At 63.3% G+C, this 42,162-nt stretch carries 36 protein-coding genes, 1 tRNA gene and 1 riboswitch; of the genes, 21 read left to right on the forward strand and 16 right to left on the reverse strand.

The window, feature by feature from the left end; all coding sequences use genetic code 11:
- Positions 1 to 279 precede the first annotated feature (279 nt).
- Positions 280 to 1,572, reverse strand: a complete 1,293-nt coding sequence (rhaI, locus tag NKJ23_RS30935; protein ID WP_352684489.1) for an L-rhamnose catabolism isomerase — start codon at positions 1,570 to 1,572, stop codon at positions 280 to 282.
- 178 nt (positions 1,573 to 1,750) lie between these two features.
- Positions 1,751 to 3,853, reverse strand: coding sequence for a bifunctional rhamnulose-1-phosphate aldolase/short-chain dehydrogenase (locus NKJ23_RS30940; RefSeq protein WP_352684491.1), 2,103 nt, complete (start codon positions 3,851 to 3,853; stop codon positions 1,751 to 1,753).
- Positions 3,854 to 4,041: 188 nt separating this feature from the next.
- Between NKJ23_RS30940 and NKJ23_RS30945 the strand changes: the two genes are divergently transcribed.
- The 7 genes from NKJ23_RS30945 (at position 4,042) to NKJ23_RS30975 (ending at position 11,183) form a co-directional block, all read left to right on the forward strand.
- A complete protein-coding gene (locus NKJ23_RS30945; protein WP_023677380.1) occupies positions 4,042 to 4,851 on the forward strand; it encodes a DeoR/GlpR family DNA-binding transcription regulator in 810 nt (269 codons plus the stop codon).
- Between the two features lie 55 nt (positions 4,852 to 4,906).
- Positions 4,907 to 5,902, forward strand: a complete 996-nt coding sequence (gene rhaS / locus NKJ23_RS30950; protein WP_352684493.1) for a rhamnose ABC transporter substrate-binding protein — start codon at positions 4,907 to 4,909, stop codon at positions 5,900 to 5,902.
- 83 nt (positions 5,903 to 5,985) lie between these two features.
- A complete protein-coding gene (locus tag NKJ23_RS30955; RefSeq protein ID WP_352614691.1) occupies positions 5,986 to 7,527 on the forward strand; it encodes a sugar ABC transporter ATP-binding protein in 1,542 nt (513 codons plus the stop codon).
- A complete protein-coding gene (locus NKJ23_RS30960) occupies positions 7,524 to 8,501 on the forward strand; it encodes an ABC transporter permease (RefSeq protein ID WP_352684495.1) in 978 nt (325 codons plus the stop codon). The genes NKJ23_RS30955 and NKJ23_RS30960 overlap by 4 nt, the downstream gene beginning before the upstream one ends.
- A complete protein-coding gene (locus NKJ23_RS30965; RefSeq protein WP_352589179.1) occupies positions 8,498 to 9,499 on the forward strand; it encodes an ABC transporter permease in 1,002 nt (333 codons plus the stop codon). Before NKJ23_RS30960 ends, NKJ23_RS30965 begins: the two co-directional genes overlap by 4 nt.
- Entirely contained in the window at positions 9,499 to 9,816 is a 318-nt protein-coding gene (gene rhaM, locus NKJ23_RS30970; protein WP_352448660.1) for an L-rhamnose mutarotase, read from the forward strand. The genes NKJ23_RS30965 and rhaM overlap by 1 nt, the downstream gene beginning before the upstream one ends.
- On the forward strand, positions 9,813 to 11,183 hold the full coding sequence (locus NKJ23_RS30975; RefSeq protein ID WP_352684497.1) for an FGGY-family carbohydrate kinase: 1,371 nt from the start codon (positions 9,813 to 9,815) through the stop codon (positions 11,181 to 11,183). The genes rhaM and NKJ23_RS30975 overlap by 4 nt, the downstream gene beginning before the upstream one ends.
- A gap of 36 nt (positions 11,184 to 11,219) precedes the next feature.
- Here the strand turns inward: NKJ23_RS30975 and NKJ23_RS30980 are convergent, their stop codons facing one another.
- On the reverse strand, positions 11,220 to 12,470 hold the full coding sequence (locus NKJ23_RS30980) for a D-amino acid dehydrogenase (RefSeq protein ID WP_352684499.1): 1,251 nt from the start codon (positions 12,468 to 12,470) through the stop codon (positions 11,220 to 11,222).
- Between the two features lie 43 nt (positions 12,471 to 12,513).
- Entirely contained in the window at positions 12,514 to 13,509 is a 996-nt protein-coding gene (gene galE, locus NKJ23_RS30985; protein WP_352506203.1) for a UDP-glucose 4-epimerase GalE, read from the reverse strand.
- A gap of 265 nt (positions 13,510 to 13,774) precedes the next feature.
- Between galE and hemA the strand changes: the two genes are divergently transcribed.
- On the forward strand, positions 13,775 to 15,052 hold the full coding sequence (gene hemA / locus NKJ23_RS30990; protein WP_352684517.1) for a 5-aminolevulinate synthase: 1,278 nt from the start codon (positions 13,775 to 13,777) through the stop codon (positions 15,050 to 15,052).
- Positions 15,053 to 15,105: 53 nt separating this feature from the next.
- Here hemA and NKJ23_RS30995 read toward each other — a convergent pair whose 3' ends face one another.
- Positions 15,106 to 16,272 carry a pyridoxal phosphate-dependent aminotransferase gene (locus NKJ23_RS30995; RefSeq protein WP_352614680.1) on the reverse strand — a complete coding sequence of 389 codons (1,167 nt, stop codon included), beginning with the start codon at positions 16,270 to 16,272 and terminating at the stop codon, positions 15,106 to 15,108.
- A 111-nt stretch (positions 16,273 to 16,383) separates the two neighbouring features.
- Positions 16,384 to 16,806: a large conductance mechanosensitive channel protein MscL gene (gene mscL / locus NKJ23_RS31000; RefSeq protein WP_352488570.1), complete on the reverse strand. Its 423-nt coding sequence runs from the start codon at positions 16,804 to 16,806 to the stop codon at positions 16,384 to 16,386.
- 232 nt (positions 16,807 to 17,038) lie between these two features.
- On the opposite strand from mscL, the gene NKJ23_RS31005 reads away from it, so the two are divergent.
- Positions 17,039 to 20,527 carry a PAS domain-containing hybrid sensor histidine kinase/response regulator gene (locus NKJ23_RS31005; protein WP_352684501.1) on the forward strand — a complete coding sequence of 1,163 codons (3,489 nt, stop codon included), beginning with the start codon at positions 17,039 to 17,041 and terminating at the stop codon, positions 20,525 to 20,527.
- A 3-nt stretch (positions 20,528 to 20,530) separates the two neighbouring features.
- Here the strand turns inward: NKJ23_RS31005 and NKJ23_RS31010 are convergent, their stop codons facing one another.
- Together NKJ23_RS31010 and NKJ23_RS31015 are read right to left on the reverse strand one after the other, a co-directional pair.
- Positions 20,531 to 21,193 (reverse strand): response regulator transcription factor, encoded by a 663-nt coding sequence (locus tag NKJ23_RS31010; RefSeq protein WP_031211969.1) that lies wholly within the window; start codon positions 21,191 to 21,193, stop codon positions 20,531 to 20,533.
- 118 nt (positions 21,194 to 21,311) lie between these two features.
- A complete protein-coding gene (locus NKJ23_RS31015; RefSeq protein ID WP_023677367.1) occupies positions 21,312 to 21,743 on the reverse strand; it encodes a hypothetical protein in 432 nt (143 codons plus the stop codon).
- 126 nt (positions 21,744 to 21,869) lie between these two features.
- Between NKJ23_RS31015 and NKJ23_RS31020 the strand changes: the two genes are divergently transcribed.
- Positions 21,870 to 22,220 carry a DUF952 domain-containing protein gene (locus NKJ23_RS31020; protein ID WP_023677366.1) on the forward strand — a complete coding sequence of 117 codons (351 nt, stop codon included), beginning with the start codon at positions 21,870 to 21,872 and terminating at the stop codon, positions 22,218 to 22,220.
- On the forward strand, positions 22,217 to 23,293 hold the full coding sequence (locus NKJ23_RS31025; RefSeq protein ID WP_023677365.1) for a quinone-dependent dihydroorotate dehydrogenase: 1,077 nt from the start codon (positions 22,217 to 22,219) through the stop codon (positions 23,291 to 23,293). The genes NKJ23_RS31020 and NKJ23_RS31025 overlap by 4 nt, the downstream gene beginning before the upstream one ends.
- 3 nt (positions 23,294 to 23,296) lie before the next feature.
- On the opposite strand, the gene NKJ23_RS31030 is transcribed toward NKJ23_RS31025, so the two are convergent.
- Positions 23,297 to 24,721 (reverse strand): MATE family efflux transporter, encoded by a 1,425-nt coding sequence (locus NKJ23_RS31030; RefSeq protein ID WP_031211968.1) that lies wholly within the window; start codon positions 24,719 to 24,721, stop codon positions 23,297 to 23,299.
- Positions 24,722 to 24,771: 50 nt separating this feature from the next.
- Between NKJ23_RS31030 and NKJ23_RS31035 the strand changes: the two genes are divergently transcribed.
- Positions 24,772 to 25,674, forward strand: coding sequence for a histone deacetylase family protein (locus NKJ23_RS31035; RefSeq protein WP_023677363.1), 903 nt, complete (start codon positions 24,772 to 24,774; stop codon positions 25,672 to 25,674).
- Positions 25,675 to 25,678: 4 nt separating this feature from the next.
- Here the strand turns inward: NKJ23_RS31035 and NKJ23_RS31040 are convergent, their stop codons facing one another.
- Positions 25,679 to 25,942 carry a DUF6460 domain-containing protein gene (locus NKJ23_RS31040; RefSeq protein ID WP_023677362.1) on the reverse strand — a complete coding sequence of 88 codons (264 nt, stop codon included), beginning with the start codon at positions 25,940 to 25,942 and terminating at the stop codon, positions 25,679 to 25,681.
- A gap of 131 nt (positions 25,943 to 26,073) precedes the next feature.
- Here NKJ23_RS31040 and NKJ23_RS31045 point away from each other — a divergent pair.
- Positions 26,074 to 26,147 (forward strand) — tRNA-Gly (locus NKJ23_RS31045).
- A gap of 313 nt (positions 26,148 to 26,460) precedes the next feature.
- On the opposite strand, the gene NKJ23_RS31050 is transcribed toward NKJ23_RS31045, so the two are convergent.
- Positions 26,461 to 27,450 (reverse strand): LysR family transcriptional regulator, encoded by a 990-nt coding sequence (locus NKJ23_RS31050; RefSeq protein WP_023677361.1) that lies wholly within the window; start codon positions 27,448 to 27,450, stop codon positions 26,461 to 26,463.
- A 317-nt stretch (positions 27,451 to 27,767) separates the two neighbouring features.
- Here NKJ23_RS31050 and chvE point away from each other — a divergent pair, with 317 nt between their 5' ends.
- The 5 genes from chvE to NKJ23_RS31075 all read left to right on the forward strand — a co-directional run bounded on the left by chvE (position 27,768) and on the right by NKJ23_RS31075 (position 33,416).
- Positions 27,768 to 28,832, forward strand: coding sequence for a multiple monosaccharide ABC transporter substrate-binding protein (gene chvE / locus NKJ23_RS31055; RefSeq protein WP_023677360.1), 1,065 nt, complete (start codon positions 27,768 to 27,770; stop codon positions 28,830 to 28,832).
- Positions 28,833 to 28,931: 99 nt separating this feature from the next.
- Positions 28,932 to 30,464, forward strand: a complete 1,533-nt coding sequence (gene mmsA / locus NKJ23_RS31060) for a multiple monosaccharide ABC transporter ATP-binding protein (protein WP_023677359.1) — start codon at positions 28,932 to 28,934, stop codon at positions 30,462 to 30,464.
- A complete protein-coding gene (gene mmsB / locus NKJ23_RS31065) occupies positions 30,461 to 31,753 on the forward strand; it encodes a multiple monosaccharide ABC transporter permease (RefSeq protein WP_352684505.1) in 1,293 nt (430 codons plus the stop codon). Before mmsA ends, mmsB begins: the two co-directional genes overlap by 4 nt.
- Before the next feature lie 190 nt (positions 31,754 to 31,943).
- On the forward strand, positions 31,944 to 32,936 hold the full coding sequence (araD1, locus tag NKJ23_RS31070; RefSeq protein WP_023677357.1) for an AraD1 family protein: 993 nt from the start codon (positions 31,944 to 31,946) through the stop codon (positions 32,934 to 32,936).
- Between the two features lie 27 nt (positions 32,937 to 32,963).
- Complete coding sequence (locus NKJ23_RS31075; RefSeq protein ID WP_352684507.1) at positions 32,964 to 33,416, forward strand: hypothetical protein; 453 nt, start codon at positions 32,964 to 32,966, stop codon at positions 33,414 to 33,416.
- A gap of 17 nt (positions 33,417 to 33,433) precedes the next feature.
- Here NKJ23_RS31075 and NKJ23_RS31080 read toward each other — a convergent pair whose 3' ends face one another.
- Entirely contained in the window at positions 33,434 to 34,528 is a 1,095-nt protein-coding gene (locus NKJ23_RS31080; RefSeq protein ID WP_352684509.1) for a 2'-deoxycytidine 5'-triphosphate deaminase, read from the reverse strand.
- 135 nt (positions 34,529 to 34,663) lie between these two features.
- A riboswitch (SAM riboswitch) is annotated at positions 34,664 to 34,741 on the forward strand.
- A 70-nt stretch (positions 34,742 to 34,811) separates the two neighbouring features.
- Between NKJ23_RS31080 and NKJ23_RS31085 the strand changes: the two genes are divergently transcribed.
- On the forward strand, positions 34,812 to 36,002 hold the full coding sequence (locus NKJ23_RS31085) for an O-succinylhomoserine sulfhydrylase (protein ID WP_352684511.1): 1,191 nt from the start codon (positions 34,812 to 34,814) through the stop codon (positions 36,000 to 36,002).
- A gap of 37 nt (positions 36,003 to 36,039) precedes the next feature.
- On the opposite strand, the gene NKJ23_RS31090 is transcribed toward NKJ23_RS31085, so the two are convergent.
- Positions 36,040 to 37,194 (reverse strand): glycosyltransferase, encoded by a 1,155-nt coding sequence (locus tag NKJ23_RS31090; RefSeq protein ID WP_352621865.1) that lies wholly within the window; start codon positions 37,192 to 37,194, stop codon positions 36,040 to 36,042.
- 226 nt (positions 37,195 to 37,420) lie between these two features.
- On the opposite strand from NKJ23_RS31090, the gene apaG reads away from it, so the two are divergent.
- Positions 37,421 to 37,813 carry a Co2+/Mg2+ efflux facilitator ApaG/CorD gene (apaG, locus tag NKJ23_RS31095; RefSeq protein WP_023677352.1) on the forward strand — a complete coding sequence of 131 codons (393 nt, stop codon included), beginning with the start codon at positions 37,421 to 37,423 and terminating at the stop codon, positions 37,811 to 37,813.
- A 6-nt stretch (positions 37,814 to 37,819) separates the two neighbouring features.
- On the opposite strand, the gene NKJ23_RS31100 is transcribed toward apaG, so the two are convergent.
- The 3 genes from NKJ23_RS31100 to NKJ23_RS31110 all read right to left on the reverse strand — a co-directional run bounded on the left by NKJ23_RS31100 (position 37,820) and on the right by NKJ23_RS31110 (position 41,118).
- Positions 37,820 to 38,830 (reverse strand): Hsp33 family molecular chaperone, encoded by a 1,011-nt coding sequence (locus NKJ23_RS31100; protein WP_352684513.1) that lies wholly within the window; start codon positions 38,828 to 38,830, stop codon positions 37,820 to 37,822.
- A gap of 162 nt (positions 38,831 to 38,992) precedes the next feature.
- Complete coding sequence (argF, locus tag NKJ23_RS31105) at positions 38,993 to 39,904, reverse strand: ornithine carbamoyltransferase (protein ID WP_254816329.1); 912 nt, start codon at positions 39,902 to 39,904, stop codon at positions 38,993 to 38,995.
- Positions 39,905 to 39,918: 14 nt separating this feature from the next.
- Positions 39,919 to 41,118, reverse strand: a complete 1,200-nt coding sequence (locus tag NKJ23_RS31110) for an aspartate aminotransferase family protein (protein ID WP_352684515.1) — start codon at positions 41,116 to 41,118, stop codon at positions 39,919 to 39,921.
- 355 nt (positions 41,119 to 41,473) lie between these two features.
- Here NKJ23_RS31110 and NKJ23_RS31115 point away from each other — a divergent pair, with 355 nt between their 5' ends.
- Complete coding sequence (locus NKJ23_RS31115; RefSeq protein WP_023677348.1) at positions 41,474 to 41,998, forward strand: GcrA family cell cycle regulator; 525 nt, start codon at positions 41,474 to 41,476, stop codon at positions 41,996 to 41,998.
- Positions 41,999 to 42,162 lie beyond the last annotated feature (164 nt).

Consider the following 42,162-nt stretch of genomic DNA (forward strand, 5'->3'; position numbering starts at 1 on the left):
CGGGGCCCCCCCCCCACTAGTTGGGTGGGGGGGGGCCCGCCCGGCGCCCGGAGAGGGGGCCTTCGTAGCGCGGCCCCCCCGCTCCGTCTCGGCTTCGCCGAGCCACCTCTCCCCCACTTTCGTGGGGGCGAGGAACCCAAGCTGAAAAGAAGCCAACATTCAACGCTGACAGGCAATTTTGTTCTTGCTTTGTGCCGGCAGCTATGCTACTAATCTAGCTGTGGTGCTAATTGGCTCCAACGACCCGCCCTTCGTGGCGGGTTTTCATTTTCACCAATATCAAACAATCCCGCCACCGACGCTCGCCACCGCCGGTCGTTCGGCTGCGACCTTCGCTCGGTAGCCGGCGGCGCGGTAGGCGGCGACCGGATCGATGGCGCCGCCGGTCTTCAGCCGCGCCATGGCAAGGATCGGCTCGACGTCGGTGCGATAGGCTGTCTTCAGCGTCTGCGTCGCCATCAGCGCGTCATTGGCATGCTGGAAACCTTCGAGCGCCTTGCGGTCGACCAGCAGCGCCTGAGCATAGGCGCGCTGCACCTCAATTGCCGACAGCATCAGGCTTTCGATCGGGTCGGTGACGTTGTGGCTCTGGTCGAGCATGTGAGCCGGATCGAACCCTTCTGCACCTGAAAGCTCGGCATCGACGAGTTCGTTGAAGACAAGGAACAGCCGGTAGGGATCGATCGAGCCGGCGTCGAGGTCGTCGTCGCCATATTTCGAATCGTTGAAATGGAAGCCGCCGAGTTTCTTGAACTGGATCAGCCGCGACACGATCATCTCGATGTTGACGTTGGGGGCGTGATGGCCGAGGTCGACCAGACAGAACGCCTTGTCGCCAAGCTCTTTGGCGATGATGTAATTGGTGCCCCAATCCTGCACGACGGTCGAATAGAAGGCCGGCTCGTACATCTTGTGCTCGGTGAACAGTTTCCAGCCGTCCGGCAGTCCGGCATAGATCTCCTTCATCGCGTCGAGATAGCGCTCGAATGCCTTGGCGAAATTGACCTGGCCGGGAAAGTTCGAGCCGTCACCGATCCATACCGTCAGCGCTTTGGAGCCCAGCGTCCTGCCGATCTCGATGCATTCGAGATTGTGCTCGACCGCCTGCCGGCGTGTTGCTGCATCGGCATGCGACAGCGAGCCGAATTTATAGGAAAGTTTTTGGTCGCTGGCGTCGGAGAAGGTGTTGGAGTTGATGGCGTCGAAGCCGAGGCCGAAGCGGGATGCCGCCTGCTTCAGCCGGCTCGGATCGGCCTTGTCCCAGGGAATATGCAGCGAGACGGTCGGCGTCGCCTGCGTCAATTGCCGGATGACGGCGCAGTCCTCGATCTTGTCGAAAATGTCACGCGGCTCGCCGGCGCCGGGAAAGCGGGCAAAGCGGGTGCCGCCGGTGCCGACGCCCCAGGACGGGATGGCGACGGCGAATTTCTCGACCTTGTCGCGGATGGCGTCGATGGCGATGCCGCGGCGGTCGAGGCGCTCGCCGAGAGACTCGTAGTCGCGTCTGAGGTCGGCATCGCGCGCGGCATTGTGCCTGTCGACGAGGTCGGCGGAGATGATGGTTTCGGACATGGTGGTTTCCTCCCAATTTGCGTTGGTCGGCGCTGCCCCTCACCCTTACCCTCTCCCCGTAAAAACACGGGGAGAGGAGGATCACCGGCGTTGTAGCGCTTCCCTTCTCCCCGTCACTATACGGGAAGAAGGTGCCGGCAGGCGGATGAGGGGCAGCGCAACCCTCAAAGACGGTCGCTTATCGCGTAAAACTCTGTGCGTTGCCGGCGTCGACGTTGATGATGTTGCCGGTCGATTTGGCCGACATATCGGAGGCGAAGAAATAGATCGCCTCGGCGATGTCTTCGGGGAACACCGACCGCTTCAGCATCGAACGCGAGCGGTAGTGCTCCTCGAGATCGTCGGTCGACATCTTGTAGGCGGCGGCGCGCTGTTCCTTCCATTCGCCGGTCCAGATCTTCGAGCCGCGCAGCACAGCGTCGGGGTTGACGACATTGACCCTGATCTGCGCTTCCGCGCCTTCCAGCGCCAGGCAGCGTGCCAGATGGATTTCGGCGGCCTTGGCAGTGCAATAGGCGGCGGCGTTTGGCGATGCGGCAAGCCCATTCTTGGAGGCGACGAAGACGACGTTGCCGCCGATCTTCTGCGCCCGAAACAGCCGGAACGCCTCCCGCGAAACCAGGAAATAGCCGGTCGACAGGATGTCCATGTTCTTGTTCCACAGCGTCAGCGTGGTGTCCTCGATCGGCGCCGAGGAGGCCAGGCCGGCATTGGAGACCAGAATATCGATGCCGCCGAATTCGACCGCCGTTTCGGCAAAGCCGGAGATCACCTGATCCTCGGACGTGACGTTGATGACTACGGGCCGCACGAAATCCTTGCCATAGGCCTTGGCAAGCTCGTCATTGGCGCTGGCAAGGGCTGCTTCGTCGATATCGGCCAGCACGACGCACGCGCCCTCGCGCAGCAGCCGGTTGGCGGTGGCCCGGCCGATACCGCCGGCGCCGCCGGTGACCAGCGCAATCTGGCCGGCAAGAGCCTTTGGTTTCGGCAGGCGCTGCAGCTTTGCCTCTTCGAGCAGCCAGTATTCGATGTCGAAGGCTTCCTGGTCGGGCAGGCCGACATAGGTCGAGACCGTCGAGGCACCGCGCATGACGTTGATGGCGTTGACGTAGAATTCGCCCGATATGCGCGCCGTCGCCTTGTCGCCGGCGAAGGTGAACATGCCAACGCCGGGCATCAGATAGACGACGGCGTTCGGATCGCGCACCGGTGGCGAATCCGCGTGCTTGCAGCGGTCATAATAGGCCTGATAGCCGACGCGATACTCCGCCACATCATCGGCAAGACGGGCAATGACGGCATCGACGTCGGGATTTTGGGGGTCGAACTCGATGACCAGCGGCCGGATCTTGGTGCGCAGGAAGTGGTCCGGGCAGGACGTGCCGAGTGCCGCCAGCGGCCGCAAATCCCTGGAATTGACGAATTCGAGCACGGCAGGGGAATCGTCGAAATGGCCGAGCTTGTGGCTGTTCTCCGAGATCAGGCCACGGATCCTCGGCATCAGTTTTGCGGCCACGGCGCGACGCGCAGGCGCATCGAGGGATTTGACGACTTCGCCGCCGAAAATCGGCTTGCCCTGGCTCTTGCGCTCGAACCAGTCGATCGCCTGGTTGATCACCGAGATCGTAGTCTCGTAGCATTCCTTCGGCGTGTCGCCCCAGCTGAACAGGCCATGACTGGCCAGTACGACACCCTTGGCTTCGGGGTTTTCGCGGCAGAATTTCTCCAGCCACAGGCCGAGCTCGAAGCCCGGACGTTTCCATGGCAGCCAGCCGATCGTGTCGCCGAAGATCTCCTTGGTCAGCGCCTGCGAATCCTTGGCGGCGGCAATGGCGATGATGGCATCGGGATGCATATGGTCGACATAAGGCTTCGGCACGAAGGCATGCAGCGGCGTGTCGATGGAAGCCGCGCGCGGGTTGAGGTTGAAGGTGCAATGGGGCAGATAGCCGACCATCTCGTCTTCATGTTCGAGGCCGCGATAGAGACCTTTCAGCGCGCGCAATTTGTCCATGTAGAGCGTGGCGAAGCCGTCGAGCTTGATCGAGGCGCTGTCGCCGCCCGAGCCCTTGACCCACAGCACTTCCACGCTCTCGCCGGTGAGCGGATCGTTTTGCCAAATCTTGGAGGAGGTGTTGCCGCCGCCATAATTGGTGACGCGCTTGTCGGAGCCAAGAACATTCGAGCGATAGACCAGACGTTCGGGCTCGCTCATTGCTTGCGCTTTTGCGTCATCCCAAAGATTGGCGAGGCGCGTGCCGGAGCGCTTGTCGAGCATAGGTATCCTCCCTTTGGGACACGCAAACGGCGCGGGTCCCTTTTGTACGAATTTCTACGCAAGCGGCGGCCTTGTCAATCACAAACGATCAATATCAGTCATATTGCATTTGCACAATGAAATTATCTGATCGGAAATGATTGACACTGCGCGCTTTGGGTGACTAGATGCTCCGGCAGGGAGGAACCATGCACGAGAAAGAGCGCCACAGGATCATTCTGTCCGCCGTCCAGGAAAAGCCTGTGGTGACGGTGCAGGAGATGGTCGACCTGACGGAGTCGTCGGAGGCGACGATCCGGCGCGACATCGCGGCATTGCATGTGCAAAAACGGCTGCGCCGGGTGCGCGGCGGCGCCGAGGCGCTTTCGCCGCCGCAGTTCATCGGCCTAGCCGGCCGGCCCTTTTCCGTCAACGAGACCATCAACGCTTCGCAGAAGCGGGCAATCGCGCGGGAAGCCGTGGATCTGTGCAAGGACGGCGAGCCGATCATCATCAATGGCGGCACCACCACCTTCCAGATGGTGCATTTCCTGACCGGCCGCCGCATGCCGATCTTCACCAATTCCTTCCCGATCGCGGAGCACTTGCTCAGGCACTCCAAGAACACGGTGATGCTGTCGGGCGGAACCATCTACCGCGAGCAGAACATCATCCTGTCGCCGTTCGACAATGACGTGACGCGCAATTTCTACGCGCGCCGCATGTTCATGGGCGCGCAAGGGCTGGGGCCGCTCGGCCTTATGGAAGGCGACCCGCTGCTGATCCAGGCCGAGCAGAAACTGATCGACCAGGCAGACGAATTGGTGGTGCTGGTCGATTCCTCGAAGTTCCGCAAACGCTCGAGCCTGATCCTGTGCGGCCTGTCGCGCATCGCCACGGTGATCACCGACGACGCCATCGAGGATCGCGAAGCCAAGATGCTGGAGACCGCCGGCGTGACGCTGATCATCGCCCGCACAACGGCAACCAACAAGGAAGAATCTTCGCTGCAGGCCTGAGAACCACTCACGCCCGCAGCGGCGATGGAATGCAACGCTCAAGGGAGGATATTCGATGAGCTTTCTGAAGAAATTGATGGTTACGGCGGCGTTCTCCGCCGCCCTGTTCGTGAATGCCGCCTACGCCGAAAACGTCAAGATCGCGCTGGTGGTGAAGTCGCTCGGCAACGGCTTCTTCGACGCCGCCAACAAGGGCGCCGAAGAGGCGGCCAAGGAGCTCGGCGATGTCGACATCATCTACACCGGCCCGACCAAGGCGACCGCCGAAGCGCAGATCGAAGTGGTCAATTCGCTGATCGCCCAGAAGGTCAATGCCATCGCCATTTCGGCGAACGACGCCGACGCGCTGGTGCCAGTGCTGAAGAAGGCGATGCAGCGCGGCATTACCGTCATCTCGTGGGATTCAGGCGTCGCGCCGGAAGGACGCCAGCTTCACCTCAACCCCTCCGATACCAACCTGATCGGTGAGACCATCATCAAGCTGGCCGCCGACTACCTGCCGGAAGGCGGCGATGTCGCCATCCTGTCGGCTTCTTCGACCGCGACCAACCAGAATGCCTGGATCGACGCGGCCAAGAAGGTGCTGCCGGAGAAGTTCCCTAAGATCAAGCTCGTCGCCACCGTCTATGGCGACGACGACTCGGCCAAGAGCACGGACGAAGCCAAGGGCCTGCTGAAGTCCTATCCGAACCTCAAGGCGATCATCGCACCGACCACGGTCGGCGTCGTTGCCGCCGCGCAGGTGGTGACTGACGAGGGCCTGATCGGCAAGGTCAACGTCACCGGCCTGGCGCTGCCGTCGGAGTTCAAAAAGTTCATCGACAATGGCGCCAGCCAGGCGGTTGCGCTGTGGAACCCGATCGATCTCGGCTACTCCGCCGTCTACCTCGCCCACGACCTGGCGGTGAAGAAGGAAGAGGCCAAGCCCGGTGCTACGCTGTCGATCGGCCGCGTCGGCAAGGTCACGCTCGACGACACCAACTCGGCTGCGATGGCTCCGCCCTTCCAGTTCGACAAGTCGAACATCGAAAAGTTCTCCAAGATCTATTGATCCTGGGACCTTCGAAACGGTGCGGCGGGGCTCAGGTTCCGCCGCGCTTTCAAACGAACCTTGCTACAGGGCTTGATACGATTATGGACACGACAGCCCAGCACGAAGTGGCACATGAAGCGCCTTTGTCATCCGGACCGCGCCTGACGCTGTCCGGCATCTCGAAAAGCTTTCCCGGCGTGCGGGCGCTGCACAATGTCGGCCTGTCGCTCTATCCCGGCCAGGTAACCGCGCTGATCGGCGAAAACGGTGCCGGCAAGTCGACTCTGGTCAAGATCATGACCGGCATCTACCAGCCGGATGCTGGCACGATCAGCATTGACGGCCAGCCGGTCACACTGCCCAGCGCCCACGCTGCGTTCGGGCACGGCATCACCGCCATCCACCAGGAAACCGTGCTGTTCGACGACCTGACGGTGGCCGAAAACATCTTCCTCGGCCATGCGCCGCGCACGCGTTTCAAAACCATCGACTGGCGCACCATGCGCAAGAATGCCCGCGAGGTGCTCGACACGATGGGCGCCGGCCATATCGACGCCGACGCCAGGCTGAAGGATCTCGGCATTGCCAACAAGCACCTGGTTGCGGTTGCCCGCGCCATGTCCATCGACGCGCGGATCGTCATCATGGACGAGCCGACGGCAGCGCTTTCGATGAAGGAGATCGAAGAGCTTTTCCTGCTGATCGAATTCCTCAAGAGCGACGGCAAGGCGATCCTGTTCATCAGCCACAAATTCGATGAGATCTACCGCATCGCCGACCGCTATACCGTGTTCCGCGACGGCGAGATGGTCGGCGAAGGCCTGATCAAGGACGCCGGCCAGAGCCAGATCGTGCGCATGATGGTCGGCCGCTCGGTCGATCACATCTTTCCGCAGCGCAAGGCCGAGATCGGCGCGCCGGTGCTGGCCGTCTCCGGCCTGTCGCACCCGACCGAGTTCGACGACATAGGCTTCGAGCTGCACAGGGGCGAAATCCTCGGCTTCTACGGCCTTGTCGGCGCCGGGCGCAGCGAGGTGATGCAGGCGATATCAGGCATCACCCGCACCAGCGGCGGCACGATCACGCTGGAGGGTAAGGCAATCGCGCCGAAATCGGCGGCGGATTCGATCGACGCCGGCATCGTCTATGTGCCGGAGGAGCGCGGCAAGCAAGGCGTGGTGATCGGCCTGCCGATCTTCCAGAATGTCTCGCTGCCCTCGCTCAAACGGACATCCAAATCCGGCATATTGCGGCTGGCCGAAGAGTTCGCGCTGGCCCGCTCCTACACCGAGCGGCTCGATCTGCGCGCCTCCTCGCTCAGCCAGGACGTCGGCACGCTGTCGGGCGGCAACCAGCAGAAGATCGTCATCGCCAAATGGCTGGCGACCGCGCCCAAGGTGATCATCCTGGACGAGCCGACCAAGGGCATCGACATCGGCTCGAAGGCCGCCGTGCACGGCTTCATGGCCGAGCTCGTCGCGCAAGGCCTGTCGGTGATCATGGTGTCGTCCGAATTGCCGGAAATCCTCGGCATGTCGGACCGCGTCGTCGTTATGCGCGAGGGCCGCATTGCCGAGGTCTACGACAATAAAGGGCTCGACGCCGAAACCTTGGTCAGGACGGCAGCGGGGATCGCGGCATGAAGGCTCTTCTCAAACATCGCGAGGTCTGGCTGCTGGCGGCAATCGTCGTGCTGATCGGGCTGATCTCCACGCGGTTTCCAGGTTTTGCCGATCCGGCCAACCTGCGCCAGGTGTTCAACGACACGTCGATCCTGATGATCCTGGCGCTCGGCCAGATGGTCGTCATCCTGACCCGCTCGATCGACCTGTCGATGGCTTCAAATCTCTGCTTCACCGGCATGGTGGTGGCAATGCTGAACGCCGCGCATCCGGCGATCCCGATCCCGCTGCTGATCGTCATCGCACTTCTGGTCGGCCTGGTGCTCGGCGCCATCAACGGCCTGCTGGTATGGCGGCTGAACATTCCCTCGATCGTGGTAACGCTCGGCACCCTCACCATCTACCGCGGTGCCACGTTCGTCATTTCAGGCGGCGCCTGGGTCAACGCCGACCAGATGAGCGCTGATTTCATCGGGTTGCAGCGCGCGGCTTTCCTCGGCATTCCGGTACTGTCGTGGATCGCCCTGCTGGTTATTGCGCTGTTCTTCCTCGTGATGACGCGCACCGCGCTCGGCCGCTCGATCTATGCCATCGGCGTCAACCCGACCGCATCGGTCTATGCCGGCATCGATGTCGGCCGGACGAAATTCACCGTCTTCTGCATTTCGGGGATGATCGGCGGCCTCTGCGGCTATCTGTGGATCTCGCGCTACGTCATCGCCTCGGTCGAGGTCGCCAACGGCTATGAGCTCAATATCATCGCTGCCTGCGTCATCGGCGGCATCTCGATCGCCGGCGGCATCGGCTCGGTCGGCGGCGCGGTGCTCGGCGCGCTGTTCCTCGGCATCATCTCCAACGCGCTGCCGGTCATCAATATCTCGCCCTTCTGGCAGATGGCGATTTCAGGCAGCGCCATCATCCTGGCCGTGGTGCTCAACGCGCGCGGCGAACGCCGGCAAGGCCGCATCATCCTCAAGAAGGCGGAAGCGGCATGACCGACACCCCTGCCCCACGCCATATTCCCGACCGGCTCGACAAGCCGCTGACGTCGGCGATCTTCTCATGGGAGGCGCTGCTGGTCGTCGTGGCGGTTGCCATCTTTGCCGTCAACAGCTTTGCCTCGCCCTATTTCCTCGACGCGTGGTCTCTGTCGGACCTGACCTTCAACTTCACGGAAAAGGCGCTGATCGCGCTGGCCATGGCGCTGCTGATCATCTCCGGCGAAATCGACCTGTCGGTGGCCGCCATCATCGCGCTGGCGTCAACAATGATGGGCATGGCGGTGCAGGCCGGCGCCGGCATGCCTGAACTGGTGGCAATCGGCCTCGTCGTCGGGCTCGGCTGCGGCGCCTTCAACGGACTGCTCGTCACCAGGCTCGGCTTGCCGTCGATCGTCGTCACCATCGGCACGATGAGCCTGTTTCGCGGCATTGCCTTCATCATCCTGGGCGACCAGGCCTACAAGGGCTATCCCGCGAGCTTCGCCTTCTTCGGCCAGGGCTATGTCTGGTGGGTGGTGTCGTTCGAACTGACGCTTTTCCTGGTCGCGGCAGTCGTCTACTGGTTCCTTCTGCACCGGACGAGCTTCGGCCGCCGGGTCTTTGCCATCGGCAACAACCCGGTCGCGGCGCAGTTTTCCGGCGTACGCGTCGGCCGTATCAAATTCATCCTGTTTTGCCTGACCGGCCTGATGGCGGGCATCGCCTCGGTGCTGATAACATCGCGGCTCGGCTCGACCCGGCCGTCCATCGCACAGGGCTACGAGCTGGAAGTCATCACCATGGTGGTGCTCGGCGGCGTCAGCATCCTGGGCGGCGCCGGCAGCATTCTGGGTGTGGTGCTGGCCGCCTTCATCATGGGACTGGTGACCTTCGGCCTCGGCCTGCTCAACGTGCCGGGGATCGTTATGTCGATCTTCATCGGCCTGCTGCTGATCATCGTTATCGCGCTGCCGATCCTGTGGCGGCGAGTGCGGCGGGAGCGCTTTGCCTGATGCCGGAGAAATACGCGTTCAAGATGAAGCTCAATCCGGGCATGAAGGCCGAATACAAGAGGCGCCACGACGACATCTGGCCGTCGCTGGTCGCGCTGCTCAAACAGGCCGGTATCTCCGATTACTCGATCCATCTCGACGAAGAGACCAACACCTTGTTCGGCGTGCTGTGGCGCCGTGACGACCACGGCATGGACGAATTGCCGAAGCATCCGGTGATGCAGCGTTGGTGGGCCGAGATGGCGGACATCATGGAGACCAAGCCGAACAACGAGCCGGTGGCGGTGCCGCTGGAAACAATGTTCCATATGGAATGACCCGCCACGTCGCCGTCATCGATATCGGCAAGACCAACGCCAAGGTGGCGCTGGTCGATCTTGCCGCAGCAAGCGAAGTCGCGCTGCGCAGGATGGTGAACGAGCCGGTTCGGCAAGGCCCGTACCCGCACCATGACGTCGAGCGGTTATGGGCGTTTATCCTTGGCAGCCTGGCCGAGATCGATCGCGAGCAGCGCATCGATGCGATATCGATCACCACCCATGGCGCTACGGGCGTGCTGGTCGACGCATCAGGCGAACTGGCGCTGCCGGTGCTCGACTACGAATTCGACGGGCCGGATGCCCTTGCCGGGGACTATGACACGATCCGTCCGGCGTTCTCCGAGACCGGCACGCCGCACCTGCCGGCCGGCCTCAATCTCGGCGCGCAGCTGTTCTGGCAGCAGAAGCGCTTTCCGGCGGATTTCGCCAGAACCGCAGCGATCCTGATGTATCCGCAATACTGGGCCTTGCGCCTGACCGGCATCGCCGCCAGCGAGGTGACTTCGCTCGGCTGCCACACCGATCTGTGGAACCCGTGGAAAGCGGATTTTTCGTCGCTGGTCGACCGGCTGGAATGGCGCCGGCTAATGGCGCCGGTGCGGCCGGCCAAGGACCGCCTGGGCCCGATCCTGCCCGCTCTCGCGCGGCAAACCGGCCTCGACCCGCAAACGCCGGTGTTTTGCGGCCTGCACGATTCCAACGCCTCGCTGATGCCGCATCTCCTGTCCGACAAGCCGCCTTTCTCCGTGGTCTCGACCGGCACCTGGGTGGTGTCGATGGCGGTTGGCGGCAACAAGATCGCGCTCGACCCGGCACGCGACACGCTGGTCAATGTCAACGCGCTCGGCGATCCCGTGCCCTCGGCGCGCTTCATGGGTGGCCGCGAGTTTTCCGTGCTGACCGAGGGCCAATCGGAGAACTGGACGGAAGACGATGTTGCCACGGTGCTGGCGCGCAAGACGTCCCTATTGCCCTCGACCCAACAGGGTTCGGGGCCGTTTCCGCATCATACCGCATCATGGCTTAACGCGGACGGTATGAGCGTCGGCCATCGCTTTGTCGCCATCTCGTTCTACCTGGCGCTGATGACCGCGACCTGCCTCGACCTGATCGGCGCGGACGGTCCCACCATCGTCGAAGGACCCTTCGCCCGCAACCGGCTGTTCACCCGCATGCTGGCTGCGGCGGCGGCGCGCGCCGTCATTGCCTCCGAGGCTGCGACAGGCACCAGCATCGGCGCCGCCTTGCTGGCGTCGGACCAGGGGACACCGCAAGGCAGAGGCGAAAGGACCGAACCGTCGGCCGATCCACTCTGGACAAGTTACGTGCGCTCCTGGCGTTCGGCGGTCGACGAACGAGCCTGACCGCCGAGCTCGTGGCGCCCTGATGTCTGGAGATGCCTAGTTCCTGTAGAGCAATCCTTGCGGATCGATCTCCGGCTTGCGGCCGGCGACCACGTCAGCAAGGAATTTTCCCGAACCGCAGGCCATGGTCCAGCCGAGATGGCCGTGGCCGGTGTCGAGGTAGACATTGTCGTACCGCGCCCGGCCGATGACCGGCACGGAGTTCGGCATCATCGGGCGAAGTCCAGCCCAGAGCTCGGCCTTGCTCTCGTCGAAAGCGCCGGGGAACAGGTCCTTGCCGGTGTTCAGGATCGAGTTGAAATCGCGTGGCTTCAACGTGCGGTCGAACCCGGTGAACTCCGCCGTCGAGGACATCCGCAGCCGATTTCCCAGCCTGGAATAGCCGATCAGCCGGTCCTCGTCGGCGCCGCCCATGATCGGCCCCTTGCTTTCATCTTCCAGCGGAACAGTCACGGTATAGCCCTTCACGGGATAGACGGGCAGATCGATGCCGTAGCGGCGGCCGAGCAGACCGCTCTCCGGCCCCATGGAAATGACCACCGCGTCACCGGCCACCGGGCCGGCCGAGGTCATCACGGCGCGCACCCGGTCGCCGTCGATGTCGAGGCCTTCGACCGTGGTGCCGTAGAGGAATTGGACGCCGAGTTTCTCGGCGGCATAGGCAGCGAGGCGCTGCGTGAATTGGCTGGAGTCGCCGGTCTGGTCGATCGGCGAATAGACGCCGCCGGCTATCTTGTCCTTGGCGCCGGCAAGGCCGGGCTCGAGTTCGACCAGCCGGTCGCGGCCGACGATCTCGATCGGCAGGCCGTGTTCGCCGAGATAGCGATAATTGCCGGTGCCGGTATCGAAGCTCTGCTGCGAGCGGAAGAAATAGAGAATGCCTTTCTTGCGCTCGTCATAGTGGATGCCGGTTTCGGCCGAGACGGCGTTGATGCAGTCGCGCGAATAGAGCGCCAGACGAAGCTTGACGTCGGTGTTGGCGCGCATGCGCTTATGCGTGCACTGGCGCAGGAAGCGCAGGCTCCAGGCGAAAAAATACGGATCGAAGCGCAGCCGCACCTTGATGCCGAGATCGTGGTTGTAGAGGCCGCGCAGGAACGTCTTCAGCGCGGCTGGCGAGGCCCAGGCGGTGGCGTCTCCGGGCGACACCAGGCCGGCATTCGACCGGCTGGTGCCGCGTGCCGCCGCCGGATGGCGCTCGATCACTATCACCTCATGGCCGGCGCTGGCCAGATAATAGGCCGCCGCCGTACCGACGACGCCGGCCCCAAGCACCAGGATTTTCATTCCGCCCCCAGCGCGCTGAACCAACCTTTGCGGAGAGCCCACTTCACCCCAGAGCCGAATTCTTGCTGGTCAGGATGCGCTCCCAGGCAAGCGCATCGGCAACGATCTGGTCGAGGTTGTCGCGCTGCGGGGTCCAGCCGAGCTCGCCGCGCGCCAGCTCCGAATTGGCGACGACCGCGGCGGCGTCGCCGGCGCGGCGATCGCCCATCCGCACCTCGAAATCATGGCCGAAGACCCGGCGGACGCTGTCGATGACCTCGAGCACCGAATAGCCGTGGCTGTAACCACAATTGGCGACCAGGCTCGATCCGCCGGCACGCAGCCGCTGAAGCGCCAGCCGATGCGCCGCCGCCAGGTCGCTGACGTGGATATAGTCGCGCATGCAGGTACCGTCCGGCGTCGGATAGTCGGTGCCGAACACCTGCATGAAGGGGCGCTTGCCGAGCGCCGTCTCGCAAGCGACCTTGATCAGATGCGTGGCACCGGGCGTCGACTGGCCGGTGCGGCCCTTCGGATCGGCGCCGGCGACGTTGAAATAGCGCAGCGCCGTATAGCGCAACCCATGGGCAATTGCCGCGTCGCGCAGCATCCATTCGCTCATCAGCTTGGACAGGCCATAGGGCGATTCCGGCGCAAGCCGGGCATCCTCGCGCACCGGCTCCAGGCCGGCGCCGCCATAGACGGCGGCCGTCGAGGAAAAGATGAAATTGGGCACGCCTTCGCGCACCGCGGTCTCGATCAAGGTGCGCGTCTTGCAGGTGTTGTTCTCGTAATAGGCAAGCGGGTCGGCGACCGATTCGGGGACCACGATCGAGCCGGCGAAATGGATGATCGCGTCGACCTTATTGTCGCGAATGATCGAGGCGACCAGTTCCCTGTCGGCGACGTCGCCGACGACGAGCTTTGCTTCCGGGGCCACCGCCCATTCAAAGCCGGTGGAAAGCCGGTCGAGGACGACGACGCTGTCGCCCGTGTCCAGCAATTCCCAGACCATATGGCTACCGATATAGCCGGCACCGCCTGTCACCAAAACCGTCATCCGCATCCTCGCTATTGATGATTTGTCGGAACTGTCTCAATCGTCGCCGTACTGGAAAATCTGCCGCCAGGCCATTAAAACCTGCGGTAACCAGTCTCATCGGCGCGTGGCATTGTCCTGAAACAAGATTGATCCACATCAAGGGAATAGGCCACGTTCCGTGGTCGTTAGGAACAGGCACGGGGCGTGGCATTTTGACCAAAAAGGCCAGGTGGACGCCGAAAAGGCCAATGACTATGATCCCGCGCAAAACTGGGAAGGCGACATGAACTATCAGCGGTTTTTCGAGGAAGCGATCGACCAGCTCCATGCGGAGCGTCGCTACCGCGTCTTCGCCGACCTTGAGCGTATCGTCGGGAAATTCCCGCGCGCCATCTGGCGCGCCAATGGCCGCGCCGAGGAAATCACCGTCTGGTGCTCCAACGACTATCTCGGCATGGGCCAGCATCCCGACGTCATTGCCGCGTTCCAGAAGGCGGCAGGCAAGATGGGGTCGGGGGCCGGCGGCACCCGCAACATCTCCGGCACCAGCAACCCGCTGGTCGAGCTCGAACTGGAGCTGGCCGACCTGCACGACAAGGAAGCGGCACTGGTTTTCACCTCCGGCTTCGTTTCCAACGAGGCGTCGATCTCGACTATTGCAAAGCTGCTTCCCAATTGCCTGATCATCTCGGACGAGCTCAACCACGCTTCGATGATCGAGGGCGTGCGGCGCTCAGGCGCCGAGAAGAAGATCTTCCGCCATAACGACGTCGCGCATCTCGAAAGCCTGCTGCAGACGGCCGGCCGCGAGCGCGCCAAGCTGATTGTCTTCGAGAGCGTCTATTCGATGGACGGCGACATCGCGCCGATCAAGCAGATCGTCGACCTCGCCGAGCGCTACAACGCCATGACCTACATCGACGAGGTCCACGCCGTCGGCATGTACGGGCCGCGCGGCGGCGGCATCACCGAGCGCGAAGGGCTGGCCGACCGCATCGACATCATCGAGGGCACACTGGCCAAGGCGTTCGGCACGCTTGGCGGCTACATCGCCGGCACCACTGCGGTGATCGACGCGGTGCGCTCCTATGCGCCGGGCTTCATCTTCACCACGGCGTTGCCGCCGGCGATCGCTGCCGCGGCAACCACCTCGATCCGCCATCTCAAGCGCTCGCAGGCCGAGCGCGATGCGCAGCTGCGTCAGGCGACACGGACCAAGCAAGTGCTGGCCGCGGCCGGCCTGCCGGTGATGGAGTCGCCTACCCACATCGTGCCCCTTCTGGTCGGCGATCCCGAGCTCTGCAAGATGGCCAGCGACCGCCTGCTCGGTGTGCACGGCATCTACATCCAGCCGATCAACTACCCGACGGTGCCGCGCGGCACCGAGCGGCTGCGCATCACGCCTACACCGTTCCATTCGGACGCGCTGATCGCCTCGCTGCAGGACGCACTGGTCGAGACATGGGACGCGTTGGGGATTCCCTACGGGTCCGCCGGCCGGCCTTCAGTCGCCAAAAGCGACCGCGTCATTCCGCTGCTGGTGCCGAAGTCGGGCGGCTGAAGGTCGTTTAAAACTCTACGCCGAGAACCATTTGGTCGTCAGAGCGAAGTCGCTCAGACAGTCTTCATCCATTTCGCCAGCCGGTGTGCGGCTTCCTCGAGCTGGTCGAGGCGGCGGTGGAAGCACAGCCTGAGGAAGGCTTCGCCGCCGGGGCCGAAGGCGGTGCCGGGAGCCAGGCCGACATTGGCGCGGTCGACCATGTCGAAGGCGGCAGCGCGGGAATCGGAGATGCCGTCGACCGCGAAGAACAGATAGAATGCGCCCTGCGGCACGGTGAACCGCGCCCTGCCGGTTTCGGCGAGAATGCCGCACACCAGGTCGCGCGCCGCCCTCGCCCGCTCCACCTGCTCGACGATGAAGGCGTCGCCCTCATCGAGGGCAACGACGGCGCCCCGCTGCATGAACTGCGCAACGCCGGAAGTCGAATACTGGACCAGGTTCTCGAACACCTGCTGCAAGGCGGGATGGATCTTGATCCAGCCGATGCGCCAGCCGGTCATCGCCCAGTTCTTGGAAAAGGAATTGACGAACAGGATGCGATCCTCATCGGCCATGATGTCGATGAAGGACGGCGCGCGGCCATGGCCGTAATGAAACAGCGAGTAGATCTCGTCGGCGATGATCCACAGGCCCCTCTCACGGGCAAGGTCGAGGATCGCCTGCAGCGTCTCCTTGTCGGCGGTCCAGCCGGTCGGGTTGGACGGCGTGTTGACGAACAGCGCCTTGGTCCGTGGCGTGATCGCCGCTGCGATCTTGTCGACATCGCAGGACCAGCCATTGCCCGACTGGTCGAGCGTGACCGCGACTGGAACAGCGCCGGCGACGCCGGCGGCGGCGGCGAAGTTCGGCCATGCCGGCGACAGGTAGACGAGTTCGTCGCCCTTGCCGGCCACCGCATCGATGGCCATCTGGATGGCGTGCATGCCGGAGCCGGTGACGATGAATTCCTCGTTGGCGAAAGTCTTGCCGAAATGCCTGGTGTAGTAGCGGGCGAGCGCCTGCCTGAGTTCGGGAATGCCTCGCTGCCAGGTGTAGAAGGTCTCGCCGCCGGCGAGTGCCTTGGCGGCTGCATCGGTGATGAAGGCAGGCGTCGGCAGGTCGCCCTCGCCGGCCCAGAGCGGGATCATGCCGTCGCGGCCGCGGCCGCGGTTCATGACGGCGACAATGCCGCTTTCAGGCGCCGCCCGCGCTTCGGCGCGCAGAGTATCGATCAGGGTCATGGATGGGTCCGTTTTCGTTTGCTCGACTGCTAGCGTGTTTCAGGGCGGACGAAAACAGAAAACCCCGGCCGCAAGCGACCGGGGTTTTGGTCCAGAAAGTTACCGCAGGCGCTACTTTCTGGCGAGGAGATCGCGAATTTCGGTGAGCAGCGCGACATCGGCCGGCGGCGGGGCAACCGGGGCGGCCGGTTTCTCGCGCTCCAGCCGCTGGCGCAGATTGTTCACCGCCTTGACCATCAGGAAGATGATGAAGGCGAGGATAAGGAAGTTCAGTGCCACGGTGATGAAGCTGCCATAGGCGAAGACCGCGCCCTGTTTCTTTGCCTCAGCCAGCGATGTGGCGTTAACGGCCGAGGACAAGGGCAGAAAGTAGTTGTTGAAGTCCAATCCGCCCAAAATCGCCCCGATGACCGGCATGATGATGTCGTCGACCAGCGAGGTGACGATCTTGCCGAAGGCAGCGCCAATGATGACGGCGACGGCCAGGTCCATCACATTGCCCCTGGAAATGAATTCCTGAAATTCTTTCAGCATTCGACCCTCCTTGTCCTGACCGGCCGTGCTGCCGTCCACGCCTCGGCATCGACCGGCGGGCAGAATAGCAAAAACCTGCGGTTGCGACAGGCGCAAAGACGTGTTTCCCCGGCCTGGATTGCGCGAAGCCGCGGCCATAATGCGCCGAAAGCCGCGATGGACTCGGTGGCCAAGCTGTGATTGCGTCTGCAAGGCCGGATGAAAAAATCGGCGCAGGGAGGAAGTTCGAGCCGTGCAGGGCTGGTTCATCGTCATCATCGCGATCGCCTATGTGACGTTGCTGTTTGCCATCGCCAGCCTGGGCGACCGGCGCTCGACTTCATCCGGGCCTGGCCGCGCCCGGCCCTTTATCTATGCGCTCAGCCTCGCCATCTACTGCACCTCCTGGACCTTCTTCGGCTCGGTCGGGCTGTCCTCCGAGCGCGGCCTGGAGTTCCTCGGCATCTATATCGGACCGGTGCTGGTGTTCGTGTTCGGCTTTCCGCTGCTGCAGCGCATCGTCAGGCTGGCCAAGACCGAGAAGATCACCTCGGTCGCCGACTTTCTCGGTGCCCGCTACGGCAAGAGCTTCGCTGTTGCGGCGATCGCTACGCTGATCGCGACCATCGGCGCCGTGCCCTACATCGCGCTGCAATTGAAGGCGATCTCCGGCTCGGTCAGCCTGATGGTCGAGCACTATACCGGCTCGCCGCCGTCGTTCGATCCGTTCGTCAGTGACATCTCGCTGGTCGTGGCCATGCTGCTGGCGCTGTTTGCGGTGCTGTTCGGCACGCGCCATGCCGATGCCACCGAGCACCAGGACGGGCTGGTGCTGGCTGTGGCGGTCGAGACCGTGGTCAAGCTCGCCGCCTTCCTGGCGATCGGCCTGATGGTCACGTTCCTGATCTTCGGCGGGCCAGGCGATATGTTCGACCAGCTCGCCGAAAACACGCAGGTGCGCCAGGCGATGGGCTACAACACCTCGCTCGCTACCTGGCTGGTGCTGACATGCCTGAGCGGCTTTGCCATCCTAATGCTGCCGCGCCAGTTCTACGTCACCATCGTCGAAAACCGCAGCGAGGCCGAGCTGCGCACCGCGACATGGGTGTTTCCGCTCTATCTGGTGGCAATCAACCTGTTCGTGCTGCCGATCGCATTGGCCGGCCTGGAACTGGTCGGCCCCAGGACCAGCAGCGACCTTTACGTGCTGTCGCTGCCGCTGTTCAGCGGCCACGACGTGCTGGCCATGGCCGCCTTCATCGGCGGGCTGTCGGCGGCGACCGCAATGGTGATCGTCGAAAGCGTCGCGCTGTCGATCATGATCTCCAACGACCTGGTCATTCCGCTGTTCGTGCGCCGGCTGCTGCGGACCACGACATCGGAGAACGAGGACTGGTCGACGCTCATCCTCAATGTACGGCGGGCGGCGATCTTCATCATGCTGTTCATCGCCTTTCTCTACTACCGCGAGAGCACCAACAGCGCGCGGCTGTCCTCGATCGGCCTGATGTCGTTCGCCGCGATCGCGCAGTTCGCGCCGGCAATGATTGGCGGCCTGGTCTGGCGCGGCGCCAACGGAAGGGGTGCCGCACTTGGCATGGTCGCCGGCATCGTCGTCTGGAGCTATACGCTGCTGCTTCCCTCGCTAGTCGCGCCCGATACCGGCATCCTCGTCCACGGCCTGTTCGGCTTCGATGCATTGCGGCCGCAGGCTCTTTTCGGCACCGTCGCCGAGCCGCTGAACCATGGCGTGCTGTGGAGCCTGTCGATCAACACGCTGTTTTTTGTGTTCGGCTCGCTATCGCGCGCCTCTGTGCCGCTGGAACGCATCCAGGCGTCGATCTTCGTGCCGCGCGAAGCGGGTCCGCTGCCCAGCCTGCGCCGCTTCCGCACCACCATTACCGTCAACGACCTCAAGGACACGATCGCGCGCTATCTCGGTGTCGAACGGACCGAGCGGTCCTTTCAGTCGTTCGAAAAGAGCAGCGGCACTTCACTGCTCGGCAACGAACAGGCCAGCATGGATGTCATCCGCTTCTCCGAGCAGCTTCTGGCCAGTGCCGTCGGCTCCTCTTCGGCGCGGCTGATCCTGTCGCTGCTGCTGCGCCGCAACGACCGCGAATCCAAGGACGCCTTCCGCCTGCTCGATGACGCCACCGAGGCGCTGCAGCACAATCGCGACCTGCTGCAGATCGCACTCGACCAGATGGAACAGGGCATCACTGTCTTCGACCGCGATTTCCGGTTGATTTGCTGGAACCGCCAGTACCGGGCGCTGTTCGACCTGCCCGACGAGATGGGCCAGGTCGGCGTCTCACTCGATCGTATCCTGCGCCACCTTGCCGAGCGCGGTGACATACCGGCAGACCAGCGCGTCACCATGCTCAACCGCCTGACCAGCTTCGTCAGCCCATGGCAGATGGAGCTGAAGACAAGCGGGCGCATCCTGGAATTGCGCTCCAATCCGATGCCGGACGGCGGCATCGTCGCCACCTACGCCGACATTTCCGGACGTGTCGAGCAGGATCTGGCGCTGAAGCGCGCAAACGAATCCCTGGAACAGCGAGTGAAGAGCCGCACCGCCGAGCTCACCCGCGTCAATGAGGAGCTGGCGCAGGCGCAGATGCTGGCCGAGGAGGCCAATCTCGGCAAGACCCGCTTCCTCGCTGCCGCCGGCCACGACATCCTGCAGCCGCTGAACGCCGCCCGCCTCTATTGCTCGTCGCTGATCGAGAAGACCGGCAAGGGACCTGCCGGCAAGGCGGCGATGAACATCGAATCGTCGCTGGAATCGGTCGAGACCATCCTCGGCGCGGTGCTCGACATTTCGCGCCTCGATGCCGGCGCGATGAAGCCGGACGATACGAGCTTCGGCCTCGACGGGCTGCTGCGCCAGATCGGCAACGACTTCCGGCCGCTTGCCGCCGAAAAGAAGCTCGAACTCTCGATCATGCCGTCGTCGCTCAGCGTCATGACGGACCGCAATCTGCTGCGCCGGCTGATCCAGAACCTGGTTTCCAACGCCATCAAGTATACGCGCCGTGGCCGCATCCTGGTCGGCGCGCGGCGGCGCGGCGAACTGGCCGAGATCCAGGTTATCGACACCGGCATCGGCATTGCCGGCGACGAGCTCAACACCGTGTTCCGCGAATTCACCCGGCTCGACGAGGGCGCACGCGAGGCGGAAGGCCTCGGCCTTGGGCTCTCCATTGTCGACCGCATCGCCCGCGTCCTGCGCCTCGAAATCCGGATCTTCTCCAACCCAGGCAAGGGCACACGCTTTTCCGTGTTGCTGCCGGTGGTGGCCGTGCAGGCACCGCGGCGCGAGGCCGAGGCGAAGCCGCCTGCCCGTGCCGCGGCCTCGCTTGCCGGGCTCCATGTGCTCTGCATCGACAACGACGCCCGCATCCTCGACGGCATGCGGCTGCTGCTCGAGGGTTGGGGCTGCAGCGTCGACACGCTTTCCGGCGCGGAGGATCTCGACAGGTCCGGCATGCATCGGCCGGACCTCGTGCTTGCCGACTATCATCTCGACAACAGGACCGGCCTCGAATTGATCGCCCAGTTGCGTGCGATCCATGGCGAGGACCTGCCGGCCGTGCTGGTCACCGCCGACCGCTCCAGCGAGGTTCGCGCCGCCGCCGGCAGGCTCGACGTGCCGGTGATCAGCAAACCACTGAAACCGGCGATGCTGCGCTCGATGATGGCCAGGGTCAGGCCGCTGGCGCCGGCGGCCGAATAGGAATCAGCCGGCCGTCTGCAGCGGGTCGCTGCCGATTTTGGACAAAAGGATGACCGCCTGCGTGCGGCTGTCGACGCCGAGCTTCTGCAGGATGGCCGAGACATGCGCTTTGATCGTCGCTTCGGAGACCCCGAGCTCATAGGCGATCTGCTTGTTGAGCAGTCCCTCAGCCAGCATGCCGAGCACGCGCGTCTGCTGCGGGGTCAGCGCCTGCAGCCGCTTGATCAGGTCGGAAATCTCGGGATCGCGCTCGACGCCGAGATCGATGCCGACGGGAGCCGCGATATCGCCTGCGAGCACCGACTGCACCGCATTGCGGATCTCCTCCATGCTGGCCGATTTGGAGATGAAGCCGGAGGCGCCGAGATCGAGCGCGCGCCGGATCGTCACCGGATCGTCATGCGCCGAGACCACCATCATCGGCACCGCCGGATGGATGCCGCGCAGCGAAATCAGGCCGGAAAGACCGCTTGCCCCCGGCATCGAGAGATCGAGCAGCACCAGATCGACATCCTCATTGGCCAGGACAAGCGCCTTGGCGCTTTCGAAATCGCCAGCCTCGTGAATGGCGGCAACATCTCCGATACCCGCGAGTGCCTCCCTCAATGCACCGCGAAAAAGCGGGTGATCATCGGCAATGACGAATGTGTAGCCCAACGGTGATATCCCTCCCCGAATCCCGTTGGCGATGTTCCGCCTTGCAGGATCTGAACGATTGTAACGCTACGCCTGCCGTCCGGCGTGGGCGGCTTGCTATTCCCGCCCCAGGTCTTTTGCGAATTGCCTAGGTCTTTTGCGAATTGAGCTTGGCGCCGTCGTCGTCCTTGTCCATGTCCTTGACGATATCCATGAAGCTGCGCAGGAAGCGCTCCATGTAGCCCATCGTCTTGTTGAAATCCTCCTCGCTGGGCAAAGTCGATTCGAAACGGGCGGCAAGCGAATTTTCGAGCTTGGCGACGCGTTCGTCGAGCGCCTTCACCGAACTTTGCAGCCGGTCGACCTCATCTTGTAGGGCGGCACGTTCGTCGGCCGCCGTCTTGCAGACGAGCTGGCCGGAGCGTTCCTCGCAGAGCGACATGGCGCCGGTTTGCGTATCCATGCGGACATAGCCATTGGCCGATTTCTCCAACCGGTAGCGATCGGCTTCCTCGGAAAAGGCCGACGCCGCGACAAGCGACACCAGTGCTGCGGGGATCAAGACGTGTTTCAGACGCATGTTTTCCTCCATGAGCCAGTCAGCGCAATCTATCACAGTTTGCGCCTGAAATGGGGATGAACCTGAAATGGGGAAGAACACGGGCCTGCCCTTCCCCGCGTGGTCGGTTCGGACTATAGCGCAACGATGTCCGAGATCATCTACAAGATAGTTCCCGAGGCGCTGTGGCGCGAGGCTGAAAGAGAAGGCGGCTTCACCGGCGCGCCGATCGACGTCGCCGACGGCTTCATCCATTTTTCCACCGCCGGGCAGGTTCGGGAAACGGCGGCCAAACATTTCGCCGGCCAAAGCCGGTTGCTGCTGGTCGCCGTCGATAGCGCGCGCCTCGGCGATGCGCTGAAATATGAGGTCTCGCGCGGCGGCGCCCTGTTCCCGCATCTCTATGGCGGGCTCGGCCTCGATGCGGTCGTTTCGGTGCAGGCATTGCCGCTCGGCGCTGACGGCCGGCATGAATTCCCGGCGCTGGAGGCCGAATGAGCGCGTTCGACCGGATCGGCCAGAAACTGCTGTTCACGCTCGATCCGGAAACCGCGCATGGGCTGTCGATTGCCGCGCTGAGATGCGGGCTGCCGGTCGCCGGTCGTCCGCCGCAGGACAACAGGTTAAAGGTCAGCCGTTGCGGGCTCGGTTTCCCGAACCCGCTCGGCATGGCCGCGGGTTACGACAAGAATGCCGAAGTGCCGGACGCGCTGCTCGGCCTCGGCTTCGGCTTCGCCGAGGTCGGCACGATCACGCCGCTGCCGCAGACCGGCAATCCGAAGCCGCGCATCTTCCGGCTGCCTTCGGACGGGGCAGTGATCAACCGGCTGGGCTTCAACAATGAAGGCCACGCCGCCGCGGAAAAGCGCCTTGCCGCCCGCATGGGCCGTGCCGGCATCGTCGGCGTCAACATCGGCGCCAACAAGGACAGCACCGACCGCGTCAGTGACTATGAACGCGGCGTGGTCCGGTTCGCGCGATATGCCAGTTATCTGGCAATCAACATCTCCTCGCCGAACACGCCGGGCCTGCGCAACATGCAGGCACGCGAACAGCTTGGCGAACTTCTGTCGCGGGTCATGGCCGCGCGTGCGGCAGCACCGGCAAAACCGCCCGTGTTCCTCAAGATCGCGCCGGATCTGGTCGAGGCCGAGCTTGAGGACATCGCCGCCGAGATCAGCGACAAGCAAATGGACGGCGTCATCGTCTCCAACACAACGATCGCGCGAGCCGGCCTGAGCAGCGCCGGCCTTGCCGGCGAGACCGGCGGGCTTTCGGGGAAACCCTTGTTCGAGCGCTCGACTATCGTGCTGGCAAGGATGCGAAAACTGCTTGGCCCGGATCCCACCATCATCGGCGTCGGCGGCGTCGATTCCGCCGAGACGGCGCTGGAAAAGATCCGTGCCGGCGCCGATCTCGTCCAGCTCTATACCGGCATGATCTATGCCGGGCCCGCGCTGCCGGGGCGCATTCTTTCCGGCATGGCCCGTTTCATGGACAGTCAACGGCTGAAGTCGCTGCGCGAGCTTCGCGACAGCCGCCTCGATCACTGGGCGGCGAAACCGTTTTAGCGATCAGCCAAAGACCGCGCGCACCCGCAGCCGCAATATGGCGAGCAGGCTGAAGCCGCGTACCAGCAGGAAGACATGCAACGCCGCCCACAAGCCGTGATTACCGAAGGCCGGCGCCAGGATCAGCAGCGCGGCGCTGAACGCCAGGAATGACAACAGCATCATGTTGCGCATGTCGCGCGACCATGTTGCGCCGATGAAGACACCGTCCATCTGGAAAGCCAGCACGCCGCTGAGCGCGGTGAACGCCGCCCAGGGCAGGTAGATGTCGGCAATGGCGCGGACGTCCGTCGCGGTCGTGATCAGGGCGATCAGATCCGTGCCCTCCAGCAGGAAGAAGAGTGTCGCCGCGCCGGCCAGACCGAGTCCCCAAAGCAGCGTCAGCCGCACCGCCTGGTTAAAGGCGGTGGCGGCGCGCGCTCCGATGGCGCGGCCGGCGAGCTGCTCGGCGGCAGTGGCGAAACCGTCGATGAAATAGCCGGCAACCAGGAACAGGTTCATCAGCACGGCGTTGGCGGCCAGCGTCAGCGTGCCGAACTGCGCGCCCTGGCGCGTGAACAGCGCGAAGGCGGCGAGCAGCGAAAAGGAGCGGATCATGATATCGCGGTTGAGCGACATCATGCGCAGGAATGCCGGCAGATCGAGGACGCGGTGGCGCGGCAGCCTGGGTGCCGCCCAGAAGCGCCGGCCGACGATGGCGAGACCCAGCAGCATGGCGACGAATTCGCCGGTGAGCGTCGCCCAGGCTACGCCGGCGACGCCCCAGCCGAACTCCAGGCCAAGCAGGAAGCAGAGGGCGATGTTGATGCCGTTCAGTATCAATTGCAGCATCAGCCCGAGCCCGCCCTCGCCGCGCCCAAGCACGTAACCGAGGATGGCGTAATTGATCAGGGAGAACGGTGCGGCGAGCATCCTGATGCGGATATAGACGTCCATCGCCGCGCTGACGCGCGGTTCGGCGCCTATGAACCATTGCCCGGCGGTGGAGACCAGCGGCGCAAGCGCGGCAAGCACGACGCCGGCGACGACCGCGATCAGCACGGCGCGCCAGAACACCGCCTGCTCCTCCAGCGCATCGCCGCGCCCGAAGGCCTGGGCGACGAGGCCGGTGGTGCCGGAGCGCAGGAAGTTGAAGGTGGTGAAAACGACGTCGAAGATCAGGGCGCCGGCCGCCAGGCCGCCGAGAAGGGCGGCGTCGCCGAACTGCCCAATCACCGCCGTGTCGACAATTCCGAGCAACGGCGTCGTCAGATAGGCAAGCGTCATCGGCACGGCGATGGCGAGCACCGAGCGGTTGGTGACGACGAAGGCCCTGGCTTCGGTGGCGTGGACTTCGGTGGGTAAAGCCTGCTCCAAACGCGTGTTGCTTCCTGTTGCGGCTTGATCGGCTAGCCGATGTGCCCCAGTTTGCGGACCTCGCGCAACCATCCACCCCGCTATGGTCAACCGAAACCCGCCTCTGGCGCACCGCCCGTCCCATGCCCTTGCAGATCGTTCATCATCCCGACTACGACGCCGGCTTCGCCGTCAACCACCGCTTCCCGATGAGCAAATATCCGCTGCTGATGGATGCCTTGCGGGCACGCGGCCTGGCGCAGCCCGAAGCGCTCAACATGCCGGAGGCGGCGCGGCCATCATGGCTGAAGCTTGCCCACGCGGTCGACTATGTCGACCAGGTGCTTGCCTGCGAAGTGCCGGTGGCGATCGAGCGCGAGATCGGCTTTCCCGTGGGACCGCGGGTTTCGCTGAGGGCGCAGCTCGCAACGGCCGGCACGGTGCTGGCAGCGCGGCTGGCGTTGCTGAACGGCATCGCCTGCAACACCGCCGGCGGCAGCCATCACGCGCGGCGCGCGCAAGGCGCCGGCTTCTGCACCTTCAACGACGTAGCCGTTGCCGCGCTGGTGCTGCTCGCCGAAGCTGCTGTCCAAAACATCCTGGTCGTCGACCTCGACGTGCATCAGGGCGACGGCACGGCGGATATCCTCAACGACGAGCCGCGCGTGTTTACCTTCTCCATGCATGGCGACCGCAACTACCCCGCGCTCAAGATCGCCTCCGATCTCGATGTCGCCCTGCCCGACGGCGCCGGCGATTCAGCCTATCTGGAGCGGCTGGACGCCATCCTGCCGGAGTTGTCGGCGCGAAGGCGCTGGGACCTCGTCTTCTACAATGCCGGCGTCGATGTCCATGTCGAGGACCGGCTCGGCAGGTTGTCGCTCACGGATGACGGGCTGCGTGCCCGCGACGATATGGTGATCCGCCATTTCCGCACGCTTGGCATACCGGTATGCGGCGTTATCGGCGGAGGCTATTCGACGGATGTCGCAGCACTTGCTGCACGGCACGCCATCCTGTTCGAGGTGGCGGCGGGCTACGCCTGAAAATTCATTTCCGGTAGTTAGCGATCCTGAGCAGGATGAAGGCCGGCACGACGATCGCGGCACCGAGCAGGATGTAGCCGAGGAAACGGTCGATGGCGTGGAAGCCCAAATTCCACAGGTCGATGAAGAATTTGCGAATGCCGTAAAGCACATCCATCGGCGACCAGCCGAAGGCATTCATGACCAGCCCGACGAGGAACGACACCACAAGCAGCTTCAGGATCACCCGGAGCGGCGTATCGCCGAGAAAGCGGTTCAGTGCGGACAAGCCTGTCTCCACAGTCGGGTGCCGCGATTCGGGCACATGCCTAGAAATACGCAGTTGATAGCCCTGCATCAAGCCGAGCCCTCAAACCGGATTGCGCATCGGCGCCGGGCCATGATATCGGAGGAACCAGCGCGGGTATGATGTAATGGTAGCTTGTCAGCTTCCCAAGCTGAACGCGCGGGTTCGATTCCCGCTACCCGCTCCAGCTTTTGCCCCCGGTGCATTGCACTTGTTCTGGCCAAGCTGAAAACCAGCGGATTTATAGGCAGTTTTACAGCCCGGCTGGCCGTCTTTCATCTGTTTGGCCGATGTGCCAGTTCGTGGAATATCTCACATTGAGGGTCGGCGGGGCCTCGAATGACCCCAACCGGAAAGTCTACCCTTGGCCCGCTGGCTTCTGCTGGCGGGCTTTTTTTGAGCATCAGGCAGTAGTGGCCGACGTGCATCGGCGCCGCTGCTGGCGGGCCTGTCTGGTCGTCTGGCCGGCCACGGGATGCGCCCGCTACCCGCTCCAACCCTCAGCCCACCTCTCGCAAAATAAAATCGTGCAGCATCTTGGCTGCCGGTGACAGCGCGCGGTTCTTCACCGTGATCAGGCTGTACGGCCTGACCTCGATGTCGAATTCAGTGTGGACGACATCGATAGCGCCGGCCAGGCCCTCGGGGTTCTGGATGAACTTCGCGACCTGGATCGACACCGGCGCGATGGCGTCGGATTGCGCGACCATGACCAGAGTCAATAGCAGCGAGCTGGTGTTGAGGATGCGGTCCGGCAGCGCGATGTTGCGGTTCAAAAAGTTGCTTTCCATCGCCTGGCGCAGCGGCGAGCCGCCCGACTGGAAAACCCAGTCATAGGCGGCGGTGTCTTCCAGCCGCACCGCCTTGCCCTTGGTCAGCGGGTGGCCGCGGCGCACGATCAGGCAGGCTTTCTCGACGCCGATGACGCGCGCTTCGAACAGCCGCGGATTGAGGTCGTCGGGGATGCGGGCGATGATGAAATCGTGGCGCGAGGCGATCAGCTCGCGCGCCAGGACGTTCGATGTCTCGACCTGCATGGTGATTTCGATGCGCGGATAAAGGCGCCGGATCTCGCGGATCGCCGGCACCGCCAGCTCGATCGCCGGTGCTGTCACCGCGCCCAGGAACACCGAGCCGCCTTTGCCCGCCTTGAGCTCGAAAATCTCGCGATCGACCTCGCGCATCTCGAGCAGGATCGATCGCGCGCGCCGTGCCAACGCCTTGCCATAGGGTGTCAGCGTGACGCCGCGCGGCAGCCTTTCGCAGAGCTTGACGTCGAGCACGGCCTCCATCTCGGCGATCATGCGCGAGGCCGCCGGCTGCGAGATGTTCATGACCTGGGCCGCGGCGCTCACCCGGCCGTGCTCGTCGAGGGCTGCGATCATGCGCATGTGACGCAGGCTCAAGCCGCTGCGCAGCAAGGTTCCGCCATCACCCGGAATTTCATCGTAACTGGCTGATATTCCGTCAGGATTTCGCAGCGCCGCCATGATTCTTCCCTACTCTTACGCCCGGCGCCCTGGCTGGATCCGGCAGCGTCGTCACTAGCCTAAGCCATATCAGTCTCGATATAGCAACCATCAAAGATCGCATTTGACAGTTATGGCAAAGCGACACACCCTTCGCGCGTCCTGAGGCTTGACGGTCGGTGACGAGGGAAAACTCGTATCGATTGAAACCAGAGTCTCGGGGCCGATTGGGAGGATACCGGAGATCGATTGACGGCAGCGGCGCGTTTGGCGCTCCTGCACGATTGCGCGGCCCACGAAACCCAAGGGTACGCGTCCATCAACCAGGGAGAGTTAATGTGAAGATTGTCAAGACACTGGCCGCCGTCGCGGCCCTAGGCATCGCGGCCATGACGCTGCCGGCGCAGGCGGGCGAAGGCCTGATCGGCGTGCTGATGCCCACCAAGACCTCGCAGCGCTGGATCAACGACGGCGACGCCGTCAAGTCCCAGCTCGAGGCTCTGGGCTACACTGTCGACCTGCAGTACGCGCAGGACGACATTCCGAACCAGCTCAGCCAGCTGGAAAACGAAATCACCAAGGGCCCGAAGGCGCTGATCATCGCTTCGATCGACGGCACCACGATGGGCGATGCGTTGCAGAAGGCGAATGACGCCGGCGTTGTCGTCGTCGCTTACGACCGCCTGATCAAGAAGACGCCAAATGTCGACTACTACACCACCTTCGACAATTTCGGCGTCGGCGTCATCCAGGCCAAATCGCTGCTCAAGGGTCTCGGTTATCCCGAGAAGAAGGGCCCGTTCAACATCGAGCTGTTCGGCGGTTCGCCGGACGACAACAATGCGTTCTTCTTCTATAACGGCGCCATGTCGGTTCTTCAGCCGCTAATCGACGACAAGACCCTCGTCGTGAAGTCCGGCCAGATGGGCATGGACAAGGTCGGCACGCTGCGCTGGCTGGCGGCAACCGCCCAGGCCCGTATGGACAATCTGCTCTCCGCCAACTACTCGGACGGCAGCCGCGTCGATGGCGTGCTCTCGCCCTATGACGGCCTGTCGCGCGGCATCATCGCTTCGCTGCGCGCCGTAGGCTACGGCACCGCCGATCAGCCATGGCCGATCGTCACCGGACAGGACGCCGAGACCGCTTCGGTCAAGGCGATCATCGCCGGCGAACAGTATTCGACGGTGTTCAAGGACACCCGCGAACTCGCCAAGGCGACGGTCGAACTCGTCGATAAGGTGCTCTCGGGCGGCAAGCCGGAAGGCCTCGACACCACGACCTACAACAACGACGTCAAGGTCGTTCCCTCGATCCTGTTGACGCCGCATGACGTCGACAAGTCGAACTACCAGGCCCTGGTGGTCGACTCCGGCTACATCAAGGCCGAAGAACTGAAGTAATCGCGGTTACAAAGCCTGGGGTCCTGCGCAGGCAGGGCCCCTTTTCGTTGGCGAGCCAGCCCGGTATTGTTTGCGGACCTCGCAGGAGTGGTATTCTCAATGGCATCGACGATTTTGGAGATGCGCGACATCACCAAGACGTTTCCCGGCGTCAAGGCGCTGTCGAACGTCAAGCTCATGGTCGAGGAAGGCGAGATCCATGCCGTGGTCGGCGAGAACGGCGCCGGCAAGTCGACGCTGATGAAGGTGCTGTCGGGTGTGTATCCGTCCGGCACCTATGACGGCCAGATCATCTATCGCGGCGATGAGTGCCATTTCAAAGGCATCCATGACAGCGAGCGCAAGGGCATCGTCATCATCCACCAGGAGCTTGCGCTGGTGCCGATGCTGTCGATCGCCGAAAACATCTTTCTCGGCAACGAGCACGCCAGATACGGCGTCATCGACTGGAATGCCAATGAGGCGCGCACCAGCGCCCTGCTCAAGAAGGTCGGCCTCAAGGAGGACCCCAACACGCTGATCACCAATATCGGCGTCGGCAAGCAGCAGCTGGTCGAGATCGCCAAGGCGCTCAGCAAGGAAGTGAAGTTGCTCATTCTCGACGAGCCGACCGCGAGCCTGTCCGAAAAGGACAGCCAGGCGCTGCTCGATCTGCTGCTCGAATTCAAGCGGCAAGGCATCACTTCGATCCTGATCTCGCACAAGCTCAACGAGGTGAACCGGGTCGCCGACAAGGTCACCATCATCCGTGACGGGCGGACCATCGAGACGCTGGCCAAGAAGGACATCTCGGAGGACCGCATCATTACCTCGATGGTCGGCCGTTCGCTCGACGACCGCTATCCGCCGCGCGAGCCGAAGATCGGCGAGACCGTTCTCGAAGTGAAAAACTGGTCGGTCTACCACCCCATCCATGCCGAGCGGCAGGTCATCAAGGGTATCAACCTCAACGCCCGCAAGGGCGAAGTGGTCGGCATTGCCGGGCTCATGGGCGCCGGCCGGACCGAGTTTGCCATGAGCCTGTTCGGCCGGTCCTATGGCCGTCGCATCACCGGCGAGGTGTTCCTCAACGGCAAGCCGATCGACGTCTCTTCGGTGAGCAAGGCGGTGGAACACGGCATTGCCTACGTTACCGAGGACCGCAAGACCTACGGTCTCAACTTGATCGACCACATCAAGCACAACATCACGCTGGCCAACCTGCCCGGCGTGTCGCGCCACGGCGTGATCGACGATTTGCGCGAGCTTTCGGTCGCCAACGATTATCGCGGCAGGACCAATATCCGCGCCTCGAGCGTCTACCAGATGACCGGCAACCTTTCTGGCGGCAATCAGCAGAAGGTGGTGCTGTCGAAATGGCTGTTCGCCAATCCGGAAGTGCTGATCCTCGACGAGCCGACACGCGGTATCGACGTCGGCGCCAAGTATGAAATCTATACGATCATCGCGCGTCTCGCCTCCGAGGGTAAGGCAATCATCGTCATCTCGTCGGAAATGCCCGAACTGCTCGGCATCACCGACCGCATCTACGTCATGAACGAAGGACGCATCGTCGGCGAAATGGCGGCAAGCGACGCCAGCCAGGAAAAGATAATGCGCGCCATCGTCCGCGGAGAAGGAAAAGCATCATGAGCACCGAAAGCGCTCCCGGGCCGCAGACCGGCGTTGCCCAGGATCTACAACAGGGACCTCGCATTGCCGTCTCGGCGCTGGTCACCAACCTGCGCGAATACGGGTTGGTGCTGGCGTTGATCGCAATCATGGTGTTCTTCCAGTTCACCACGTCCGGAACGCTGTTCAAGCCGGTGAACCTCAGCAATCTCGTGCAGCAGAACAGCTTCATCATCGTGATGGCGCTGGGCATGCTTCTGGTGATCGTTTCGGGTCACATCGATCTCAGCGTCGGCTCCGTCGCCGGCTTCATCGGCGCACTGGCGGCGATGATGATGGTCATCTGGCCGCTTGGCCCATTGAGCAATCCGCTGGTGGTGTCGATCATCTGCCTGATCGTCGGTGGTGCGATCGGCGCGGCACAAGGCTACTGGATTGCCTATCACCGAATACCGAGCTTTATCGTCACGCTGGCGGGCATGCTGATCTTCCGCGGCATCTGCCAGGCGCTGCTGGGTGGCGGGTCTTCCGTAGGGCCGCTTCCCGTCGGCTTCAAGGCGCTCAGTTCCGGCTTCATTCCGGACCTGATCGGCCCATTGACGCTGATACCGCCAACCGTGAACGCCGCCGGCAAAACCATTGTCGGCAGCGGCCTGACGCTGCACCTGACGACGATCGTGATCGGCCTCGGCGCCGTGCTCGCCTATGCCTATTTCGGGCTCAGGGCACGGCGCACCCGCGAGAAACATGGCTACGAAGCCGAGCCCTTCTCGCTGTTCGTCGTCAAGACCCTGGTGATCAGCGCGCTGGCGCTGTTTCTCGTCTACCAATTCGCCACCTATAGGGGCCTCCCCATCGTTCTCATGGTGATGGGCGTGCTGATCGCGTTGTTCGTCTTCGTTACCAAACGCATGACGATCGGCCGTCGCATCTATGCGATGGGCGGCAATGTCAAGGCAGCCCAGCTATCGGGCATCAAGACCGAACGGCTGACGTTGATGGTGTTCATCAATATGGGCGTGCTGTCGGCACTCGGCGGCCTGATTATCGCAGCGCGCCTGGGGCAGGCTGTGCCGGCGGCCGGCCTCGGCAGCGAGCTCGACGTCATCGCCGCGGTGTTCATCGGTGGCGCTTCGGCGATGGGCGGCGTCGGCCAGGTCATCGGCGCGGTGGTCGGCGGCTTCATCATGGGCGTCATGAACAACGGCATGTCGATCATGGGCGTCAATGTCGATTGGCAGCAGGTGGTCAAAGGCCTGGTGCTGCTCGGCGCCGTCGTCTTCGACGTCTACAACAAGAACAAGGCTTGAGAGGCAACCAGGAGGCATACGGGTCACATCGCGGCGCTGCCGGGCGGCGCAAAGAAGTCCCCCGAGGGACCTGATCCGCGAGCGCAATCCGGACGAAGAATTTCAACCGAGGCGCGGACAGGGTCCGGGCCGCGCAGGGCAGGGTTTGCCAAGAAAGGCACGCCAAGCCCACAATTCAGAGAGGGTTACCATGCTGATCTCACAAATCCTCGACGACGCCGAGACGATCCGCGTCGTTGCCCGCAGCGGCGGCAAGACCCGCGTCATCAACGGCGCCCGCAGCGTCTATTCGCTGGCGATGGAAGCCGCGCGTACCGGCAGCGGGCTTGTCGCCCTGATCGAGCGCAAGGGCTTCGGCGAAACCGTCGATCTCGACGCAGCCTACAAGAAGGGCCGGCTGCTGTCGCCGATCAACCATCCCGATCCGGCGCATCTCCATCTCACCGGCACCGGGCTGACGCATCTCGGCTCCGCCGCGACCCGCGATTCCATGCACAAGAAGCTCAGCACGGACGGCGAGGAACAGCTGACCGATTCCATGAAGATGTTCCGCATGGGGCTTGAGGGCGGCAAGCCGGCGAAGGGCCAGACCGGCGTGCAGCCGGAATGGTTCTACAAGGGCAACGGCACCATGGCGGTGGCGCCCGGTGCGGCGCTTATGTCGCCGGCCTTCGCCCAGGATGCCGGCGAGGAGCCGGAAATCGCCGGGATCTATGTGATCGGCGACGACGGCGCCCCGTTCCGTGTCGGCTTCACCCTGTCTAACGAGTTTTCCGACCACGTCACCGAGCGTGTGAACTATCTCTTCCTCGCCCATTCCAAGCTGCGCAACGCTTCGTTCGGCCCGGAGATCCTGATCGGCGACCTGCCGTCCGACATCCGCGGCGCTTCACGCATCCTACGCGACGGCAAGCTGCTTTGGGAAAAGCCGTTCCTGTCGGGCGAGGCGAACATGTCGCACACCATTGGCAATCTCGAGCATCATCACTTCAAATACTCGGCCTTCCGCCAGCCGGGTGACGTGCATGTACACATGTTCGGCACGGCGACGCTGTCCTTCGCCGACGGCATCAGGACCGAGGCCGGTGACGTATTCGAAATCGAGGCGCAGGATTTCGGCCTGCCTCTGCGCAACCCGCTTGAAATCGAGCAGCCGGTGAAGGTGGCGGTGAAGGCGTTGTAAACTGGTGACATAATTCAGGGGCGAGAAATGAACGGCCTGCGGATTGGCACTGTGTTCGTAAGTTTAGTCCTGTTCCTCGCCTATTTCTCCCCAGCGGCTTACAGCGCCGGACAATGCAGCGCAAGATCCTATCGCGAAGCCCGAATGTCGATGACTGACCGGCTTCTGGCCACCGGCTATTCGAAATCGCAAGTGAGCTTTCTGATGCGCAACGCGGATCGCATGACGTCCGCACTACGCGCTGACAGACTGAACGACAATGGCAGAGCCTGCGGTATCGACTCCGCCAGAGCCCATGTGCTGGGATGTCTCGGCAAGCAGTTGTTCCCCTTGCAGTCCAGCTCAAGCGCCTCACTTGACGACGAGAAGCAAACCAGAGGTTTTTGGGGGAAGAAGCGATTGGCAGTGCGAGAACTGCTCTTTATCGGTCAGTTTCATGGCTGCCTTGGTGCCGCGAAAGAATATCTGTTTCGCGGCTGACGGAATTGCGAACAAGCTCAGCGCGCGGCGCGGAAATGCTTGGACAGTTTCAGGCCCTGTGCCTGATAATTCGAGCCGAGATCAGTGCCGTAGAGCGCCCGCGGCCGTTTCAGCATGTGCTCGTAGACCAACCGTCCGACGATCTGGCCGTGGTCGAGGATGAACGGCACTTCATGGCTGCGCACCTCGAGCACCGCCCGGCTGCCGGTGCCGCCCGACGCCGAATGGCCGAAACCCGGGTCGAAGAAACCGGCATAGTGGACGCGGAACTCGCCGACCAGCGGGTCGAAAGGCGTCATTTCGGCGGCGTAGAGTGGCGGCACATGCACCGCCTCGCGCGACACCAGGATATAGAATTCGTCCGGATCGAGCACCAGCTCGCCGGCACCGCTCTTGTAGAGCGGCTCCCAGAAATCGACGACATCCTGCGCGGCGCGCTTGTCGACGTCGACCAGGCCGGTGTGGTGCTTGCCGCGATAGCCGACCAGCCCGTCCTTGTCGCCGTCGAGGTCGATCGATAGCGCGATGCCCCCGCCTGAGATGTTGGGTGGTTCGGTGGCGACCAACATTTCGGCGCGGTGCAACTCGTGCAGCTCGTTTTCCGACAAGAGCGCATTGCCGGTGCGGAACCTGATCTGCGACAGCCGCGAGCCGGTCCGCACGACGATCGGGAAAGTGCGCGGGCTGACCTCCAGGTAGAGCGGGCCTTCATAGCCGGCGGCGATCTTGTCGAACTCGTGGCCGCGGTCGGTCATTACCCGGGTGAAGATATCGAGCCGTCCGGTCGAGCTTTTCGGGTTGGCGGAGGCGGAAATATGGGCGGGCAGCGCCAGGCCTTCGAGCAGCGGCACGATGTAGACGCAGCCGGTTTCCAGCACGGCACCTTCGGCGAGGTTGATCTCGTGCAGCTTCAGCCGGTCGAGCTTGTCGGCAACCCTGTGGTCCGGGCCGGGCAAGAAGGAAGCACGCACCCGCCAGGCCTTGTCGCCGAGCCTGAGGTCAAGGCTGGCCGGCTGGATCTGATCGGCATCGAGCGTGCGCGGCGATTTCAGCGCGCCCGTCTGGAACAGCGCGGAAATATCCTGATCGGGAAGAATGCCTGTCTGCCGCAAGGGTCTGGCTCCGTTCGAACGCCGGGCGAGGTCTTGTTCTGTCGCAGGTCCGACCGTGGACGCCTTTGGCACCTGCTTGGTACAACCCTCTTAATCATGCCGGCAATTGACGCAAGCGTGGCGCGGGTCTAAAGCTCGTTATCCCGTGGTGATTTGGCCGGTCGGCTTGCAGCCACGTTAAACAAGTCGCTAAAGGACCGTCGGGCCGCAAGGCCATATGGACCGGTTGCGACTTTCGCGACCGGTTTTTTGTTGTTTGGACCAATTTTGGTGTTTGGATAGAATGATGACCAAGAAGCGCGACTGGAAGCCTCAGACCGCACTCGTGCATGCCGGAACGCTGCGTTCCGGCTTCGGCGAGACCTCCGAGGCGATGTATCTCACCCAAGGCTATGTCTACGAGACGGCGCAAGCGGCGGAGGCCCGCTTCAAGGGCGAGGAGCCGGGCTTCATCTATTCGCGCTATGCCAATCCGACGGTCGACATGTTTGAGAAACGCATGTGCGCGCTGGAAGGAGCCGAAGACGCGCGCGCCACGGCATCCGGCATGGCGGCGGTGACGGCAGCACTGCTGTGCAGCGCCAAGGCGGGCGACCATATCGTGGCGGCGCGCGCGCTGTTCGGCTCCTGCCGCTGGGTGGTCGAGACGCTGGCGCCGAAATACGGCATTGAGGCAACGCTGGTCGACGGCACCGACATCGCCAATTGGGAAAAGGCGGTCAAGCCCAACACCAAACTGTTTTTCCTGGAAAGCCCTACCAATCCAACGCTGGAGGTAGTCGACATTGCCGCCGTCGCGGCACTTGCCAATTCGATCGGCGCCAGGCTGATCGTCGACAATGTCTTCGCTACGCCCTTGCAGCAGAAACCCCTGCAGCTCGGCGCCCACATCGTCGTCTATTCGGCCACGAAGCATATTGACGGCCAGGGGCGCTGTCTTGGCGGCATCGTTCTGTCGGACAAGAAATGGATCGACGAGAACCTGCATGACTATTTCCGCCACACCGGCCCAAGCCTCTCGCCCTTCAATGCCTGGACGCTGCTGAAAGGCCTGGAGACGCTGCCGCTACGCGTACGCCAGCAGACGGAAAGTGCCGGCCGCATCGCGGATTTCCTCGCCGAGTGCCCGCAAATCGCCCGCGTCATCTATCCCGGCCGCGCCGACCACCCGCAAGCGGCCGTGGTCAAGAAGCAGATGTCGGGCGGCTCGACGCTGATTTGCCTCGATGTGAAGGGCGGCAAGCAGGCGGCCTTTGCCTTCCAGAACGCACTCGACGTCGTGCTGATTTCCAACAATCTCGGCGACGCCAAGAGCCTGATCACCCATCCGGCGACGACCACACACAAGAACTTGACCGATGAAGCCCGCGCCGAGCTCGGCATCGGACCGGGAACGCTCAGGCTGTCAGTCGGCCTTGAGGACGCCGACGACCTGCTCGAAGACATCGAGCAGGCACTGAGAGTTGCCGGATAAGGGCCTGGCCGAACAGAGGCGAGCGGGGACGCGCCGATCAGGCGCCGGACGGGGTCTCTTCCAGCTCCGCGACGGCCTTGGTCTGGATAGTCATCACATTGCCGCGCCAGTCGACGGCGCCGCTCAGCCATCCGCGCGCCCAAATGGCGGGAAGCATCAGGTCTCGCGCCATCATCGCCAGGATGGTGCGCAGCGACAGGTGCCATCCCTTGGCCGAGGCCAAGGCGCATTCCGGCAGGTAGGCCGCGACCAGCACGGCGATGGCGGTTGCCGGCAGGCTGACGCCGGCGTCAGCCGCCGCGATCAGCGCAAGCACCAGCGGCGGCGCTGCGCCGATCAAGATCTCGGGGGCGAAGAACAGCGCGAAGGTGACGCGGCGCAGCCGCGCCCAGCGCGCCTGCCGCGACCAGATCTCGCCAAACGTGCGCCGGCCGAGCGGCTGTTCGAAGGGCGAGGCGACAAGATTGACCCGCAGTCCGAACCCGTTGACCAGCTTGGTCGCGGCGGCGTCTTCGGCGATCTCGGCAGCAAGCGCGCAGATGCCGCCATTGGCGTCGAGCATCGGCTTATTCCACAACATGCTCTTGCCCTGCGCGAAGCCGAGGCCGAGCGCCTCTCCGGCGTACTGCCAGCGTGCCTGCAGCGTGTTGAGAAAGGCGCATTCGACCTCCCCCCAGAAGCCGTCCGGCCGCGAGCCGATCGGCGTCGAGCAGACGAGGCCGGTGTCGTGCCGCCACGCCGCCATCAGGTGCTGGACGTAGTCGCTCGGCATAAGCACGTTGGAATCGGCAAGGATGACCCAGCTATAATGCGCCGCTTCCCAACCCTTCACGCAATTATTGAGTTTTGGATTGCCGCTGATGCGGTCGTCACCGACTAGAAGGCGGGCGCGAATAGCTGGAAAGCGCGCCATTGCGGCGGTGATCGGCTTGACCACCGGGTCGTCGGCATGGGCAACGCAGAAGATGAGTTCGTAACGCGGCCAGTCGAGTGAGAAGGCGCGCTCCAGCGTCTCTTCGGCAAACGGCTCGACGCCGCGCGCCGGGATGACGATCGATACCGGCGGCGCGTTGGCCGCGGGCGGTGCGATCCTGCCTGGTCGCTTCAGCTTCAGCGAAGCTAACAGGATGCTGGCGAGATTTGAAAGAAGGAGGGCTATGGAAAGGAGGGCGGCTGCGAATGTCGGTTCCATCGAGATCTGGTCACTCCAGAAGTGCCGGCCGCATGACGGCCGTTTTCAACAATTCGACAGAACGCTGAGTCGCCCGGCACAAGCCTGCACACCATCATTGTCATGTGTCACTTAAATGACATTGTTTTTCGGCACCTGCGCTCGAGTCGGGCAAGAAGATGACGCGCATCGTTGATCAAACTGCGCTGAGCGTCGAAGTTCCATCTACATTGCTTTGGAGCAGTTTATGTACAGCGCCGTCACCCGCAACATCGAAGTGCAGGTCAGGCCGTTCTATCTGGAGGATCACTCCGACCCGCCGCAAAACCGCTATGTCTGGGGATATCAGGTGACCATCGACAATCAGTCGGATGAGTTCGTGCAGCTTCTGTCGCGCTACTGGCACATTACCGACGGCACCGGCAAGGTCGAGGAAGTGCGCGGCCCCGGGGTCGTCGGCGAGCAACCCGGACTCAACCCCGGCGACAGCTATCAGTATACGTCTGGATGCCCGCTCTCGACGCCGTCCGGCATCATGGTCGGGCACTACACCATGCGCAACAAGCGGGGCGAGACGTTCGACGTCGCCATCCCCGCCTTCTCGCTCGACTTGCCGGGAATGCGGCGCACCGTCAATTGACGGCCGTCATCCGGCCGCTGCAAACTCCGCCGGGTCGAAGTCATATTGCTTCGAGCAGAATTCGCAGGCGACGTGAATGCTGCCATCCTCGGTGCTGTCCCTGATCTCCTCGGCGGAAAAGCCTTCGAGGATGCCGTGGATCTTCTCCCTCGAGCATGAGCACTGGTCGGCGACCGGCACCCCGCCGAACACGCGGACGCCATGCTCGTGGAAAAGCCGGTAAAGCAGCCGTTCGGCGCCGATCGTCGGATCGATCAGCTCGGTCGGTTCAATAGTACCAACCAGCGCCAGCAGCTCCTGCCAGGAATTGTCGGTCGGGTCGTGGATTTCCTCACGCGGATCGCCGTCGCCACCGGGAAGGTCGGGTACGCGCATGCGCTCCGCCGACTGCGGCAGGAATTGTGCCAGCAGGCCACCGGCCCGCCATTGCTCGCGGGCACCGCCGACGCCGGGCGTCAGAAGCTTGGCAACCGAAAGCCGGAGGTCGGTCGGAATCTGCTCCGACTGGCGGAAATAAGTGCGTGCGGCATCTTCCAGTGTGACGCCGTCGAGCTGGACGATGCCCTGGTAGCGTTGTGTGTGAGCGCCCTGGTCGACGGTCAGCGCCAGGACGCCGCTGCCGAGCAGCGTCTGCGGTGACGTCTCGCCGGCAGAAGTCAAAGCCTGCAGCCGGTCGGCATCGAAGCGGGCATAAGCGCGCAGCGCTTGCGGCGTGGAGAAATCCGCGACCAGCATGTCGACCGGCCCGTCGGTGCGGGTCTGCAGAATGAACTTGCCCTCGAACTTCAGCGAAGTTCCGAGCAATACCGTCAACACACAGGCTTCAGCCAGGAGCCGGGCGACCGGCTCGGGATAGTCGTGGCGGCTCAGAATAGCATCGAGCATCGGCCCGAGCTGGACGGTGCGACCGCGCACGTCGAGCGGGCCGACCTCGAACGGCACGACATGGTCGTCGCCGGCGTAGCCGAATTCGCCGAGCTTGGGTTTATGTTCAGCCAATTGATGAGTTTCCAACATGACAAAGCTCCGGGGCGCGGCGATGCCGCCCTCCGGGGCGCATGCGACGAGACGCGCTCGATTTGCGTGATGCGCCTGAGATAGGCACCACCAACTCCCGGATCAAGGCGGCCCAGATCAAGGCGGCGCAGATCAGGCCGGCCCGGATCACCGCGGCTCGTATCAAGCGCCCAGGCACCAGGCCAAGACCGCCTTCTGGGCATGGAGCCGGTTCTCGGCCTCATCGAACACCACCGAATGCGGTCCGTCGATGACCTCGTCGGTAACCTCCTCACCGCGATGCGCCGGTAGACAGTGCATGAACAGCGCGTCCGGCTTGGCTTTCGCCATCAGTGCCGCATTGACCTGATAGGGCAGGAAGACATTGTGGCCGCGGGCACGGTGCTCCTGGCCCATCGACACCCAGCAGTCGGTGACGATGCAGTCGGCCTCGTGAACGGCCTCCTCGGGCGAACGGGTGAATTTCAGCTTGCCGCCATTGGCTTTCGACCAGTCGACATGCTTCTGGGCCGGTTCGCTGCCCTCGGGCACGGCGACGTTCAGCTTGAAATGGAACCGCGCAGATGCCTCCAGCAGCGAATGCAGCACGTTGTTGCCGTCGCCGGTCCAGGCGATCGTCTTGCCGGCCACCGGACCGCGGTGCTCTTCGAAGGTCATGATGTCGGCCATCAGCTGACAGGGATGGGTCTCGTCGGTCAGCCCGTTGATGACGGGGACCGTAGCGTTTTCCGTCAGTTCCAGCAGCCGGTCATGCGAGGTGGTGCGGATCATGATGGCATCGACATAGCGCGACAGCACCTTGGCCGTGTCGGCAATGGTCTCCGAGCGGCCAAGCTGCATCTCGGTGCCGGTCAGCATGATCGTCTCGCCCCCCAACTGCCGCATACCGACGTCGAACGACACGCGCGTGCGCGTCGACGGCTTGTCGAAGATCATCGCCAGCACCTTGCCTTCGAGCGGCTTGCTGCGTTCGCCGGCCTTGAGCCTTGCCTTTCGCACCGCTGCGTCGTCGAGCATGAAGCGCAGATCGCCTTCGGAAACGGCGGAAAGATCGGTGAAATGGCGAAGGGACATCAGGAATTCCAGGATTACTTCGCAGCGGCAGCGACGATGGCATCTGCCAGGCTCTTGGCGCCGGCACGAATGCGCTCGAGCGCTTCGTGGATCTCGGCGTCGGTGACGGTGAGAGGCGGTAGCAGGCGGATAACGTTGTCGCCGGCCGGAACCGTCAAGAGATGCTGGTCACGCAGTGCCACCGTGACCTTGGTGTTGGGCATCGCGCATTTAAGCCCGAGCATCAGGCCGTTACCCCTGATGCTTTCGATAACATCCGGAAATTCGTCGGCGACGCCAGCGAGCCCCTGCTTCAACAGCAGTGCCTTGCGCCGGACGTCTTCGAGAAAGCCGTCTTCCAGCACCACGTCGAGCACGGCGTTGCCGACCGCCATTGCCAGCGGATTGCCGCCGAAGGTGGTGCCGTGCACGCCGGCGGTCATGCCGACCGCTGCCTCGTCGGTGGCGAGGCAGGCACCCATCGGGAAGCCGCCGCCGATGCCTTTGGCCACCGCCATGAGGTCGGGTGTGACACCCGCCCACTCATGCGCGAACAGCTTTCCGGTGCGGCCGACGCCGCATTGGACCTCGTCGAAAATCAGGAGCAGTCCGTGCTGATCGCAGAGCTGCCTGAGCCGCTTCAGCGATTGCGTCGGCACTTGCCTGATGCCGCCCTCGCCTTGCACCGGCTCGATCAGGATCGCCGCGGTTTCAGGCGTGATCGCCTTCTCGGCGGCATCCATGTCGTCGAAACTGACCTGGTCGAAGCCGTCGACCTTGGGGCCGAAACCTTCCAGATACTTGTACTGGCCGCCGGCGGCGATGGTCGCCAGGGTGCGGCCGTGGAAGGCGCCTTCGAAGGTGATTGTGCGGTAGCGCTCGGGATGGCCCTTGACGAAGTGGTAGCGCCGCGCCGTCTTGATGGCGCATTCGAGCGCCTCTGCGCCGGAATTGGTGAAGAACACCTTGTCGGCGAAGCTTGCGTCGGCCAGCCGCTCGCCGAGCCGGCTCTGTCCCGGAATCTCGTACAGATTGGAGACGTGCCAGAGCTTGGCGGCCTGCTCGGCGAGGGCCGCGACCAGATGCGGATGGCTGTAGCCCAACGAATTCACGGCGATGCCGCCGGCGAAATCGAGATATCGCTCGCCCTTGTCGGTGACCAGCCAGGTGCCTTCACCGTGGTCGAAAGCCAGGGGTGCGCGAACAAAGGTCTCGAAAAGCGCCGAACCGCTCATTATATGCGTCTCCGGAACCGGAAAAATCAAAAAGCCGCCAAAGCGGCGGCCCTTGTGGCTTATCGTGTTTTTCGGCCGTGAAGTCAACGAAAAGGTCGCGCAAGGTCGCGCGGCAAGCCCCCCAGCATAACGCCGGCTCATAAGCGACCGGGCAAGTTGGGGAAAACCGAAAAAACCGATTCGTGTTTGCCTTGGGACTCTTGTCACCGAGTCAGCGCATAAGGTAATTGTAGTAGAGAAATAACTAGATTTCGTGCGGCGGACCTAATCACCCGATATATGTGGTGTCTGCCCGGCAGAAGCCGGGTCGGGAATGGATTCCGATTGCCGCACGTTTCAGCAGGAGCGCGGTCTCATGAACTGGACTGACGAGCGAGTCGAACTTCTCAGAAAATTGTGGTCGGAGGGCCTCAGCGCCAGCCAGATCGCCGCACAGCTTGGCGGGGTCAGCCGCAATGCGGTCATCGGCAAAGTGCACCGGCTGAAACTGTCCGGTCGCGGACGCACGACCGCCTCACCGGCACGCCAGAAGAAGACGGTGCAGGGATCGACGATCCAGAAATCGGTGTCCCGGGCAGCAAGCGCCACGCGCCATGCCACCACCTCGATGTCGATCGGTGCGACCGCGCTCAAGGCGCAGTTCGATGCCGAACCGGTGGCGCGCCACTATATCCGCCCGGTCGAGAACGTCGTCGTGCCGATCTCGCGGCATCTGCAACTTGTCGAACTCAACGAGCGCACTTGCAAATGGCCGAACGGCGATCCGCTTTCGGAAGACTTCCATTTCTGCGGCAACGACGCCGCCGAAACCGGCCCCTACTGCAAGTACCACGCCCGCGTGGCGTTCCAGCCGGCATCGGAGCGGCGGCGGAGCAGATAGTTAGGGGAATAGGGGAGTAAGGCAGTACGGCAGTAGGTGAATTGTAGAGAAGCGCGCTCCCGAAGCGATAGCCTACTGCCCTACTGCCCTACTGCCCTACTGCCCTACTGCCCTACTGCCCTACTGCCCTACTGCCCTACTGCCCTACTGCCCTACTGCCCTAC

Source organism: Mesorhizobium sp. M0184, from assembly GCF_040322215.1.
In the GTDB taxonomy this organism is placed as follows: Bacteria; Pseudomonadota; Alphaproteobacteria; order Rhizobiales; family Rhizobiaceae; genus Mesorhizobium.

Coding starts and splice junctions, on each gene's coding strand:
- rhaI (WP_352684489.1), bottom strand. CDS start 1,572: ATGTCCGAAACCATCATCTCCGCCGACCTCGTCGACAGGCACAATGCC.
- NKJ23_RS30940 (WP_352684491.1), bottom strand. CDS start 3,853: ATGCTCGACAAGCGCTCCGGCACGCGCCTCGCCAATCTTTGGGATGAC.
- NKJ23_RS30945 (WP_023677380.1), top strand. CDS start 4,042: ATGCACGAGAAAGAGCGCCACAGGATCATTCTGTCCGCCGTCCAGGAA.
- rhaS (WP_352684493.1), top strand. CDS start 4,907: ATGAGCTTTCTGAAGAAATTGATGGTTACGGCGGCGTTCTCCGCCGCC.
- NKJ23_RS30955 (WP_352614691.1), top strand. CDS start 5,986: ATGGACACGACAGCCCAGCACGAAGTGGCACATGAAGCGCCTTTGTCA.
- NKJ23_RS30960 (WP_352684495.1), top strand. CDS start 7,524: ATGAAGGCTCTTCTCAAACATCGCGAGGTCTGGCTGCTGGCGGCAATC.
- NKJ23_RS30965 (WP_352589179.1), top strand. CDS start 8,498: ATGACCGACACCCCTGCCCCACGCCATATTCCCGACCGGCTCGACAAG.
- rhaM (WP_352448660.1), top strand. CDS start 9,499: ATGCCGGAGAAATACGCGTTCAAGATGAAGCTCAATCCGGGCATGAAG.
- NKJ23_RS30975 (WP_352684497.1), top strand. CDS start 9,813: ATGACCCGCCACGTCGCCGTCATCGATATCGGCAAGACCAACGCCAAG.
- NKJ23_RS30980 (WP_352684499.1), bottom strand. CDS start 12,470: ATGAAAATCCTGGTGCTTGGGGCCGGCGTCGTCGGTACGGCGGCGGCC.
- galE (WP_352506203.1), bottom strand. CDS start 13,509: ATGACGGTTTTGGTGACAGGCGGTGCCGGCTATATCGGTAGCCATATG.
- hemA (WP_352684517.1), top strand. CDS start 13,775: ATGAACTATCAGCGGTTTTTCGAGGAAGCGATCGACCAGCTCCATGCG.
- NKJ23_RS30995 (WP_352614680.1), bottom strand. CDS start 16,272: ATGACCCTGATCGATACTCTGCGCGCCGAAGCGCGGGCGGCGCCTGAA.
- mscL (WP_352488570.1), bottom strand. CDS start 16,806: ATGCTGAAAGAATTTCAGGAATTCATTTCCAGGGGCAATGTGATGGAC.
- NKJ23_RS31015 (WP_023677367.1), bottom strand. CDS start 21,743: ATGCGTCTGAAACACGTCTTGATCCCCGCAGCACTGGTGTCGCTTGTC.
- NKJ23_RS31020 (WP_023677366.1), top strand. CDS start 21,870: ATGTCCGAGATCATCTACAAGATAGTTCCCGAGGCGCTGTGGCGCGAG.
- NKJ23_RS31025 (WP_023677365.1), top strand. CDS start 22,217: ATGAGCGCGTTCGACCGGATCGGCCAGAAACTGCTGTTCACGCTCGAT.
- NKJ23_RS31030 (WP_031211968.1), bottom strand. CDS start 24,721: ATGGTTGCGCGAGGTCCGCAAACTGGGGCACATCGGCTAGCCGATCAA.
- NKJ23_RS31035 (WP_023677363.1), top strand. CDS start 24,772: ATGCCCTTGCAGATCGTTCATCATCCCGACTACGACGCCGGCTTCGCC.
- NKJ23_RS31050 (WP_023677361.1), bottom strand. CDS start 27,450: ATGGCGGCGCTGCGAAATCCTGACGGAATATCAGCCAGTTACGATGAA.
- mmsA (WP_023677359.1), top strand. CDS start 28,932: ATGGCATCGACGATTTTGGAGATGCGCGACATCACCAAGACGTTTCCC.
- mmsB (WP_352684505.1), top strand. CDS start 30,461: ATGAGCACCGAAAGCGCTCCCGGGCCGCAGACCGGCGTTGCCCAGGAT.
- araD1 (WP_023677357.1), top strand. CDS start 31,944: ATGCTGATCTCACAAATCCTCGACGACGCCGAGACGATCCGCGTCGTT.
- NKJ23_RS31075 (WP_352684507.1), top strand. CDS start 32,964: ATGAACGGCCTGCGGATTGGCACTGTGTTCGTAAGTTTAGTCCTGTTC.
- NKJ23_RS31085 (WP_352684511.1), top strand. CDS start 34,812: ATGATGACCAAGAAGCGCGACTGGAAGCCTCAGACCGCACTCGTGCAT.
- NKJ23_RS31090 (WP_352621865.1), bottom strand. CDS start 37,194: ATGGAACCGACATTCGCAGCCGCCCTCCTTTCCATAGCCCTCCTTCTT.
- apaG (WP_023677352.1), top strand. CDS start 37,421: ATGTACAGCGCCGTCACCCGCAACATCGAAGTGCAGGTCAGGCCGTTC.
- NKJ23_RS31100 (WP_352684513.1), bottom strand. CDS start 38,830: ATGTTGGAAACTCATCAATTGGCTGAACATAAACCCAAGCTCGGCGAA.
- argF (WP_254816329.1), bottom strand. CDS start 39,904: ATGTCCCTTCGCCATTTCACCGATCTTTCCGCCGTTTCCGAAGGCGAT.
- NKJ23_RS31110 (WP_352684515.1), bottom strand. CDS start 41,118: ATGAGCGGTTCGGCGCTTTTCGAGACCTTTGTTCGCGCACCCCTGGCT.
- NKJ23_RS31115 (WP_023677348.1), top strand. CDS start 41,474: ATGAACTGGACTGACGAGCGAGTCGAACTTCTCAGAAAATTGTGGTCG.